At 64.1% G+C, this 54055-nt stretch carries 58 protein-coding genes (2 of these 58 only partly in view); 29 read left to right on the forward strand and 29 right to left on the reverse strand.

Going from position 1 to position 54055, the window contains the following annotated elements; all coding sequences use genetic code 11:
• Positions 1-398, reverse strand: the 5' end (the start) of a protein-coding gene (locus IVA81_RS12465) for a DUF2155 domain-containing protein (RefSeq protein ID WP_247316860.1). It extends 637 nt beyond the left edge of the window; only the first 398 of its 1035 coding nucleotides appear in the window; its start codon is at positions 396-398; the stop codon falls past the left edge of the window.
• Positions 399-607: 209 nt separating this feature from the next.
• On the opposite strand from IVA81_RS12465, the gene IVA81_RS12470 reads away from it, so the two are divergent.
• The 3 genes from IVA81_RS12470 (at position 608) to IVA81_RS12480 (ending at position 2974) form a co-directional block, all read left to right on the forward strand.
• Positions 608-1555 carry an alpha/beta hydrolase gene (locus IVA81_RS12470; protein WP_247316862.1) on the forward strand — a complete coding sequence of 316 codons (948 nt, stop codon included), beginning with the start codon at positions 608-610 and terminating at the stop codon, positions 1553-1555.
• A gap of 13 nt (positions 1556-1568) precedes the next feature.
• The gene (locus IVA81_RS12475) at positions 1569-2564 is read left to right on the forward strand and encodes a Na+-dependent transporter (protein ID WP_247316864.1); all 996 of its coding nucleotides are present in this window, start codon (positions 1569-1571) and stop codon (positions 2562-2564) included.
• Between the two features lie 230 nt (positions 2565-2794).
• A complete protein-coding gene (locus IVA81_RS12480; RefSeq protein ID WP_247317859.1) occupies positions 2795-2974 on the forward strand; it encodes a hypothetical protein in 180 nt (59 codons plus the stop codon).
• A 593-nt stretch (positions 2975-3567) separates the two neighbouring features.
• Here IVA81_RS12480 and IVA81_RS12485 read toward each other — a convergent pair.
• Positions 3568-4506 (reverse strand): GlxA family transcriptional regulator, encoded by a 939-nt coding sequence (locus tag IVA81_RS12485; RefSeq protein WP_247316866.1) that lies wholly within the window; start codon positions 4504-4506, stop codon positions 3568-3570.
• 95 nt (positions 4507-4601) lie between these two features.
• On the opposite strand from IVA81_RS12485, the gene IVA81_RS12490 reads away from it, so the two are divergent.
• On the forward strand, positions 4602-5288 hold the full coding sequence (locus IVA81_RS12490; RefSeq protein ID WP_247316868.1) for a DJ-1/PfpI family protein: 687 nt from the start codon (positions 4602-4604) through the stop codon (positions 5286-5288).
• A gap of 478 nt (positions 5289-5766) precedes the next feature.
• On the opposite strand, the gene IVA81_RS12495 is transcribed toward IVA81_RS12490, so the two are convergent.
• Positions 5767-6174: an NADH:ubiquinone oxidoreductase subunit NDUFA12 gene (locus tag IVA81_RS12495; protein WP_028144863.1), complete on the reverse strand. Its 408-nt coding sequence runs from the start codon at positions 6172-6174 to the stop codon at positions 5767-5769.
• A 244-nt stretch (positions 6175-6418) separates the two neighbouring features.
• Between IVA81_RS12495 and IVA81_RS12500 the strand changes: the two genes are divergently transcribed.
• Positions 6419-7099 carry a BA14K family protein gene (locus tag IVA81_RS12500; protein ID WP_256469332.1) on the forward strand — a complete coding sequence of 227 codons (681 nt, stop codon included), beginning with the start codon at positions 6419-6421 and terminating at the stop codon, positions 7097-7099.
• A gap of 287 nt (positions 7100-7386) precedes the next feature.
• Here the strand turns inward: IVA81_RS12500 and IVA81_RS12505 are convergent, their stop codons facing one another.
• Positions 7387-8529 (reverse strand): LuxR C-terminal-related transcriptional regulator, encoded by a 1143-nt coding sequence (locus IVA81_RS12505; protein WP_247316872.1) that lies wholly within the window; start codon positions 8527-8529, stop codon positions 7387-7389.
• Positions 8530-9020: 491 nt separating this feature from the next.
• Here IVA81_RS12505 and IVA81_RS12510 point away from each other — a divergent pair, with 491 nt between their 5' ends.
• From IVA81_RS12510 to IVA81_RS12530, 5 genes are all read left to right on the forward strand, one after another.
• Positions 9021-11864, forward strand: coding sequence for an autotransporter domain-containing protein (locus IVA81_RS12510; RefSeq protein ID WP_247316880.1), 2844 nt, complete (start codon positions 9021-9023; stop codon positions 11862-11864).
• Positions 11865-12113: 249 nt separating this feature from the next.
• On the forward strand, positions 12114-12530 hold the full coding sequence (locus IVA81_RS12515; protein ID WP_247316888.1) for a response regulator: 417 nt from the start codon (positions 12114-12116) through the stop codon (positions 12528-12530).
• Complete coding sequence (locus tag IVA81_RS12520) at positions 12527-14785, forward strand: CHASE3 domain-containing protein (RefSeq protein ID WP_247316897.1); 2259 nt, start codon at positions 12527-12529, stop codon at positions 14783-14785. Before IVA81_RS12515 ends, IVA81_RS12520 begins: the two co-directional genes overlap by 4 nt.
• A 367-nt stretch (positions 14786-15152) precedes the next feature.
• On the forward strand, positions 15153-16124 hold the full coding sequence (locus IVA81_RS12525) for an ABC transporter substrate-binding protein (protein ID WP_247316898.1): 972 nt from the start codon (positions 15153-15155) through the stop codon (positions 16122-16124).
• Between the two features lie 8 nt (positions 16125-16132).
• The gene (locus IVA81_RS12530) at positions 16133-17932 is read left to right on the forward strand and encodes an adenylate/guanylate cyclase domain-containing protein (RefSeq protein ID WP_247316900.1); all 1800 of its coding nucleotides are present in this window, start codon (positions 16133-16135) and stop codon (positions 17930-17932) included.
• 18 nt (positions 17933-17950) lie between these two features.
• Here IVA81_RS12530 and IVA81_RS12535 read toward each other — a convergent pair whose 3' ends face one another.
• Positions 17951-18847, reverse strand: coding sequence for a DMT family transporter (locus IVA81_RS12535; RefSeq protein WP_247316916.1), 897 nt, complete (start codon positions 18845-18847; stop codon positions 17951-17953).
• 762 nt (positions 18848-19609) lie between these two features.
• Here IVA81_RS12535 and IVA81_RS12540 point away from each other — a divergent pair.
• From IVA81_RS12540 to IVA81_RS12555, 4 genes are all read left to right on the forward strand, one after another.
• Positions 19610-23377, forward strand: coding sequence for a vitamin B12-dependent ribonucleotide reductase (locus IVA81_RS12540; protein ID WP_247316918.1), 3768 nt, complete (start codon positions 19610-19612; stop codon positions 23375-23377).
• Between the two features lie 179 nt (positions 23378-23556).
• Positions 23557-24558, forward strand: a complete 1002-nt coding sequence (locus IVA81_RS12545) for a TIR domain-containing protein (protein WP_247316921.1) — start codon at positions 23557-23559, stop codon at positions 24556-24558.
• A 396-nt stretch (positions 24559-24954) separates the two neighbouring features.
• A complete protein-coding gene (locus IVA81_RS12550; RefSeq protein WP_247316935.1) occupies positions 24955-25860 on the forward strand; it encodes a hypothetical protein in 906 nt (301 codons plus the stop codon).
• A 225-nt stretch (positions 25861-26085) separates the two neighbouring features.
• Positions 26086-26598 carry a ParB N-terminal domain-containing protein gene (locus IVA81_RS12555; protein WP_247316937.1) on the forward strand — a complete coding sequence of 171 codons (513 nt, stop codon included), beginning with the start codon at positions 26086-26088 and terminating at the stop codon, positions 26596-26598.
• Between the two features lie 296 nt (positions 26599-26894).
• On the opposite strand, the gene IVA81_RS12560 is transcribed toward IVA81_RS12555, so the two are convergent.
• Positions 26895-27161 carry a DUF2312 domain-containing protein gene (locus IVA81_RS12560; RefSeq protein ID WP_246927820.1) on the reverse strand — a complete coding sequence of 89 codons (267 nt, stop codon included), beginning with the start codon at positions 27159-27161 and terminating at the stop codon, positions 26895-26897.
• A gap of 109 nt (positions 27162-27270) precedes the next feature.
• Between IVA81_RS12560 and IVA81_RS12565 the strand changes: the two genes are divergently transcribed.
• Entirely contained in the window at positions 27271-28053 is a 783-nt protein-coding gene (locus IVA81_RS12565) for a class I SAM-dependent methyltransferase (RefSeq protein WP_247316949.1), read from the forward strand.
• A gap of 148 nt (positions 28054-28201) precedes the next feature.
• Here IVA81_RS12565 and IVA81_RS12570 read toward each other — a convergent pair whose 3' ends face one another.
• Positions 28202-28480 carry a hypothetical protein gene (locus IVA81_RS12570; RefSeq protein ID WP_247316951.1) on the reverse strand — a complete coding sequence of 93 codons (279 nt, stop codon included), beginning with the start codon at positions 28478-28480 and terminating at the stop codon, positions 28202-28204.
• A gap of 291 nt (positions 28481-28771) precedes the next feature.
• Between IVA81_RS12570 and IVA81_RS12575 the strand changes: the two genes are divergently transcribed.
• Positions 28772-29002 carry a hypothetical protein gene (locus tag IVA81_RS12575; protein ID WP_247316952.1) on the forward strand — a complete coding sequence of 77 codons (231 nt, stop codon included), beginning with the start codon at positions 28772-28774 and terminating at the stop codon, positions 29000-29002.
• A gap of 198 nt (positions 29003-29200) precedes the next feature.
• Entirely contained in the window at positions 29201-30214 is a 1014-nt protein-coding gene (locus IVA81_RS12580; protein WP_247317821.1) for a hypothetical protein, read from the forward strand.
• A gap of 201 nt (positions 30215-30415) precedes the next feature.
• On the opposite strand, the gene IVA81_RS12585 is transcribed toward IVA81_RS12580, so the two are convergent.
• The 4 genes from IVA81_RS12585 to IVA81_RS12600 all read right to left on the reverse strand — a co-directional run bounded on the left by IVA81_RS12585 (position 30416) and on the right by IVA81_RS12600 (position 32744).
• Complete coding sequence (locus IVA81_RS12585; protein WP_247316958.1) at positions 30416-30922, reverse strand: hypothetical protein; 507 nt, start codon at positions 30920-30922, stop codon at positions 30416-30418.
• Between the two features lie 185 nt (positions 30923-31107).
• On the reverse strand, positions 31108-31389 hold the full coding sequence (locus tag IVA81_RS12590) for a hypothetical protein (protein ID WP_247316967.1): 282 nt from the start codon (positions 31387-31389) through the stop codon (positions 31108-31110).
• A 195-nt stretch (positions 31390-31584) separates the two neighbouring features.
• Positions 31585-32121, reverse strand: a complete 537-nt coding sequence (locus tag IVA81_RS12595; protein WP_247316977.1) for a helix-turn-helix domain-containing protein — start codon at positions 32119-32121, stop codon at positions 31585-31587.
• 218 nt (positions 32122-32339) lie between these two features.
• Complete coding sequence (locus IVA81_RS12600; protein WP_247316979.1) at positions 32340-32744, reverse strand: VOC family protein; 405 nt, start codon at positions 32742-32744, stop codon at positions 32340-32342.
• A gap of 453 nt (positions 32745-33197) precedes the next feature.
• Between IVA81_RS12600 and IVA81_RS12605 the strand changes: the two genes are divergently transcribed.
• Positions 33198-33548 (forward strand): zinc ribbon domain-containing protein YjdM, encoded by a 351-nt coding sequence (locus IVA81_RS12605; RefSeq protein ID WP_247316980.1) that lies wholly within the window; start codon positions 33198-33200, stop codon positions 33546-33548.
• A 255-nt stretch (positions 33549-33803) separates the two neighbouring features.
• On the opposite strand, the gene IVA81_RS12610 is transcribed toward IVA81_RS12605, so the two are convergent.
• Positions 33804-34724, reverse strand: a complete 921-nt coding sequence (locus IVA81_RS12610) for a DMT family transporter (protein WP_247316981.1) — start codon at positions 34722-34724, stop codon at positions 33804-33806.
• Between the two features lie 165 nt (positions 34725-34889).
• A complete protein-coding gene (locus IVA81_RS12615; RefSeq protein WP_247316982.1) occupies positions 34890-35306 on the reverse strand; it encodes a nuclear transport factor 2 family protein in 417 nt (138 codons plus the stop codon).
• Between the two features lie 126 nt (positions 35307-35432).
• Here IVA81_RS12615 and IVA81_RS12620 point away from each other — a divergent pair, with 126 nt between their 5' ends.
• Positions 35433-36002 (forward strand): Ada metal-binding domain-containing protein, encoded by a 570-nt coding sequence (locus IVA81_RS12620; RefSeq protein WP_247316983.1) that lies wholly within the window; start codon positions 35433-35435, stop codon positions 36000-36002.
• Here the strand turns inward: IVA81_RS12620 and IVA81_RS12625 are convergent.
• From IVA81_RS12625 to IVA81_RS12635, 3 genes are all read right to left on the reverse strand, one after another.
• Positions 35999-36238 carry a hypothetical protein gene (locus IVA81_RS12625; RefSeq protein ID WP_247317861.1) on the reverse strand — a complete coding sequence of 80 codons (240 nt, stop codon included), beginning with the start codon at positions 36236-36238 and terminating at the stop codon, positions 35999-36001. The two genes, IVA81_RS12620 and IVA81_RS12625, sit on opposite strands and share 4 nt — an antisense overlap.
• 251 nt (positions 36239-36489) lie before the next feature.
• On the reverse strand, positions 36490-36744 hold the full coding sequence (locus IVA81_RS12630) for a hypothetical protein (RefSeq protein WP_247316984.1): 255 nt from the start codon (positions 36742-36744) through the stop codon (positions 36490-36492).
• A gap of 172 nt (positions 36745-36916) precedes the next feature.
• Positions 36917-37120, reverse strand: a complete 204-nt coding sequence (locus IVA81_RS12635) for a hypothetical protein (RefSeq protein WP_247316985.1) — start codon at positions 37118-37120, stop codon at positions 36917-36919.
• Positions 37121-37389: 269 nt separating this feature from the next.
• Between IVA81_RS12635 and IVA81_RS12640 the strand changes: the two genes are divergently transcribed.
• Entirely contained in the window at positions 37390-38694 is a 1305-nt protein-coding gene (locus IVA81_RS12640; protein ID WP_247316986.1) for a hypothetical protein, read from the forward strand.
• 5 nt (positions 38695-38699) lie between these two features.
• On the opposite strand, the gene pdxY is transcribed toward IVA81_RS12640, so the two are convergent.
• Positions 38700-39512, reverse strand: a complete 813-nt coding sequence (pdxY, locus tag IVA81_RS12645; RefSeq protein ID WP_247316987.1) for a pyridoxal kinase — start codon at positions 39510-39512, stop codon at positions 38700-38702.
• 156 nt (positions 39513-39668) lie between these two features.
• Positions 39669-40301: a TetR family transcriptional regulator gene (locus tag IVA81_RS12650; RefSeq protein ID WP_247316988.1), complete on the reverse strand. Its 633-nt coding sequence runs from the start codon at positions 40299-40301 to the stop codon at positions 39669-39671.
• A 96-nt stretch (positions 40302-40397) separates the two neighbouring features.
• On the opposite strand from IVA81_RS12650, the gene IVA81_RS12655 reads away from it, so the two are divergent.
• The 3 genes from IVA81_RS12655 (at position 40398) to IVA81_RS12665 (ending at position 42155) form a co-directional block, all read left to right on the forward strand.
• Positions 40398-41063, forward strand: a complete 666-nt coding sequence (locus IVA81_RS12655) for a class I SAM-dependent methyltransferase (RefSeq protein WP_247316990.1) — start codon at positions 40398-40400, stop codon at positions 41061-41063.
• Between the two features lie 178 nt (positions 41064-41241).
• Positions 41242-41586: a multidrug efflux SMR transporter gene (locus tag IVA81_RS12660; protein WP_200291004.1), complete on the forward strand. Its 345-nt coding sequence runs from the start codon at positions 41242-41244 to the stop codon at positions 41584-41586.
• The gene (locus tag IVA81_RS12665; protein WP_247316991.1) at positions 41586-42155 is read left to right on the forward strand and encodes a TetR family transcriptional regulator; all 570 of its coding nucleotides are present in this window, start codon (positions 41586-41588) and stop codon (positions 42153-42155) included. Before IVA81_RS12660 ends, IVA81_RS12665 begins: the two co-directional genes overlap by 1 nt.
• Positions 42156-42170: 15 nt before the next feature.
• On the opposite strand, the gene IVA81_RS12670 is transcribed toward IVA81_RS12665, so the two are convergent.
• From IVA81_RS12670 to IVA81_RS12690, 5 genes are all read right to left on the reverse strand, one after another.
• The gene (locus IVA81_RS12670) at positions 42171-42494 is read right to left on the reverse strand and encodes a hypothetical protein (RefSeq protein ID WP_247317823.1); all 324 of its coding nucleotides are present in this window, start codon (positions 42492-42494) and stop codon (positions 42171-42173) included.
• A 71-nt stretch (positions 42495-42565) separates the two neighbouring features.
• Complete coding sequence (locus tag IVA81_RS12675; protein WP_018322958.1) at positions 42566-42772, reverse strand: hypothetical protein; 207 nt, start codon at positions 42770-42772, stop codon at positions 42566-42568.
• Between the two features lie 238 nt (positions 42773-43010).
• The gene (locus IVA81_RS12680) at positions 43011-43289 is read right to left on the reverse strand and encodes a hypothetical protein (RefSeq protein WP_247316992.1); all 279 of its coding nucleotides are present in this window, start codon (positions 43287-43289) and stop codon (positions 43011-43013) included.
• 159 nt (positions 43290-43448) lie between these two features.
• Positions 43449-44420, reverse strand: coding sequence for an SH3 domain-containing protein (locus tag IVA81_RS12685; protein ID WP_247317001.1), 972 nt, complete (start codon positions 44418-44420; stop codon positions 43449-43451).
• 155 nt (positions 44421-44575) lie between these two features.
• Positions 44576-46498, reverse strand: a complete 1923-nt coding sequence (locus IVA81_RS12690) for an FAD-binding monooxygenase (protein ID WP_247317003.1) — start codon at positions 46496-46498, stop codon at positions 44576-44578.
• A gap of 103 nt (positions 46499-46601) precedes the next feature.
• On the opposite strand from IVA81_RS12690, the gene IVA81_RS12695 reads away from it, so the two are divergent.
• Together IVA81_RS12695 and IVA81_RS12700 are read left to right on the forward strand one after the other, a co-directional pair.
• Positions 46602-47066 (forward strand): MarR family winged helix-turn-helix transcriptional regulator, encoded by a 465-nt coding sequence (locus IVA81_RS12695; RefSeq protein WP_247317011.1) that lies wholly within the window; start codon positions 46602-46604, stop codon positions 47064-47066.
• 120 nt (positions 47067-47186) lie between these two features.
• A complete protein-coding gene (locus tag IVA81_RS12700; protein ID WP_247317013.1) occupies positions 47187-47621 on the forward strand; it encodes a hypothetical protein in 435 nt (144 codons plus the stop codon).
• A gap of 49 nt (positions 47622-47670) precedes the next feature.
• Here IVA81_RS12700 and IVA81_RS12705 read toward each other — a convergent pair whose 3' ends face one another.
• Positions 47671-48267: a L,D-transpeptidase gene (locus tag IVA81_RS12705; RefSeq protein WP_247317825.1), complete on the reverse strand. Its 597-nt coding sequence runs from the start codon at positions 48265-48267 to the stop codon at positions 47671-47673.
• A 367-nt stretch (positions 48268-48634) separates the two neighbouring features.
• Between IVA81_RS12705 and IVA81_RS12710 the strand changes: the two genes are divergently transcribed.
• Positions 48635-49696, forward strand: coding sequence for a hypothetical protein (locus tag IVA81_RS12710; protein ID WP_247317015.1), 1062 nt, complete (start codon positions 48635-48637; stop codon positions 49694-49696).
• 383 nt (positions 49697-50079) lie between these two features.
• Positions 50080-50310, forward strand: a complete 231-nt coding sequence (locus IVA81_RS12715; RefSeq protein ID WP_200454753.1) for a hypothetical protein — start codon at positions 50080-50082, stop codon at positions 50308-50310.
• Here IVA81_RS12715 and IVA81_RS12720 read toward each other — a convergent pair whose 3' ends face one another.
• Entirely contained in the window at positions 50311-51096 is a 786-nt protein-coding gene (locus IVA81_RS12720; protein ID WP_247317017.1) for an SDR family oxidoreductase, read from the reverse strand.
• Positions 51097-51226: 130 nt separating this feature from the next.
• Here IVA81_RS12720 and IVA81_RS12725 point away from each other — a divergent pair, with 130 nt between their 5' ends.
• Both IVA81_RS12725 and IVA81_RS12730 read left to right on the forward strand, forming a co-directional pair.
• Positions 51227-51616 carry a hypothetical protein gene (locus tag IVA81_RS12725; protein WP_247317019.1) on the forward strand — a complete coding sequence of 130 codons (390 nt, stop codon included), beginning with the start codon at positions 51227-51229 and terminating at the stop codon, positions 51614-51616.
• A 112-nt stretch (positions 51617-51728) separates the two neighbouring features.
• Positions 51729-51974, forward strand: coding sequence for a hypothetical protein (locus tag IVA81_RS12730; protein WP_247317020.1), 246 nt, complete (start codon positions 51729-51731; stop codon positions 51972-51974).
• A 20-nt stretch (positions 51975-51994) separates the two neighbouring features.
• On the opposite strand, the gene IVA81_RS12735 is transcribed toward IVA81_RS12730, so the two are convergent.
• From IVA81_RS12735 to minC, 4 genes are all read right to left on the reverse strand, one after another.
• The gene (locus IVA81_RS12735) at positions 51995-52180 is read right to left on the reverse strand and encodes a hypothetical protein (protein ID WP_247317022.1); all 186 of its coding nucleotides are present in this window, start codon (positions 52178-52180) and stop codon (positions 51995-51997) included.
• Positions 52181-52387: 207 nt separating this feature from the next.
• Positions 52388-52669: a cell division topological specificity factor MinE gene (minE, locus tag IVA81_RS12740; protein ID WP_247317024.1), complete on the reverse strand. Its 282-nt coding sequence runs from the start codon at positions 52667-52669 to the stop codon at positions 52388-52390.
• Positions 52666-53481 carry a septum site-determining protein MinD gene (gene minD / locus IVA81_RS12745; protein WP_246926260.1) on the reverse strand — a complete coding sequence of 272 codons (816 nt, stop codon included), beginning with the start codon at positions 53479-53481 and terminating at the stop codon, positions 52666-52668. Before minD ends, minE begins: the two co-directional genes overlap by 4 nt.
• A gap of 21 nt (positions 53482-53502) precedes the next feature.
• On the reverse strand, positions 53503-54055 hold the 3' portion of the coding sequence (gene minC, locus IVA81_RS12750) for a septum site-determining protein MinC (RefSeq protein WP_247317035.1). 146 nt of this gene lie beyond the right edge of the window; only the last 553 of its 699 coding nucleotides appear in the window; the start codon falls outside the window, past its right edge; its stop codon occupies positions 53503-53505.

The following is a 54055-nucleotide window of genomic DNA, read 5'->3' on the forward strand; positions in this document are numbered from 1 at the left end:
CCGGGCGGCGCAATCGCCGCGGAGGGCGGCTGGTTCGGCGGCGCGACGGTGGAGCCCGGCGGTGGCGCCAGCGGCTGGGTCTCGACCGGCCCGGGCATCACATTCCCCTGCCGCCCTGGCGGCGGAGGCATCGGGCGCGACGGCAGCACACGGCCTTGCGGCGGCAGCTCCGGCACCTCTTCGTCGTCGTCGGGAATCTGCTGCGGTTGCGGCTGGCCACGCGGAATGTTGCCGGGCGGCCGCAGCGGCGGCGGATCGGAAAAGATCGTGCCGATCTGCGCCTGCGCCGGTGTCGCAACCGTCAGTGCGGTGGCGGCCAAAAGCGCCGCAAGACCTGTCAGGGTAATGGTTCGAAACATCTCGCGCGGCTTCAACAGCGAATCGGGCTTGTTGGACATTCTACAGGGGTTACCGCCGCTCGCAGGCCCTCCGGTTAACACGGCGAATACGGCGGGGGAAGGGCGGCAACCCCGCCCTTCCCGGCCCCGTCTGGCCAGACCGGCGCCCGAATGGGATAGTCGATCGCCCCTCCCGGGGATGCGAGGCGGACAGCGCCTTCCGAAAACGACGTCCAACCCTGACCGGAAACCCCGAGAGACCGCCAGCCATGCCCGTTGTGCTCGATCCCGATGCCGCCGCCGTCTACAGGGCCTTCCAGGACGCCGGCCGCCCCGCCTACGAGACCCTGACCGCCCTGGAAGCGCGCGCCTATTATTCGCAGGCGCGCTTTGCCACCAACCCCGAGCCGCCGGAACTCGCCCGCGTCGCAGAGCTTGCGATCCCGGCGCCGCACGGCACGATTCCCGCACGCATCTACGTGCCCAGGGAACCGCGCCGACATGACGGCCTGTCGCCGGCGCTGGTGTTCTTCCATGGCGGCGGCTGGGTGATCGGCGATCTCGACTCTCACGACGTCGTCTGCCGTCAGCTTGCAATCGAAGGCGCGCTGATCGTGATCTCGGTCGACTATCGCCTCGCGCCCGAGCACAAATTTCCCGCCGCCATTGAGGACGCCATCGCCGCAACCACATGGGTTGCAGCCAACGCGCGCGAGCTCGGCATCGACGCCTCGCGCCTGTCGATCGGCGGCGACAGTGCCGGTGGCAATCTCGCCGCGGTCGTGGCGCTGGCCGCGCGCGACGGCGATGGCCCTGCGCTCGCGGGCCAGGTGCTGATCTATCCGGCGACCGATTTCGCCATGACCCACGGCTCCCACAGCGAGCCTGAGACCAGCGTGTTGCTGACGCATTCGGTGATCCGCTGGTTCCGCGACCACTACCTCAATGGCGCCGCCGACATCCATGATTGGCGCGCTTCGCCGGCGCGTGCGCAAAACCTTGCCGGCCTGCCGCCGGCCTATGTGCTGACAGCAGGCGCCGATCCCCTGCGCGACGAAGGCGGCGAATATGCCGGGCGGCTCAACCAAGCCGGCGTGCCCGTGACCACCAAGCACTATCCCGGCCAGTTCCACGGCTTCTTCACGATGGGCAAGCTGTTGCGAGAGGCCAACGTCGCCGTGCGCGAGATCGGCGCGTGGTTGAAGGGATTGGGCTGAAACGCCGTTCCGCATGGCTTCTCCGCTCCAATCCGTCGTCGCCCTCCCGCTGCGCGCGCTGATCTGGCTCGGCAGCCAAGGTACACGCGGCGTAGCCGCCGTCGTGTTCATCGCGGCCGCGGTGCCACCGCTCGGCGCATTGCTGCGTCCCTATCTCACCGAGGCAATCCTCTGCCTGCTCTGCATCTCTTTCATGCGGGTCGATCTGGCGGCCCTCTATAGCCATCTGCGCCGACCGGCGCTGGTTGCAACTGCCACGGCCTGGACCACGATCGGCGTGCCGCTGATCGTCGGACTGATCGCGCACGCAACCGGGCTCACGGCTCGCGCGCCCGGGCTTTCGCTCGCGCTGATGCTCCAGAGCATGGCCTCACCGATGATGGCCTCCCCGGCCCTCGCCGCGCTGATGGGTCTCGATGCCACGCTCGTGCTGATCACGCTGGTGACCTCGACCGCGCTGGTGCCCTTCACGGCATCGATGTTCGCGGGCATCTTCCTCGGCGACATGCTGAGCATCACACCGCTGACGCTGGGCCTGAAACTGCTCGGCATCCTCGCAGCATCGCTGCTGGCCGCCACAGTCATCCGATGGACCTTCGGCGCGGAGGCGATCCAGCGTCACAAGACGCCGATCGACGGTCTCAACATCATCATCCTCTTCATCTTCGCGGCCGCGATCATGGGCGACGTCGTGAGCGACCTCCTTGCACAGCCGATGTTCACGATCGGCCTCGCAGCTCTGTCCTTCGCGATCTACTTCACCCTGCTCGCGATCACCACGCTGCTGTTCCGCCGCATCGGCACCGAGCGCGCGCTGGCACTCGGGCTGATGGTGTCACAGCGCAATCTCGGCCTGATGCTGGCGGCAACGGCCGGCGCATTGCCGCCCACCACCTGGCTCTATTTCGCGATGACGCAGTTTCCGATTCACCTCGCGCCATACATGCTGATGCCGATCGCGCGGCACTTGACGCTACGCGGACGTGTCGAGCGGGGCGGCGGCAAATAGCGGCCACCTAAGCTTGTCCTCATTATCCGGAATGTCTGCTTTCGAAGGCAAATCGGACAGGCGGTCCCCTCGCAATGCCACCCCGTGACCGGAAATGCGAGAGATCGGACACTCACCCTCTAGCTCGTCTGATACGGATAACCGGATCTCGCGCTGGCCGCCAATTTCGTGTCTGCCCCGCCGAAAAAGGGTAGAGTGCCCGCAGGGGGTCACACCCGTGGAGCAACAACATGACCCTACTCCCCGAGCGGGTTCCCGCTAAGATCGACCGGCATATCTTCGCGATCATGACCAAGGCGATGCCGCCCCGAGATCCTGATGACGACGAAGAGGATGAGGAGGAGGAGCAAAACGATGAAGAGAACGAAACCGATCAACCGCCGGTCGTCCGCGAGCCGGACGAGGACTGAGCAGGACGCTTAGACGTCGCCTGGCTTTGCGACTGCGATCTCCAGGCTACGTGGCGGCGCGCTGGTGCGTCCGGCGGCCTTCAAGGGCGGTCTGAATCCGAGAGCAGCAGCAGACGCTGAATGGACCGCAGTTCTCGGCGGAGTAACCTATCGGCGTCCGCGGGTAGAGGAGGTGAGCATGACTCTCGTATGGCTTGGTGTGCTCCTTGTTTTCGGCGGCTTACTCCAAATGGCGTTCCAGCCCATCTGGCGAGGCCGATTCAGCGGTGGAAGGTGGCTTCGCTCCGGGCGTGACACGCTGGAGCCCGAAAGGCCAGGCAGCGGCTTCGGCATCAAATCGAACTGGCCTGGACTTGTAATGGTCGCGCTCGGGGGCGCTTTCTTGCTGGCCGGAGCTGCCATCTGAGTCGAAACGCAGGTCTCGGGCGTTGCCCGTTATCTACCGCGCCGATGTGCCAGATTCTGTTCATGGCCCGCGCGCAAAGTCTGGACAAACCGCCAATCCCTTCGCGGACATTCGCCTATGCAACGTCGATGTCCACTTTGTGGCAACGCCGACACGCTATCCCGCGCACTCCGGATTGACACACACCCTACCCCGTCCGCGCCGCGCGCCGCAGCGCTTGCGGCGGCTGGCCGAAGGCGCGGATGAAGGCGCGCCGCATCCGCTCGGGGTCGCCGAAACCGGTCGCCTCCGCGACCAGCTCGATCCCCTCGCGCGAGGACTGCACGCGCTCGCGTGCGACTTCGAGCCGGAGCCGCTCGATCGCCTTCGAGGGCGTCGTGCCGGTCTCGGCGGCGAAGGCGCGGGCAAAATGCCGCGCGCTCATGCCGGCGCGATCGGCGAGGTCCTCCACCGTCAGCGGCGCGTCGAGATTTTCGCGCGCCCAGGACAACAGCGCGCCGAAGCGGCCGTTCGGCGTCTTCAATTCCAGTAGCGAGGAAAACTGCGACTGGCCGCCGCTGCGGCGATGATACAGCACGAGGTGGCGTGCCGTCTGTTGCGCGATCTCCTCGCCCTGATCCTCGGTGACCATCGCGAGTGCCAGATCGATGCCCGCGGTGATGCCGGCCGACGTCCAGACATTGCCGTCGCGGGTGAAAATCTGGTCCGGCTCGAACTTCACCTTCGGATAGCGCGCGACAAAATCGCGCGTCCGGCCCCAATGCGTGGTGGCGCGGCGGCCGTCGAGCAGACCCGCCTCGGCGAGCACATAGGCGCCCGAGCAGACGCTCGCGACCCGCACGCCGCGCCGCGCCAGCCGCTGCACGAAGGCGCGTGTGACCTCGCAGCGCGCGGCATCCGCGACGCCCGCGCCGCCCGCGACCACCAACGTCGTGATCGCATTCGCCGACTTGAAATCACGCGCCATCATCTCGACGCCCGACGAGCTGCGCACCGGCCCGGCATTCAGCGCCAGCACGCGGAGCGCAAGCGGCTTGCCGGCGCAGCGTGCCGCGACCTCGAACACCGAGATCGGGCCGGCCGCGTCGAGCAGCTGGAAATCCGGGAAGATCAGGATGCCGATCATAGGCTATGTCCGAAATAGAGGGAATTACGCCATTTCAGACACAAAGGCACCATGCCAGTCTTCGCGCGTCAAGCACATCTTTGGAGGACCTGCCGATGTCGCTACCGCTCCAGATCGGAATCCTGGTGTTTCCGCGCGTCACCCAGCTCGACTTCACCGGTCCCTTGCAGGTATTTTCCATGGTGCCCGGCGCCCAGCTGCACCTGATCTGGAAGCGGATCGAGCCGGTGCCGAGCGATTCCGTGCTCATGCTGACGCCGACCACGACGTTCGCGGATTGCCCGCAGCTCGACGTGATCTGTGTGCCCGGCGGCGGCGGCACCAACGACCTGCTCAACGATGAGGAGGTGCTCGCCTTCCTGCGCAAGCAGGCCGAGGGCGCCAAATACGTCACCTCCGTCTGCACGGGATCGCTGGCGCTCGGCGCCGCCGGCCTGCTCAAGGGCTACCGCGCCGCGACCCATTGGAGCGCGATGGAGATGCTCGGCCAGTTCGGCGCCACGCCGACCAGGACGCGCGTCTGCGTCGACCGCAACCGCATCACTGGCGGCGGCGTCACCGCGGGAATCGATTTCGCGCTGACGCTGGTGTCCATCATGATCGATCGCACCACGGCGGAAGCAATCCAGCTCCAGATGGAATACAATCCGGCCCCGCCGTTCAATTCGGGCTCGCCCGACACCGCGCCGGCGGAAGTGCTGGCATTGCTGAAGGAGCGCGGCGCGCAAAACCAGGCGCGGCGGCTCGATGCGGTCAAGCGTGCGGCTGAGCGCGTGATGTAGCCCTCGTGTCCCGGACGCGGTGCGGCACGCAGTGACGCTCCGCAGAGCCGGGACCCACGCCACAGGATGCTCTCGGAAACATGGTCCCGGCTCAGCGGCGCAGCGTTACACGCTGCACCGCGTCCGGGACACGCCAGGACGATGGCAACAGAAAAAGGCCGCTCGGTTTCCCAAGCGGCCTTTCCTGCCTTACGGCGGCTGCACATTTCATCGGGCGATTTCGGAGCTTGCAGACCGGGGGCCTATCTCCCGATCGAGTCCTGGTCGGCGGCCGCTGCATTTCGGGACAGTCGCGAACTGTTGCCCGAACCGAACGCGATGGTCTCCCATCTCCGTAAGATGGGATCATTGAGCCGCATCGCCCGCGTTGGCGCAACGGCCGTGCAACCGCCATCCCCGCTGTTCCCGTTGTCCACAGCAAGGTGCGGCGGATGCGCATGCATCCAATTTGACGATGTAGATCGCGGAGGCCGAAAGACTAGCCAGGCGTCCAGGGCTGATAGTCGCCGGTGGCCTTCGGCCGCTTGCCGCTGGCAAGGGTCGAGCCCGAGGGACGATAGGCCTTTGCCGTGCCGGTGAGATTGGGCTGGTGCGGCTTTTCCCATTCGCGCGGCTGATAATTGGCCTCGGTCGGCGGCACATCGACGACATGATGGATCCAGCCATGCCAGGACGGCGGGATCCGGCTCGCTTCGGCATAGCCGTTATAGACCACCCAGCGCCGCTCGAAGCCGAGGGTCGGATCGACCGCCCCGCCGCGGGTGCGATAGTAGAGATTGCCCTGCTCGTCCTGGCCGACCAGCTCCCCGTACCGCTTGGTCCAGAGTTGGGTGCCAAAAGTCTGGCCATTCCACCAGGTGAAGAACTTGAGGAAGAATTGTTTCATGCGGCAAGGGCCCTGCTTCGTCGGGCCCTGATGCCATCCGGGCGGTGAAATGTCCAGTTCGGCGGAACGTTGGGGCCCTTCCGCAAATGCGCGGCCGCGACACAAAGGCTGCCGCAAATCGGACGCGATCCGTTCATGCCGGGTACAGGGGTCGCGAGCGAGGCTTCCGGTCGCACGCAAACCGGCGTGATCCCAGGAACCCCAGCCCTTTCATAGGGTTTGCTTCCGGGAAAGGAGTTTGACCATGAACAATCTGAAAGTTTTGAGTGCCGCCGCAGCGCTGGCGCTCGTTCTACCCATGACCTCACCGAGCTTCGCACAGGGGCCCGGCGGCGGTGGCCGTGGGGGCGGTGGTGGTGCCCACATCGGCGGCGGTGGTGGCGGCGCTCACATCGGCGGTGGGGGTGGCGGCGGCGGCGCTCACTTCGGTGGTGGCGGCGCGCGCATGAGCGGCGGCGGCTTCAGCGGCGGCGGAGCACGGATGGGCGGCGGCCCCGCGTTGCGCGGAGGCGGCGGCAACTTCGCGGCCGGCCCCGCGGCCGGCCCAGCGATACGTCCGAGCGGCGGCACGTCCTTCACCGGTGGCGTCAGCCGCAACTTTGCAGCCGCCAACGGCGGCACCTGGCAAGGCCGCAGCGGCAACTGGAACGGCGGGGGCTGGCGTCATCACCATCATCGTCGCGGCGGATTCTGGCCCGGCTTCGCGGCGGGGGCGGCGATCGGCGGCCTCGGCTCGTACGCCTATTACGGCGGCAGCTATTACGATGATCCCTACTACTATGGCAGCTACTATGATGAGCCGTCAGTGGCGGTGGTCCCCGATGGCGGCGGCGATGCAGCCTATTGCGCGCAGCGCTACAAATCCTATGACCCGGCTTCAGGGACCTATCTCGGTTACGACGGCCAGCGGCATCCCTGTCCGTAAGACGGCCTGAACGGTTGTTGCAGTATGACACGATACATGGGCGGCGCCGGTCCTTGCCGGCGCCGCCCATGCGTTTTGGCGAGCCGCCCGAATTCTCCAGCTTGCGATAGAGCTCCAGCCAGCGTCGCTCGCGCGCCATCAGCGGCTCGCCCTCGAACGACCACGCCGGACACCCCTCCTCGTCGAGAGGTGCGGTGGCCTCGAGCCTTTCAAACTCCGCAAGTTCGCCCGCCGTCGGCCGTAAGGCGGTGAACACGTTCGGGCACATCAAGCGGCCGGGTGACGCATCACTGTTCCCAATCGACATCCGCGACCCGTACGCTGCCGATCGATGCCATCAGGCTGGCGAGCTGGGCCTGACGCCGGGTCGCGGTCTTGGCGAAAACTCGGCGCAGATGCGTCTTGATGGTGTTTGGCGACAGCCCGAGCGCGCGTGCGGTCTCGATGGTTGTACTGCCGGACGACGACGCGAGCGCGACCCGCGCCTCGGCGTGAGTCAGGCCGTATGCGTCCATGATCCGTCCGAGCGGGATCGATCGTCGGTTGGCAGGATCGACGACGAACAGCAGCACCGCCGCATCCTTCACGCCCGCATCGGACAGTCGTCCGAGATCCTTGCTCCGGATCGAGGAGACCAGGATGGTCAGGAGCCGGCCGTCCTGGTTGCGTGGCAGGCTCATGGTGCCGCCGGCGGTCCCTTGCAGCGCCGCGCGGACCAATTCGTTAAGACGCTGCGAATGCACAGGCGAATGGGTCGCGATCGAGTGATGCAGCCGCAGCGCCCCTTCCTCCGACATCCGTCGCGCAGCGGCATTGGAGAACAGCACGCGCGCCTTGTGGTCCAGCACCACGACACCATCGGCAAGCCGGTCGAGGACATCGAATGCTGCATGCTGCACGGCCAGATAGCCGTCGATCCGAAATCCGAGCGTCACCGACCGGCGCAAATGCGGCGACAACCACTCCAGGAGCCGCTCCTCATCGGGATCGAGCGGCCCGCGCCGCTCGCTACGACACATGTTGAAGGCCGCACGAAAATCGTCACGTGCCGCCAGCGCAATCATTCCGTTGTGCCCGACCTCCTGGGGCCGCAGCACTTCGTCGTAGAATGCGGTCGCCTGAAGCTTCGAGAGCGGGATCGCTTGATCGGACTGCACCAGCCGCCCTACTGGCTGCGTCTCCATATATTGCGACCACGGATTATTCATGTGCCGCTCCTGATAGGCGCGATTGCACTCCTCATTCAGGCGGCCGTTGAAATCGAAATAAACGCGCTGCGCGGTGACGGATTGACCGAACAGGATGCCGCCCTCGCTATGCGTGAGATCGGCGATCGCCGTGAGCGCATGCGGCCACAGATCGTTCTCGGCCGCAGCGTCGTAGATCAGGTCGAGAAGCTTCTCGATCTTGTCGCTGGAGAAGTTCACCATTTTGCCGCCCGAGTTCATCGGCAACCAATGATTGCCCATACAACCTGAAGAGGTATGATGATGATACCGCATTTGGCGGCACAATGCCTCACCCGGTCGGGTGAGAGACACTGCCAATGTCGGTCACGACCCCGTCTTGTGGCGAGTTTGGTCATCGTGGAACTGCCACACAATCGGATGCGATCGCGCATCCTTCTGCGATCGAGATCTCCGGCAAACCTCCCACCGAAAATCAAGATGCCGGCAGTACGTCAAGCCGAGATCGCGCGTCATCATCCGGTCGGGTGAAACGCACAGTGAGGCGCGTGTCCATTCCCGCCGATCCTCACCGCCACTGTGTTCTGCGCGCCACGGTCACCGCTCATCTGGCGCCCCCTCACCCCGTTGGGCGACGCGACGACCCGTCACCGTTCGCTATCCACGTCACCGACGGTTGCGCTCGGGCGAGTCGGGACACCTGCACAGGTTTGGAAGAAGACTGGGAAATGGCAATGGCACAGGCACACCGCGAGATCTCCAAGGCCGCGATGGGCCGTTGCGCCAGGCGCCGCGAGCGTCTCCTCACTCGGTATTTCGCAGGTTCATTGATCCTTTCGGCAGCACTGCTGGCAGGCCAATCGGCTCAGGCGGATTGCACGCCGCAGGCGGCAGGCCAATCGAACCTCGTCGCAACCTGCACCGGAACGACCCTCAATCAGGGCGGAGGCGCGCCGGGAACGAGCGCTGGTGTCAACGGCTACGGCACCGGTGCAGAGAATGCGACCGTCACGGTCGCGAGCGGCGCCTTGGTCTCCGGAACGGCCGCCAACGCGCGGGGTATCTATCTCGGCCGGGGGACCGTCATCAACAGCGCCGGTGCGACCATCGCAGGCGATCAGTCCGGCATCGCCACGGCCGGCACCGATCCGCTTACCGTCACCAATTCGGGCACCATTCAGGCCTCTGGTTTTGGTATTGACGGACTGGGGCAGACCACCGTCACCAACAACGCTGGCGCGACGATCACCGGGACCGCGTACGGGGTTTCCGGCACGACGCTGAACCTCACGAACCACGGGACCATCGCGGGCACGAACGCGAGTGGTGCCTCCGCATTCGCCGGCGGCACGATCACGAACTCCGCGGGAGGTAGCATTACTGGAGGAGCCTATGGCGTACAGATCAACCAGGCCGGCCTTGTCACCAACTATGGCACGATCGCCGCCGTGGGATCCGCCGTGGCATCCCCCCAGGCCGGTATCGGCGCAGGCTCCAATTCGACCATCAACAATTTCGCCGGCGCCACCGTCACCAGCAGCGGCCAGGCAGCGGTCGCTGTCGGTTCGGGTAGCGTGATCTACAACACCGGAACGATCAGCGGCTTCGTCTACGGTGTCCAGGCCATCGGCGGAGGCGTCTCGATGTACAATGCTGGCAGCCTCAGCGCCGTCATATTCGATGGCACCACACAGGCCATCAACGCCATTCTCTTCGCTGGAACTGGCAATACCCTCACGCTGGGGCCCGGATCGAGCATCTCGGGCGCGGCAATCGGTACTGGCGCCGACACGTTTCAGCTCGGCGGCAGCGGCGCGGCGACCTTCGACGTCTCGCAAATCAATCCAACCGGGCAGTATCGCGGCTTCGGCACCTTCAACAAGGTCGGCGACTCCACCTGGAGCTTGACCGGCACCAGCAGCTTTGCCGGTCCGGTCAACGTGGACAGCGGCACATTGCTGGTCAACGGCAACATTTCGCCCGCGAGCGGCATCGCCGTGAATTCGGGCGGCACACTCGGCGGCACCGGCACCGTCGCCAGCGTCATCGTCAGCGGCGGTACGCTCGCGCCCGGTACTTCGATTGGAACGCTGACCGTTGCCGGCAGCCTTTCTCTCACCGCGGCATCGACTTATCTGATCGAAGTTTCCCCGTCCTCTTCCGACCGCACCAATGCCACAGGCGGCGCTACGCTCGGCGGGGCGGCAGTGCAGGCATCGTTCGCAGCAGGGAGCTACGTCTCGAAGCAATACACGATCCTCACCGCCGCAGGTGGCGTCAGCGGCACATTCGGCGCTCTCACCACCAACCTGTCGCCCAACTTCAGCACGAGCCTGAGCTACGATGCCAACGACGTCTATCTCAACCTGGTTCTAAACTTCGCCATTCCGGGCGGTCTCAATGCCAACCAGCAAAACGTCGGCAACGCGCTGACGAGCTTCTTCAATGCCAACGGCAGCATTCCCGCGGTCTACAGCATGCTGACTCCGGGCGGCCTGACCCAGGCTTCGGGCGAGGCCGCCACCGGCAGCCAGCAGGCGACGTTCAACGCCATGAACCAGTTCATGGGCATCCTCACCGATCCGTTCATCACCGGACGCGGCGAGACGGCGACGTCCTCGGCGACGTCGTCCTTCGCGGCCAGCGATGCACGCCGTGGGACATCCCGGCCCGAACGCGACGCCTATGCCGTGATGTTCGCGAAGGCGCCTGTCGCGCGGGTCCATGATCCCCGCTGGAGCGTATGGGCGGCCGGCTTCGGCGGCGCGCAGACGACCGACGGACATACGGCGCTCGGCAGCAACACTTCGACCAGCCGCCTTGCGGGCGTCGCCGTCGGCGCCGACTATCGCTTTTCTCCGGATACGGTCGCCGGCTTCGCGCTCGCAGGCGGTGGCACGAGCTTCTCCGTCGAGAACAGCGGCTACGGTCGATCCGATCTGTTTCAGGCCGGCGCGTTCGTGCGCCACAGATCCGGTCCAGCCTATGTCTCGGCGGCGCTTGCCTACGGCTATCAGGACATCACCACGGACCGCCTCGTGACGATCGCGGGCGTCGATCGGCTGCGCGCCGAGTTCAATGCGAATGCCTATTCGGGCCGTGTCGAGGGCGGCTATCGCTTTGCGACGCCCTGGCTGGGCGGCCTCGGCCTGGCGCCCTACGCTGCGGGTCAGTTCACCACGTTCGATCTGCCTGCCTACGTAGAGTCGGCGCTGGCGGGCACCCCGGCGTTTGCGCTCGCCTATGGTTCGAAGAGCATTGCCGACAGTCGCAGCGAGCTCGGGTTTCGCAGCGACAAGTCCTATGCCCTGGCCGGTGCGATGCTGACGCTGCGCGGCCGGCTAGCCTGGGCGCATGATTTCAACGCCGACCGCGCGGCCACTGCGACGTTCCAGGCATTGCCGGGCGCAAGCTTCGTCGTCAACGGCGCGGCCCAGCCGCGGGATTTCGCACTGACGAGCGCATCGGCCGAGGTGCGGTGGATGAACGGCTGGTCCGCCGCCGCAACGTTCGAAGGCGAATTCGCGGATGCAATGCGCAGCTATGCTGGCAAGGGCGTTGTCCGCTACTCCTGGTAGGTCGCCTGCGCGACATCGGCCGCTTCTCGCCGGCCATTGCGGCTCCGACATCTGGACGTCATGGAACGAAACATCCGCGTAGCCTCGCGGCGAGACCGCGGCGCCGCTTCGCGGTTTTCGCCGGGCGGAACTCGGACCTCTATGCACCGCACCGTGCATATCTACCCTGATCCAATCCAAAATTGACCCGACACACGATTCGCGGATATCACCAATCAGAGTGGGGACTTCGATCTACTGGGAAGTGTCATGCCGCGCGTTCTCGTGGTTGATGACGATCCGATGGTCGGCGCGACCATCGAGGTCCTCCTCCAACGTCAGGGCTTCGACGTCACGCTGGCCGACGGTGGCGAAACAGGACTGGCTGCGCTGGAAGCGCAGGCCTTTGAGGTGATGCTGGTTGACATCTTCATGCCGCATATGCGCGGCTTCGAGTCCATCCGCATCTTCCATGAGCGCGCGCCGGCTACTCCGCTGATCGCGATGTCCGGCTACGCCTTCGCCTCATCCGCCTCGCCCTCTCCCGATTTCCTCCGCATGGCGCTGGAGCTCGGCGCAACACGCTGCCTGCGCAAGCCGTTCACGCCCGAAGCGTTGCTGACCACGATCCGGGAATGCCTCGCCGGCGAGAGCGCGCAGCCGAAGGACAAGAAAGAATCCCCTTGATTCCAACGCAGCGCGTCATTCTCGGTGCTGGACTTGCCATCCTCCTGATCATCACGGCAGCCTCGATCGCCCTCGACGTCAAGTCGCGGTCCGATGCGGCGTGGATCAATCATGCCGTCCAGGTGCAGAAGAAGATCTCCGATCTGCGCGTGCTGCTGCGCCGCTCCGAGAGTGCCGCGCGCGGCTTTGAACTTTACCGCAGCTCGGCCTTCAGCGCCGAATTCCAGGCGGTCCACGCCGAGATCGCACCGGCCCTCGCCGAGCTCAAGCGCGGCGTGCGCGACAATCCGGATCAGGTCACGCTGCTGGAGGGCACCGAATTGCTGGCGCTGCGCCGGGTCGAGATCGCGGCCGAAGCGATGCGCCTGCGCGCGGCGAACGACGAGGCCGGCATTACCGCGCTCAACCGCAAGGCCGAAGGCCGCGGCCTCATGGACACGGTGATGGGCAATCTCGACCATCTGAGCGTGGAGGAAGAACGCCTGCTCACCGCGCGCTCCCAGGATTCGCGCCGCACCGGCGTCGTGCTGCTCGGCATCGACGTCGCCGGCGCCATGCTGATCCTGCTGCTGGTCGGGCTGGTGATGCGCGAGAGCCAGCGCGCGACGGTGCAGCTCCAGAGCACGCTGACCGAGACCACGGCCGCCAAGGAGGCACTCGCCGCAGCGGTGGCCGAACGCACGGAGCACCTGGTCACCGCGCATGACGAGCTGCGCCTGTCGGTCAACGTGCTGCAAAGCACGTTTCACAGCATGGCGGAGGCGGTGCTGGTCATCGACGTCGAGGGCAATGTCCTGCTGTCCAATCCGGCCGCGGAGCGCATGCTGTTGCATCGCGCCGGCATGAACTTGCGCAATCTGCGCGCGCTGTCCGACGTATTTCGCGGCGACGGCGTCACGCCGCTCAAGGCGGACGAGCTGCCCTCGGTGCGCGTGCTGCGCGGCGAGAAGTTCGAGGAAATGGAGATGATCGTCCGCCCGCACAGCGGCAATCCTCCCCGCCATCTCATGATCAGCGGCCGGCCGATGCTGGACGGGCAAGGCGAGATCTCCGGCGCGGTGCTGGTCTATCACGACGCGACCATGTCGCGCGAGACCGAGCGGCAGCTGTACCAGTCGCAGAAGCTGGATGCGATCGGCAAGCTGACCGGCGGCGTCGCGCACGACTTCAACAACATGCTGACCGTGATCTCCGGCAACACGGAGACGCTGGTGGCGAGCCTGAAACAGCAGCCGGAGCTTCAGCGCGCGGCACGGCTGATCGACGATGCCGCCGAGCGTTGCGCCGAGCTGATCCAGCATCTGCTCGCCTTTGCGCGCCGGCAGCCGCTGCAGCCGCGCAACATCGAGATCAACGCCGCGATCGCGGACATCGCAAAACTCCTGCGCCCCACCCTCGGCGAGCAGATCCAGATCGAGACCGTGCTGGAACCGGGGCCGATGACCGCCCACATCGATCCGTCCCGGCTCACCAATGCCGTGCTCAACATGGCGATCAACGCCCGCGACGCCATGCCGAACGGCGGCAAGCTGCTGCTGGAGACCCATCGCGTCGTTCTGGACGAGGCCTATGCGCAGGCCCATGCCGACGTGGTGGCCGGCCCCTACGTCATGCTCGCCGTCAGCGACACCGGCACCGGCATGTCCGTGGAGACTCAGCAGAAGGCCTTCGAGCCGTTCTTCACCACCAAGGAGGTCGGCAAGGGCAGCGGCCTCGGCCTCTCCATGGTCTACGGTTTCGTCAAGCAGTCCGGCGGTCACATCAAGATCTACAGCGAGGAAGGCCACGGCACCACGATCAAGCTCTATCTGCCGCCGGGCGAAGGCACGACGGACGTGGCAGCGGCCGTCGCGCCGCAGGCCGAAGGCGGCGCCGAGACCATTTTCGTCGTCGAGGACGACAATCTCGTGCGCAACTTCGTCACCGCGCAGCTCCAGAGCCTTGGCTACAAGACGGTGGCCGCGTCCGACGGCCCGTCGGCACTGGAATTGATCGACGCCGGCGAGCCGTTCGATCTGCTCTTCACCGACGTCGTCATTCCCGGCGGCATGAGCGGGCGCGAGCTCGCCGAGAAGGTCGCCGAGCTGCGTCCCGGACTGAAGGTGCTCTACACCTCCGGCTACACCGACAACGCCATCGTCCACCACGGCAAGCTCGACGACGGCGTGATGCTGCTGACAAAGCCCTACCGCCGCAACCAGCTCGCCGAGATGATCAGGAAGGCGCTGAATGGCGGGGGGATGGCGGCGGGCTAGCGCGTGAACTGCCGAAGGCGCGCTGCAGTTACACCACATATGAGGTGGCTCCGGACGTGAGTTCCGGTTGTCCTCTTTAGGCGCCTAGCTCGCCCGGATCCCGCGTCGGAGGTGTTGCGACACCGCGCTATGCAACGAGGAAGGCCCTTTTGATCTCGATCGGGCCGGTCTCAAGCAAAAATCAAGCGCATCTCAAGGACAAATCGTCTCACCAGCCCAACTCTGAGCATGCTCTCGGCGACAAATGTTGGAGCCGGTGTCGCGACAGTCCGCTTGCGGAGCGCGATACCGAGCGCAGTCACCAGATGCAAAGCTAGGATCTTGGTCTGCGGCCGGAATTGACGGCGCAGCTTCGGCAGGTGCTCGCATGAAAAGACGAGAGTTCATCTTGTTGATTGGTGGAGGACTGGCCTGGCCTGCGATCGCACGGGCGCAGGGCGGAGCCAAGCTGCATCGCATCTTCTGGGTCTCAACTCAGTCCGAACCGGATCCCTTCCTGGACGGCTTTCGCGAGGGAATGCGCGCGCTGGGATACGTCGAGGGCAAGACCGTAACCTTCGAGACGCATTATGCCCCTGGAAATCCGCAGGCACTGCGCAAGATCGTCTCCGAGTTGCAGCGAGGGGATATGGACCTTGTAGTCTCGAGCGGTCCGGCGACACGCGTCATGACTGCGGTCACCGACATCCCCGTGCTGTTTGCATTGAGCGGTGACCCCGTCGCTTTGGGTGTGGTGAAGAGCCTTGCTCACCCCGGCACCAATTTCACCGGCAGCACGTTCCTGTCGCTCGAGCTGGCAGGAAAGCGCGTTGAGCTGCTCAAGGACATTTATCCAAAGCTGCGAAAACTGGCGGTCTTCTCGAACACGGATCATCCGGGAGAGCCACTGGAATGGCGTGCGACTTTGGAGTCGTGCCGGAATCTCGGCATTGAGGCAGCCTACGTTCCGTTCTGTGGCGCTCGCGAAATCGAGAGTGGGTTGATGGCTGCCGGCAAGATGGACGCGGATGCTCTCCTCGTGTTTCCCGATGTTGTGACGCTGGTACAGCGTGAGAAGATTGCGGAGTTTGCAATCGCACACCGGCTGCCTTCGATGTTTGGCTGGTCTGAATATTGTGACGCTGGAGGTCTCTTGAGTTACGGCGCAAACCAGCGCACGACCTATTTTCGGCTTGCCACTTATGCCGATCGCATCCTGCGCGGTGAAAATCCGTCAGATCTTCCGGTGATGCGCCCCGAGAAGTTTGAACTGGCAGTCAATCTGAAGACAGCCAGGCTTCTGGGTATCGACCTGGATGTGTCGTCGATCCTGTTTCGCGCCAGCAAGGTGATCTCCTGAGAGTAGTTATGATGGACGGTCCTGCACAGTCCTCTTCGTGTGCGATGCCCCCGCGTCGTTCGCTGTTCTGCAAGTACTTCGCGACGTTGTTTGTCGCTGCGGTTGTGCCTCTGATACTCGGCGCGGCCGTCGAGGCTTCTTTCGGTTACCGAGACCAGCGTCGCCAGATCAGCGCGGTGCTGCAGGCCGATGCTCGCGCGGCGTCCGACAGGATCGAGGCGTTCACCGATGGCATCCGAGATCAGCTGGGTTGGATGGTGCAGCTTCCCTGGTCTGCGGGAGACGATGCACAACATAAGATCGATGCCTTGCGCCTCCTCCAGCAGGTGCCTGCAATCGTTTCGGTTTCGCTTCTGGATGAGACCGGCACCGAACGGGTCTTCGTTTCCAGGCTGCTTCTGAACAGGATTGGGCGCGGCATCGATATGTCTGCGGATGCCGCTGTTCTCGGCGCACGCGCCAACAAGGTTTGGTACGGACCGGTTCAGTACCAGCGAGATTCGGAGCCTTACATGAGAATCGCGGTTGCCGGGAGCCTACCGGCCGCGGGGGTTGCGATCGCCGAGGTCAATCTGAAGCTGATCTGGGATGTCATCGCAGCCATTAGAATTGGCGAGACCGGCTACGCCATTGTCGTCGATGACTCGGGTCATCTGATCGCACATCCCGATATCAGTCTGGTTCTGCGTGGCCGCGCCAGCTCGGGCAGTTTCGGCCGGATCAAGCATCTCGTTGGCGCGGTGAGCGGAGCGGCGGTGATAACCGGGGACCAAGGCAACCCGGTGGTGGCGCTATCCGTTCAGACCGCCGATGTGGGATGGACTGTGGTCGCGATGCAGCCGGCTTCGGAAGCCTTTGCTTCAATTCGCGCGGCGTTGTGGCGCTCGTCAATTCTCATTGCCCTTGGTGTTCTTATCGCGCTGGCGCTCGCCTATTGGCGCGCGCACAGGATGTCCGGCCCGATCAAGCAACTAGAAGAGGGCGTGGACCGGATCAGAACCGGACAATTCGAGCATCGCATCAAAATTTTCAGCGGCGACGAGTTGCAGCATCTGGCGTTGCGCTTCAATGAAATGGCTTCTGAACTGGCGATCTCGCAGCAGAAATCTGCGCGGATCGAACGGCTGAAGCAGTTCCTGCCATCACAGGTCGCCGAATTGGTCGAGCATTCTCATGAACTGCTCGAAGGGCAGCGACGTGAAGTGGCGGTCATTTTTGGCGACTTACGCGGCTTCACGGCGTTCTCCACGCGCAATGAACCCGATGTCATCATGGCCGTCATGCGAGAGTACTACGAGGCCGTCGGCGCCGTGACGACTCGTCACGAGGCTACGCTCATCGGCTTTGACGGCGACGGTGTCATGCTCCTGGTCAATGCCCCGGTCGCATGCGAACAGCCGGCAACTCAAGCGGTCCTACTCGCGATCGACCTGCAAATGACGGTGCAGTCACTCGCCGGCAAATGGTGCGACGCAGGCCACGCGATCGGCTTTGGTGTGGGCGTTGCCATGGGACCGGCAACGGTAGGAACGGTTGGCTATAACGGTCGGCTGGACTACACGGCGATGGGAGCCGTGGTGAATTTGGCGTCGCGGCTCTGCAATCTCGCGAACGACGCGCAGATCCTGGCTGATCCTACTATCGCTGGAAGGGTAAGGGATAGCGTTCCGCTGGCATCGCTCGGACAGCGGACCATCAAAGGCTACGACCAGGCCCTCGAAGTCTTTGCTGTCGCACCTGCTGACCCAACGTTGAAACCGCAGGGCTCGGGACAACGCCGACGGGAGAAAGAGCCTCAGGACCACTGATACCAGGCGTCCGGATGGCTAGCGCGTCGCCAGCACCACCGCCGCCAGCGTGAAGACCAGCGCCGCGATCTGTCCCGGCCCCAGCGGCTCGTGCAGCGCGATCGCTGACGCCACCACGCCGATCACCGGCACCGCCATCGTCCCGATCGCGGCCACGGATGCCGGCAGGCGGGCGAGCGCTGCGAACCAGCTGACATAGGCGATGCAGAACTGCACCACGGTCGAATAAACCAGCAGCCACCAGCCGAGCGGCGTCACGTTCGACAGATGCGTGGTCTCGATCCATAGGCCAATGATCGAGATCGGCAGGCAGCCGATCCCGATCTGCCAGGCCGCGGCCGTGATCGGCGGCAGATGGATCGGGTACTTCTTCGAGAACACCGTGCCGATGGCAAAGCCCAGCGCGCCGCACAGCGCCATGACAATGCCCGGCAGCTTCTCGACGCTGGCGGCAATGCCGTTGCCGCCCATGATCGAGGCGAGCCCGACAAAGGCCATCACCAGCCCCAGCGTGCGGAGCAGCGTCGGCCGCTCGCCCAGCACCGGCCAGGCGATGATCGAGGCCCAGACCGGCATGGTGTAGGCGATCAGCGCCGCTTCGCTCGCCGGCAGCCAGAGCAGCGCCAGCCCCATCAGCACCATCCAGCCGGTGACATTGAGGACGGCGGCGGTGATGAGGCGCGGCCAGATCCCCGGCTCCACGCGCAGGCTCTGCCGGCGGATGACCGCCAGCGCCGCAAGTAGGAGCGCGCCCAGCACCCCGGTCACGCCACGGAGCGTCAGCGGCGGCAGCTCGGAGAGCAGGAATTTGGTCACCGGCCAGTTGAAGCCCCAGCCGATCGAGGTGATGGCGAGGAACATCAGGCCGGCCGGGGCGATGCGCGGTCGCGCATCCCGGCGAGTCGAATCAAGCATGAGGGCAGTCCGGCAAAATCGAGGGTCAGCTTGGCGCGGATTCGCTGCCCAAACCACCACCCCGGCGGGCATGCCTGCCCTCACCTTCCGTAAGGCTACGTGAGTCCTGCTGGCGCAACCCCATTGCCCAAAAATATACCTGCCCTGTGAACAGCGGGATGAAGCTCCCGCATCACCACGGGATGCAAATTTTTTCAGTTGGGAATCCCTGAGGACTCACTGATACTTGGCTCCACAACAGGCGCGGGCTTGCCCCCTGTTATCCCCCGCAATCCACCATATTTAGTATTTGATTCAGGAACTCGCACTAGTTCTTGACGGGCGCAACGGAGAGTCCTAGCTTTCGGTCCGTTCGGCGCGAGTGAGTTTGCGTCCCGCCGGCACTCCCCCAAAGGGTCTCGCAAATCGTCACTCCGCCCGCCAGCCAAAGGCAGCGGATGAGGGCTTGTCTGCCCGCGAAATGCGGACTCTTCGGGCGCCAAAACGGGCCGGCAACAGGCTCGCATGGCAATTGTTGAAGTGACTGTGGGGCGTTGAACGCATGTCGGGCCCATCCCCTTGGGGGCGGATGGTGCAAGGCATGCCGGCGGATGATCGATGCACGCATCGAGGAATCGCGTCGGGAGAACAAGGGCCGGGTCCACCGGCTGAACTGCGATGCCCGAGGCCGAACGGCCAGAAGGACTCGCGAAACGAAATGTCGACCCGGCACGCCTTCAACGAGGGGCGAGACAGGTCAAAGATAAAGGACGGGGCAAGACCATGCGGATTGAGCGGCGCCACACCACGGTAGGACAGTCACCTTACGCGGGAATCGATTTCCGCCTGACCACGTCGGAGATTCGCAATCCCGACGGCTCGGTCGTGTTCAAAATGGACGGCGTCGAGGTCCCGACCGAGTGGTCGCAGGTCGCCTCCGACGTGCTCGCCCAGAAGTATTTCCGCAAGGCCGGCGTTGCCGCGCGCCTGAAGAAGGTCGAGGAGGAATCCGTTCCCTCCTTCCTGTGGCGCTCCGTGCCCGACACCGACGCGCTCGCCGCGCTGCCCGAGAAAGAGCGCTATGTCAGCGAGCTCAGCGCCAAGCAGGTGTTCGACCGCCTCGCCGGTTGCTGGACCTATTGGGGCTGGAAGGGCAAGTATTTCTCGACCGACGAGGACGCGCAGGCGTTCTACGACGAGCTCCGCTACATGCTCGCCATGCAGATGGTCGCGCCGAACTCGCCGCAATGGTTCAACACCGGACTTCATTGGGCCTATGGCATCGACGGCCCCGGCCAGGGCCATTATTACGTCGACCCCTTCACCGGCAAGCTGACCAAGTCCAAGTCGGCCTATGAGCATCCGCAGCCGCACGCCTGCTTCATCCAGGGCGTCGGTGACGACCTCGTCAACGAGGGCGGCATCATGGACCTCTGGGTCCGCGAGGCCCGCCTGTTCAAATACGGCTCCGGCACCGGCTCCAACTTCTCGCGCCTGCGCGGTGAAGGCGAAAAGCTCTCCGGCGGCGGCCGCTCGTCCGGCCTGATGAGCTTCCTCAAGATCGGCGACCGCGCCGCCGGCGCGATCAAGAGCGGCGGCACTACGCGCCGCGCCGCCAAGATGGTCGTCGTCGACGCCGATCACCCCGACATCGAGACCTATATCGACTGGAAGGTGAAGGAGGAGCAGAAGGTCGCCGCCCTCGTCACGGGATCCAAGATCAACCAGAAGCACCTCAAGCTGGTGCTGAAGGCCTGCGTCAACTGCGAAGGCTCGGGCGACGATTGCTTCGACCCCGAGAAGAACCCTGCCCTCCGCCGCGAGATCAAGCTGGCGCGCCGCAGCCTCGTGCCCGACAATTACATCCAGCGCGTCATCCAGTTCGCCAAGCAGGGCTACAAGGACATCCAGTTCGACACCTACGACACCGACTGGGACAGCGAAGCCTATCTCACCGTCTCAGGCCAGAACTCCAACAACTCGGTCTCGCTGAAGGACGACTTCCTCCGCGCTGTGGAAACGGACGGCGACTGGAATCTCGTCGGACGCACGACGAAGAAGATCACCAAGACCCTGAAGGCGCGCGATCTCTGGGAAAAAATCGGTTACGCCGCCTGGGCCTCGGCCGACCCGGGCCTGCACTTCAACACCACCATGAACGACTGGCACACTTGCAAGGCGTCCGGCGACATCCGCGCCTCCAATCCGTGCTCGGAATACATGTTCCTGGACGACACCGCCTGCAACCTGGCCTCAGCCAACCTGCTGACGTTCTACAACACCGAGACCAAGCGCTTCGACGTCGAAGGCTACGAGCACCTCTGCCAGCTCTGGACCATCGTGCTCGAAATCTCCGTGATGATGGCGCAGTTCCCGTCGAAGGCGATCGCCGAGCTCTCGTACGAGTTCCGCACCCTCGGCCTCGGCTACGCCAATATCGGCGGCCTCCTGATGACCATGGGCCTGCCCTATGACAGCAAGGAAGGCCGTGCGCTCTGCGGCGCGCTGACCGCTGTCATGACCGGCATCACCTACAAGACCTCGGCGGAGATCGCCGCCGAGCTCGGCACCTTCCCCGGCTACAAGAAGAACGCCGCGCACATGCTGCGCGTGATCCGCAACCACCGCCGCGCCGCCCATGGCCAGTCCAACGGCTATGAGGCGCTCAGCGTCAACCCGGTGCCGATGGACCTCGTCTCCTGCCCGCAAGCCGACCTCGTCAGCCACGCGCAGGCGGCCTGGGATGCGGCGCTCGAGCTCGGCGAGAAGCATGGCTATCGCAACGCCCAGACCACGGTGATCGCGCCGACCGGCACGATCGGCCTCGTCATGGATTGCGACACTACCGGCATCGAGCCCGACTTCGCGCTGGTGAAGTTCAAGAAGCTCGCCGGCGGCGGCTACTTCAAGATCATCAACCGCGCGGTCCCCGCAGCGCTGCGCGCGCTCGGCTATCGCGAGAGCGAGATCGCGGAGATCGAAGCCTACGCCGTCGGCCACGGCTCGCTCTCCAACGCCCCCGGCATCAACGCCTCGACCCTCAGGGCCAAGGGCTTCACCGATGAAGCCATCGCCAAGGTCGAGAAGGCGCTGCCGACCGCCTTCGACATCAAGTTCGCCTTCAACAAGTGGACCTTCGGCGAAGATTTCATCCGCGACCAGCTCGGCATCGGTGCCGAGGCGATCGCCGCTCCGGGCTTCGACCTGCTCCAGGCCGTCGGCTTCACCAAGCGCGAGATCGAGGCGGCCAACGTCCACATCTGCGGCGCGATGACGGTGGAAGGTGCTCCGCACCTCAAGGCCGAGCACTATCCGGTGTTCGACTGCGCCAATCCCTGCGGCAAGATCGGCAAGCGCTATCTGTCTGTCGAGAGCCACATCCGCATGATGGCGGCGGCGCAGCCCTTCATCTCGGGCGCGATCTCCAAGACCATCAACATGCCGAACGACGCGACTGTAGAGGACTGCAAGTCCGCCTACATGCTGTCGTGGAAGCTCGCCCTGAAGGCCAACGCGCTCTATCGCGACGGCTCCAAGCTCTCTCAGCCGCTCAACTCGCAGCTCATCAGCGACGACGAGGACGAGGACGACGCGGTCGAGAGCCTCTACGAGAAGCCGATGGCGGCGCGTGCCGCCCAGGTCTCGGAGAAGATCGTCGAGAAGCTGGTCGAGCGCATCATCGTGATGCGCGAGCGCGAGAAGATGCCGGACCGCCGCAAGGGCTACACCCAGAAGGCGGTCGTCGGCGGCCACAAGGTGTACCTGCGCACCGGCGAGTATGACGACGGCCGTCTCGGCGAGATCTTCATCGACATGCACAAGGAAGGCGCGGCGCTCCGCTCCTTCATCAACAACTTCGCCATCGCAGTGTCGCTGGGCCTGCAATACGGCGTGCCGCTGGACGAATATGTCGACGCCTTCACCTTCACCCGCTTCGAGCCGGCGGGCCCCGTGCAGGGCAACGACAGCATCAAGTACGCGACCTCGATCCTCGACTATGTCTTCCGCGAACTGGCGGTGAGCTACATGTCGCGCTTCGATCTCGCCCATGTCGATCCGACCGAGTCGAACTTCGACGCGCTCGGCAAGGGCGTCGAGGAAGGCAAGGAGCCGGACGGCGACGCGGGCCACCACGCCTCCAAGCTGGTGTCGCGCGGCCTCACCCGCTCCCGCACTGACAACCTCGTCGTGATGCGCGGCGGCAGCGCCGCGGTCACCCAGGGCAATGACAGCGCGCCCTCGGGCGGCAGCAAGGTCACGGCCCTGGCGCACGGTGCGTCATCCCGCGCCGGCGACGCCATCGAAGGCGCTATCGCGTTGAAGCAGGAAGTCCAGCACGACCTCTCGCCGACGGAGAAGCTGGAAGCCCTACAATGGAGCAAGGCCGGCAGCGCCGCCACCGCCGTCCCCAGCAAGGCCGAGCGCCGCGCTGAGGCCAAGGCCAAGGGCTACGAAGGCGAGATGTGCAGCGAGTGTGGCAACTTCACGCTGGTGCGGAATGGGACCTGCATGAAGTGCGATACGTGTGGGTCCACGACGGGGTGTTCGTGAGGGGATAAAACGCAACAGCTATCCTCATGCCCGGCCTGACCCGGGCATCTAAAAGGGCGGCCGGAGGGCCGCCCTTTTTCATTAATGGCTTTTCCAAAGTCAGGCGTTATGACAACCTTGGAGGGTATCACTTAGACCCGAGCCCGATTGCCAATTTCATACCGATTAGGAGTTGGAGCGTGACCAACCAACCCGACGCCTTCCTAAGTTACACTCGGCTTGATGATGAGTTCTTTGGTGGCGCAATTACTTCGCTAAGGAAACTCATCGAACTCGGCGTGCAGGTGATCGCCGGGCAGAAGAATTTCAAAATCTATCAAGATGTCGACGGCCTCGAGTTCGGCGAGCAATGGCAGAAGGGCCTCGATGAAGCGGTTGCAAGCGCAAGATTTCTTGTTCCAGTAGTCACTCCACTTTTCTTTCAGAGCGACGCCTGCCGCGATGAATTGAAGAAGTTCATTACTCACGAGAGCGACCAAGGACGCGACGACTTGATACTGCCGATCTATTTCGTAACGGTACCGGCTCTTGAGAAGCAGGAATTGCTCCACGAGGATCCACTTGCAGGAGTTATTGCGTCGCGCCAACGATATGATTGGCGCTCTAAAGCTGATTTGCCAATCAACGATCCCCAGGTGAAGGCCGCGGTCAGACAGCTATCCGAGAAGATCGGCGTCGCTCTTGCTCGCGTTCAAGGAGGGGCAGGAGCCAAGGCTCGCCAGGGCGTGCCCCAAGCAACGATTATCGAAAGGCGTCAGACGGCGGCATTTTCTCAAGCATCCAACGTCATTCGCAACGAGGAACCACAGAAAAAGTCAACGAAACCCAAAAGGATCCTCTGGGTCGACGATAGACCAGACAACAATGTCTACGAGCGTCGCGCAATGGAGGCCTACAACGTCAAGTTCGAGTTGGCAGAGTCGACCGGTGAAGCTCTGACTAAGTTGAGGAAAATGCAATTCGACGCCATCATAAGTGATATGGGTAGACCGCCGGACGCTCAAGCCGGCTACACACTTCTTAATTCCCTGCGAAGCGGCGGCAATCTTACGCCGTTCTTTATCTACGCTGGCTCAGACAGTCCCGAGCATCGGCGTCTTGCCTTGAGCAAAGGAGCACAAGGTTCCACAAATAGAGCCAACATATTGATCAACGACGTTCTGAACTCGCTGAACGGGTAGTAGGATGGCTGAAGCAACTGCGAAACCTATCATTGAATACCAGCTTAGATGGGCTCCGTTTCTGTCTCCATCTTACGCAGCGAATCCACCTCTCAAGCACTGAAGCACCGAATGAAATTCGCCGTCAATGTTCTTACCGCAGCCTTTGCAATTTCGGCAGCTGTGTTTTGGATCATTTCAGCGCGCGTTGAGGTGTGGGCTGATGAGTTACGGTGACAGTGCACTAAATTCGTTCGCTATCGCCGGACCGGCTACTTCGGCTAACTTTCGCATGCGTCCCTAGCCCACTCCGTAATCCCGAATATTGATTGCCTCGATCCCTTCGCGCGACAGCCGTGGAACGAACCGAACGCTAGCGTTGGATGCATCGGCGATGAGACGTGGGGACGTACTGACATGACATCAATGTTCGACATCTACCACCCTTATGCGGCATTGTTGAACGATGGCAAGCAAGCGGAGGCCATTGATGGTACAATTCTGCTTCTCCAAATAATCCGAGGCGCCAATCGAACGTTGTACGATTCGAGCGCCAAAGGGACTCCTTTTTACGTGTTGGGGGCTGCAGCTGCAGCCTGTCACGACTATCAATCCGCTGCATTCTACTTTGACGCCGCCGTCTCTGAGGATTTGACGCATCATCCCACGAGGAATGATACACCCGCACTACTATTTATGCGCCTCGTTCACACGAATCCCAATCAGCGCGCGCACGCTCTTGTTAATGCAGCCGTCAACAAGCTCCAAACGGCGATCGACAGCTACAATGCTCGCGATAACCATCGGCCCCTCACATTGGATGAACTACGCGCAAGGTTCCTCGACAAGACAATTAGGGATTCTAATTCTCATCGACGCACAATGGTAACCGCACTTATTTCTTTCATTCTCGAATGGGATTACAGGGCTCAACTAATCGAACTTGCTACCATTGCCTCGCACGAGATATTCTTTATGCACTTGTTCAAGGGATGCCTGCTATTTGAGAGCCTACTGAAGGAGAGCTCAGCTTCAAAGGCACGAGGAGGATCACTCGAAGCAGCCCTAACGAGTCTCAAGGTTGAACTGGGACTTTCAAAGGAGAACCTGCGCCTCGGAAATACCACCTTAGAGGCACTGGCTAGTTCGCTCGTCCCCAATCAAAGCATTCGCGATGTTGTGGTGACGACGGGACAGGTGCGAAATATGCTTGGGCACAATCTAGTCTGGCCCGCCGCATCGTTGGACTTGAAGTCATATAACTTGATCGCCGACTCCATTGCCTCAGCGTGCATCCACGCCATCTCCACATTGTACATTTGATACTGCGAGTTCGTGGAACTCGGATTGCAGTGACAGTGCTGGACTGCACCCCTTAAGTGAGACGCGGCAATTCAGGGAAGGAGATTCAATTCGTGACGACATGCGACCCTGATTGAATGGACAGCGTAATCCTTCGAATTGCCTTTGCGGTCGCCCCCTTCCCTCCTAAACTCCCACCCTCACCGGCATGGGTTCCGACGGGCCCGGTAGAAGCGGAGTCAACTTATGCCCAAACCGGAGAGCTTCCCGATCGAGAAGATCTTCGTCCCCACGAAGCAGAAGAAAGCCATCAAACCCGAGATCGTCGGGGAGATCGCGGAAAGTATTCTGGACATCGGGCAACAGGCCCCGATTTCCGTTCGGCTCGACGGAGACCGCCTCGTGCTGGTCGAGGGACTGCATCGGCTCGAAGCCTGCAAGGCGCTCGGCGAGACGACCATTCTCGGCGTCCTGGTCCCGGCCGAGCTTGCTCAACACAAGCCGCAGCTCGCCGAGCGACCCGAAGTCGAGGCGGAGCGCATCAAGATGGCGCGATTGAAACAGTTGCGCCTTGAAAAGGAAGCCGCAGAGGCCTCGACGGCTGCCTTGAGAGGCAACGCAACGCAAGCGCCGCGCGCAGGTTCGACGAAAGGCCTGCGCGACAATCCGAAGGCATCACCCGTCCGGATGTTGAAAGCGAAACCGAAATCATTGTCGGACTGGATCACGCAGCAGAAGGGCAGCGGCAGCCGCTATTGATGGTCGGGCGATAGGCGTAGCGACATCCGGGACATCAGGCGGCAAGGCCCCGGATGTCGCTGCGCTCATCCGGGCTACGAAACTGCCGTTCCGGCGAAGACACCCTCCGCGCCGTCATTCCGGGGCGCGCGAAGCGCGAGCCCGGAATCCATTGCGCCTCGCGTCGTGCCATCAGATGGATTCCGGGCTCGCGCCCAATCGGGCGCGCCCCGGAATGACAGTGTGGTTGCCACCGCATGATGGCCGCAATCCCAGCGATCGCGGCCATCTCTCCCTCACCGATCAACCTGGCCCTTTTACGCCGCCTTCGCCTGCTCCGGCGATGCCGTCTCCATCGCGCGCATGTAGAGGTCGAGCAGGCTTTCGCGCTCGTCGCGCTCGTTCTTGTCTTCCTTGCGCAGCTTGATGATCTCCTTGAGGATTTTCACGTCGAAGCCGTCGCCCTTGGCTTCCGCGAAGACTTCCTTCTTCTGTTCGCTCAACTCCTGCATTTCGCTGTCGAGGTTCTCGATCCGCTCGACGAAGGAACGGATCTTGCCGCCGGGAATGGTGATGTCGGACATGGTGCCTCCTCGCTGACTGAGGTCGCGAAAATGACCGCAAAGAAATGACCAATGTGTTAACCTCGCCGCTCGCGCATTGCCTTGTGGAAAACACTGAGGGAGCCGTTGCATGGCCGAGCTGCGCTTCGATGACGGTGCCGCCTATGAGCAGATGATGGGCGTCTGGAGCCATTCGGTCGGCGAGGTTTTTCTCGACTGGCTGAAGCCGGCGCAGGGGCTGCGGTGGATCGATGTCGGCTGCGGCAGCGGCGCCTTTACCGAGCTCATCGTCGCGCGCTGCGCCCCTAGCGACGTGCAGGGCATCGATCCCTCGGAGGGACAGCTTGCCTTTGCCCGCACGCGCCCAGGTGCGCGCGGCGCCGTGTTTCAAACTGGCGATGCCATGGCACTGCCCTTTCCAGCGGCAAGTTTCGATGTCGCGGTGATGGCACTGGTTCTCGTGTTCGTGCCGAATGCAGCGAAAAGTGTCGCGGAATTGACGCGGGTCGTTCGGCCCGGCGGCCTCGTTGCGACCTACATGTGGGACATGCTGGGCGGCGGATTTCCGCTCGATCCGATCCTCAACGAGATGCGCGCGATGGGGCTGTCGCCGACGCGTCCGCCGCATATGGAAGTGTCCACCCTTGCGGCTCTCGAGGATTTCTGGAGCGCGGCCGGCTTGCTAGAGATCGAGACCCGCGAGATCACGGTGCAGCGGACGTTTGCCGATTTCGACGAGTTCTGGAACGTGGAGACCAAGGCCCCCTCCACCGCGCCTGTCGTCGCGGCGATGCCGGCGGCCGATGTCGGCAAGCTCATGCAGCGCGTGAGGGCGCGCCTCCCCGCGGACACGGACGGCCGCATCACCTACAGCGCCCGCGCGCATGCGATCAGCGGACGCAAGCCGGGGTGAGAATGACGTGACGCAGCTCGTAGGATGGGTAGAGCCCTTGCGAAACCCATCATTCCGCGATGACTATTGATGGGTTTCGCTTCGCTCTACCCATCCTACGACTGTCACCGTAACTCTACGCGCTGTTGTATCCGTCAGCACCCGAACCTCAGTACCCTGACTTGCTCGAGCCGGTGGTTGACTTCGTGCTCGCGCCGGTGGTTTGGCCTGGAGCGTAATTCGACGCGCCGGGGCCGGCCTTCTTCGAGGCCTTCGCGTGGTGCATCTTATGTCCAGGAGCGTAGCTGGAAGCGCCCGGCTTGCCTTTCTTGGAACCTGTTTGCTGCATCTCCTGACCTGGCGCCTTGCTCGATACGCCCTGAGCAAACACGGCCGGTGCTGTCGCCACGACAACAGCAGCAGAGAGCGCGATGATCGTTGTTTTCATGATGTCCTCCTCCCAAAAGCCTCCGCACTTGCAACGAATGGACCCAACGCCCGTTCCTCTGAATGCAAGGGTGAGCCAACGGTCGGCCCGGAGGATGAGGCTAGAGCGGCACCGTTGCTCGGCGAGCGAAGGCGAAAGCGATACCCATCGATTGCTGCGGCGAAAGTGAAGGGTTTCGCAAAGGCCCAACCCATCCTGCGTCGCTTGATGGTGCGGAACTTACTCGACCTCCATGGCTTTGAAATGCACTGCCTCCGTTACGGGTTGGCAGTGACAAGTTGAGAGGCGAAAATGTTCCTGACGGGACTTGGCGCGCTGCTCATCTTCGGCGGACTCCTGTACATGCTGCGCGCCACGATTTGGCGGGGCCCCCTTAGCGGTCGGGATTCATCTCGACAGGTTCGCGGCACGCTGGAACCGCCTCGCCGGGGCCTGGGATTCCTTGGGATCGCATCGAACTGGCCGGGAATCGTTCTGATGGCCGCCGGTGTCGTGCTGATGGCGTCGGGCGCGAGCTTTTAAGCCCTGAATTACGCCAGTGCTGTCACCGCAAAAAGCTGCGCTGGTCCCGGATTGCACTTCGCTCCATCCGGGCTACAGGCCGCGCCCTCCGCCCTGCTCCCGAGCCCGCCATAATTTTTCCTTTGCACACGCGTTGTGTCTGATAGCGGCGAGACCTATCCTTCCTGATCGGACTGCCTCCCATTGACGCCCGACCGGATGGAGAGCGCATCGGTGCCTGACACGAACGACCCCAAACCTGATACCAGCAAGCCCGATGCCCCCAAGCCGGAGGAGACGCGCGCCGAGGGCGGGCTGGCGCGGGCCTACGACCGGATCAAGAGCGCGGAGCAAGACCTGGCGCGGTTGGACCGACTGGTTTCCGGAATGGAACGCGATAGCGAGGGACAGCGGGCCTCACGCGCAAGCGCCATACCGACGGCAGCCGCCACTCCGGGAGACGGGCTGCCGAAGCCCGATGCCAAGGTTCCGAGCCCCAACGTTCCCAATACCGGGGTTCGCGATCCAGGCTTGAGGAAAGATCCGGCCATGATGCGCGCCTTGGTCATTCTCGTGCTGGCGATCGGCCTGCTCGGTGCCGCCGTCGCTTCGCAATATCGCGATGAGGCCCAATCGATCGGCCAGTCGATCATGGCGCGATGGGCTCCGCCGGCAGCGAGCACGGCCCCGCAGGCATCCGCGGTGGAAAACCAAGTGCAGCCGCCGGTCGTGCTGCTGGCTGCGGCGGATGAGCCGAGCCCGTTGCCCGCGCCGCCAGCGCCTAAGGAAGCGGACAGCGCCCCAAAGTCCGGCGCCACGGCGCCTGAGTCGTCGTCATCCGAGCTGGCGCAATCGCTTAAGGCCATCACCAGCGAGCTTGCGAACATCAACGACAAGCTCGAGCAACTGAAGAGCCGCAACGAGCAGACCCTGCGCGAGCAGGCCGACACCATTCGACAGCTCAAGGCGGCGCAGGAGAAGGATGCGGCGGACAATGCGCGCCTTGCCGCCCAGGTCCAGGCGCTGCAAACGCAACCGAGCGCGTCATCGGCGTCATCCGCCTCTGCAGCCGCCAAGCCCGTCGTGCGCAGCGTGGTGAACCACGATGCGGCTGCGCGTGCCCGGGCGCACGTACCAGACGCCGCGCCACGGCGGCCCAGGCCGCCCCCGCGAGGCCCGTGGATGCCGCCGCCCTATATGGCCGACCCTTATTACGGCGATCCGGATTGGTGAGTCCGCAAGGCGCGGACTTGTTTCTCGCACGCGCGAGCGGATGACGGCGTTAGCAAACGAGCGTAGCCGGACGAGCGACTTGTCCGCCGTAGCTCAAAGAGCGAAGGCGGAAGCGACATCCGGGGGAATGCTTCGGCAGCAAAGCCCCGCCCATATCGCTCCGCTCATCCGGGCTATCAACCAGCTACGCTCTACGCTCGCTCACCGTATCTCGCTCATCGTCACCTCCGCCGCGATCCCCGTCAGCTCGGGCTCTTGCGGCGCAAGCTCCTCATAGGAAGATGGGCCAACCGAGACTTCAGTCATTCTGCGTTTGACCTGTTCGCAGGTCTTGCGCACGTCTTCGGTGAACAGCGCGCATTCTTCGATGCGCTTGAATATCTTCCGTCCCTCTTCACGATACCCCGCCGCCGTTTCTCGCATGAAGGCGATCGCATCATGAACCTGGGCCGTCAGCGCCTCGCATTTTTGCGCCGCGTCGATCAACTCGGTGCCCATGGCCTCGATCTCTTTTGCAGCGGACTCATAGTCGCGAACGACCGCTTCTGCGCTGAGCGCACCGACGCGCGACACGCCCGCGGTGTGCTCGACATAATCAGGCAGATTAATTGAAGTAATGGAGCTCCCCGACCGGATCGACGTGATGTCCGCTTCGAGTTGGACCAAATTCACTCCGTCCCGTCTGTGCAATTGTTCGACACTTGCCATGACTGATCCTCCCGATACGCGCCCAGAACCCCAAACAGCATTGGGTTTATTACGGGGATAAGTGTCGTTCTACCTCAATGTATCCTTGACAGTCTCCGCTTTGCCATTTTTTCCCATCGTCAACTCCGCACGCAGGGATAACGAGCCATCAAACTTCAACTTGTCCGCGTACCGGATGGAGGACCTCACCACCAATACGGCCAGCGCCATCCTTCATAGCGCACATATGACGGCACCAGCGGCGGGCCGTAGGGATCGACCCGGTCATCCTCCGGGCGATAACGATAGCGTGGAACGACATTGTAATCCCACGGCGTCGGTCTCAGCACGGGTGCAGTGACGATGAGCCGCTCTTGCGGTGCGCGAACGACGACGGCTTTGCGCGTGCGGGCTTCGGCGCCTGATGTTGCAAGGCTGCACAGCACCAGGGCGGTTCCGAGTGCACAGGCGACGGTCATTTTTGTCATGCGGCGGTCTCCTTCCCGCCAAGAGTGCAAAAGGACGCGAGGCAAGGCAAGCGAATTTCGCGCGAGATTCTTCCGCGGCCATCCTTCGAGACGCCCGCTTCAGCGGGCGCAGCCCGGATGAGCGAAGCGACATCCGGGGATATGGTGTGGCAACAAAGTCCCGGATATCGCTTCGCTCATCCGGGCTACGAGAACTCACGCCGCGTCGACGTCCTCAGGCACGGGCCCCGCAACGAGCCCGTCGAGACCGACCATCAGCAAATCGGCGATGTGCATCAGCTGGTACAGCGGAATGTCCGCCTCGCCGTTCTCGGCCAGTGCTACGAAGGCCGGCGTGACACTGAGACGCTCGGCGAGCTGGCCTTGCGTGTAGCCGCGGGTCTCGCGCGCGGCCTTGACGCGCGCGCCGATCCCGAGCCGGTGCCGGGCCTGCTCGTCCGCGGTCATCATGGCCGCCTGCTCGTCCACGCTCGCATAGCCCTCCACGAACGCGCTGCCGATCAGCCTCTCCTTGCGCCAGGCGACGCGGCAGGCCTTGCGCAGGCCGCTCGAGAAGATCAGCGAAAACTCCTCCGCGACCCATGCCGAGCTGTTGAGAGCCAGACGCGCGCCGGTGCCGGAGACATCGCGGATCGTGCAGGGCACGCTGACGATGCTGCCGGTGCCGTTGTCGAATTCGACCATGCCGGTCCGCAACGTGTGATGCCTGACGGCGGCGCGATGATCGCTCATGACAGCTCCCGAAAGCTTGCAGCGGCGTCGAATGCAGGTCGACGCCGCCGTGATCGGAGCACGCTAGTGCAGAATTTTTCCGCGATCCCTAAACTTGCCGTGGCTCGGCCGGGACACGCTTCTATGGTAAAGGATGCGTCACCTGCTTCTTCAATGCGCCCACGGCGCCGCCGAAGTAATTCCGCTTCGCTCATCCGGGCTACTAAATTGGCCCCGAACTACGAACTTTCAAGCAGCGCGTCATACCCCTGCTCGCTGAACGCCAGCAGACAGAACCCGTGCCCGAACGGATCGGCCAGCATCGCGATCCGGCCATAGGGCGCATCGCACGCCGCCACCTCCAGGATCGCGCCGGCGCCCAGCGCGCGTTCGAGGGCAGCATCGACATCATCGACGACGACGTCGATATGCACGGGCGTCCAGTGCCGCTCGTAGCGGCGGCGGTCGCTGCCGGCGCCCAGCGTTCCGGCCTTCTTGGTCAAGAGATAGACCGGCGCGGGCCAGCCGAGCAGCTCGATGAAATCGGTGCCGAAGCGGCGGCCGACCCTGAGGCCGAAGGCTTCGGTGTAGAAGCTGGTGGCTTGCGCGACGTCGGGGACGTCGATGTTGAGAAGGAAGGTCATGTCGAACTCGCTGTCCGGTTGCGCGGCGAAAATAGCCCGGATGGAGCGCAAGCGTAATCCGGGATGATGCCGCACGCTCAGTCGGCGGGTTCCGCTGACGCTCCACCTGCGCTACGTAGGACTCTCCTCGTCACCGGACGAGCGCCAGCATGACATCATGCCACTGTTTTGCCCGACGGGTCAAATGATATTCGGTATTACCGAAATACAGCAGCCTTATCAAGGCCGTGTCTACTGTGCATGGGGTTGTTTTCGAGATTTGATATAGGGCGCCCTCACGTGCCTCTCAGGCTGCTCAGCGTGATCCTCGTTGCGCTGTTTCGGTGATATCGCACCGGCAGGCGATGGCGGCGCGAGTTGTCGGCAGCTTTCCCTTGCTTTCCTGTTCCCCGCCCCTACGGTCGCGCCGCGAACCAAGCGTTGAGACGAGAAAAGGGTTAGACGAGACTTGCCATGACCGACACGATGAAATGCCCCGCCTGCAACTCCGAGCACGCCTATCAGGACCGCGGTCTCTGGGTCTGCCCGGAATGCGGCCATGAATGGAGCGGTACGGCGGAGACGGCCGCGGATGCGTCGCAGGACGCCGGCGTGCGCGATGCCAACGGCAATGTGCTCGCTGACGGCGACAGCGTCATCGTGATCAAGGATCTCAAGATCAAGGGCTCCTCCTCGGTCGTGAAAGGCGGCACCAAGGTGCGCAACGTCCGTCTCCAGGACGCCAGCGACGGACACAACATCGCCTGCAAGATCGACGGCATCGGCGCGATGAATCTGAAGTCGGAGTTCGTGAGGAAGGCGTAGCCGCGAGGCAGCCTGCGCGTCGCGGCCCTCGGCGCTCGCGGGTTGCTGCGCCGGAACACACGATGTTCTTATCCCTGTCGCAAATCTGTGTAAGCCTGGCAGGCGCCGGGCAGGCGTTTGTAGCGCGTATCTATTTTTTTCAACCCGGGGCTGGCTTGCAGGGTTACCTGTTCGATTGCATCACAGGCTTTTCAGACTTCAGCGGCCGCCCTCTGGGCGGCCTTCCTGTTTTACGCGCGTCAATTACACGGCGATCTACCGCTGCCGCTGCGCCAGGTAAAACCCGCACAGCACCGTCACGAGGCCCGCGGCCTGCAAGAGCGTCGGCGGCTCGCCAAGCAGCAGCCAGCCGGTGAGCAGCGTCAGCGCCGGCACGCAGGCCGGAAACACCGCGGCGCGCGCGACGCCGAGGCGCTGGACCGAGACGGCGAACAGATAGAGCGCGGCGGGGCCGGCGAGCACGCCCTGCGCCAGCGCCTGGATGGCGTTCTCGGTGATGCCGATCGCCGCAACATGGGCGAGGCCGACGGTTGCGATGTAGACCGGCAGCAGCAGCAGCGACAGCACGTTGATGACCAGCGCGGCCGAGACGGCGGAGACGCGCCAGTGCCGCAGAGCTGCGCCGAAGCCGGCGAACATCAATCCCGTCAGCACGAAGATCAGATCGCCCAGCACGCCGTCGGCACCGATATGGCCGATCGATTCCGCGCCGATAACGCCGAGGCCGCCGACGATGACGATCGCGCCGGCAAGGCGCGAGGCGGAGATATGCTCCTTCAGCACCACCGCCGCGAGCAGCAGACCGCCGAGCGTGGCGCAAGAGGGCTGGATCACGCTGCCATGGCCGAGCGGCACGAACAGAAAGCCGGTGTAGGAGATCAGCGACATCACGGGGCCGCCGAGCACCATCAGCACAAGGCCCCTGCTCCAGCCGATGCCGCAGAGATCGCCGATGCCGGCGCGCAGCACCAGCGGCAGGAACGCGATCCCCGACCAGACATAGCGATGCACCAGCAGATCGACCGGCGTGAAGCCGACCTTGAGCCCATGCCGCGTGCCGGCAAAGCCGAGCGCCCAGAACAGCGCCGCGGCAAGGCCGCAGACCACGCCGAGCAGTGCCGGCGCTGCATCGTTGTTCTGAGAAAGAGCGTCAGCGCCGCTCGTCCGCTGATCCATGGGATCAAGCCTTATGTCAGCGCGCCGATCGGCTCAACCCACGCGGCTGCAGGGCTGGCACGCGAGGGAATACAAGGACTCCGGTGCCCGCATGAGCGCAGCGACATGCGGGACTCACCTCGCCACCTTCCCGGATATCGCTGCGCTCATCCGGGCTACTGAGCATCACCCTTCCTCGCCAAACACCATCCGCCATCCCTTGCGCGTATCCATGTATTCCCGCACCTGCTTGATCCGGTCGCCCGCCACCGTAAACACGAAGCAATAGTCGTTCTCGTACGGCTTGCCGCCGGGCAGCGTCGCGCGCATCCGCTCCTCCACGATCACGACATCGCCGTCGGCATACACGCCGCGGAACGCGATATCGATGTTGGAGAACATCTTGTGCATCTCCTGCGCGATGAAGCGCGCGATCTCGTGCGGTCCCGTCATGTGGTCGGTGTGATCGAGCGCGACGGCGGTGGCATTGCCCTTCGGCGCGATCCATTCGGCGTCGTCGGTGAACAGTGCGGCGATGCGCATCGCATCGCGCGACGAAAAGGTCTTCCACGCATTCAGGACAATATCTTTCGGACTGGACACGATGCGCTCCCCGGTTTGCATTGAGGGCCGCCTTCTAGGCCGCGAGGCGCCTTGCGGGCTCGCCACAATCGGACTCGGTCATCCCGCAGGCCTTCCGGCCCCGCCGTCATGCGCTATGATCCGGCCATGCTGAGCTTCGATGTCTGCAACGCCGCGCGCCTGCGCCGGGATCCCTGCTATGACGGCCGCTTCTTCACGGCCGTGAAGACCACCGGCATCTATTGCCGTCCGGTCTGTCCGGCCAAGCAGCCGCTGACGCGCAACGTCGCCTATTATCCGACGGCGGCGGCGGCCGAGGCCGACGGCTTCCGGCCATGCCTGCGCTGCCGTCCCGAAACTGCGCCGTTCTGCCCGGCCTGGAACGGCACGCGCTCCACGGTGGCGCGGGCCATGAAGCTGATCGATGACGGCGCGCTCGACCAAGGCTCGGTGGTCGACCTCGCGATGCGGCTCGGCATCTCCTCGCGCCATCTGGCACGCCTGTTCGAGCGCCACGTCGGCGCCACGCCTCAGCAGCTCGCCAGGACGCTGCGCGTCCAGCGCGCCAAGCGTCTGATCGATGCCGGCGACGACAGCATGACCGACATCGCATTTCAGGCCGGCTTCGGCAGCCTGCGCAGGTTCAACGCCGCCTTCGCCGAACTCTACGGCCGCTCGCCGTCAAGCCTGCGCGCGGTGCGCACGCGGAGGACTTAGAAAAATCCCGGGCTGAGATCGAGGCCGTATGTCAGGCTGAGCACGAACACGAACAGCGCGGCGGCGGCGAACAGAGCGGTGTGCTTGAGAATGAACGCCCGCGGCGAAGCGGTGGCAACAACGGCTTTCTGCGCAACGGGCATGACGGCCTCCATTATGATTTCAAAAATTGGCCACAACGATGCGGCCGCCGCATCAAGCAATGCGTTCTGCAAAACAACTGTTAAAAGGATCACGCCCGTTATGAACGGGCATACATAACCGGCAATTCACGCGAACTTGTTTCGCGGCCGGACTCTCAATCAGCGCATCGGTGTCAATTCATCGTGCCGAGACATTGCACGATGCGCGCCGGCGCGAGATGCGCGAGGCAGTTTCAACGATCCCTGCACGCGCAATCCGCAAGCGGCGTCGATTTCGAGATTGTCAGTTGAGGCAGTGGATCCCGCCTCTCCGCGGAACCCATCTGCCGTCACGCGATGTCAGATCAGCGGGCAGCGCCCGTGGTGACGTCGGCGGTCTTCACCTTGCGCGGGCTGAGCACCTTCGCCTGGTGGACCGAGGCGACCTTGGTCGGCGCGGCAGCCTGCTGCTCGACATGCGAGGCACCGAGCACGCGAACCTGCAGGGGCGAGACCGGAAATCCGTTGGTCTCGTAAGTCGGCAGCTCGGCGGCGAAAGCCGCGGTGCTGCCCGCGATCGTCAGGATGGCGGCGGCGATCGACAGAGTCTTCTTGTTCATTGGTAGTGCTCCTGAGTGGAAGAGTCGGAGCATATTTAGGCGCGCTTTGCTGCATTGCGACATGTTTTGTTGCATTGCAACAGCGCGCGCAGTGCATGGCGATATGTTTAATACGTACAAGGCGTTGGCCGAATCACGGTCGGCCGCGACATGACGGTTTTATAGATAGAGCTCAGCCACCGAGCACGTTGCCCCAGCCATCGAACAGATAGGCCTTCCAGGCCACGGATCCGTCGTCGCCTGTGCGGCTGGCCCGCCGGTAATCATCGGCCTGATCAGCAGTCCAGGTGATGATCGTGTCCGTGAGGCGATCGTGCAGGATGGCGGGCTCGGTGGGATCGAAGGCGTCCATGGGGCGAAGTGAGGAATGCGTCATGGGCGACCAAACGCGCCAGCCGCAACAAAGTTGCGCCACGCGTGGGGCAAGTTTCGCCCTCGGAACCACAATGGAACCTGCGTTGCAGCTCAGCAACACCTCCCCGAAAAGCCCGTTTTCGCCGATTTGTGCCATTGCGCCGCCACACCGTCACCCGAACAATCGAGGTGCTGCGTGCCTTTCCGTGCAAGACTGTTTTCGTCAGACTGTTTGCATCATCGCTGTCCGGGCAAGACGGGTTCGGGCAGAACCGTTTGGAGGCAGGGATCATGAACGATCGGCGGTCTCTTTTGGTGGCGGTCATGTGCCCTTCGGCCGTGCTCGCCGGCTGGCTGGCGCTTTCCCTCTCCGCCTATGCCCCTGCCCTCATCGAAAACAGCAGCGCCAATGCGGCCGCCGTCTCGCGCGCAAAGGATCTCGGCCGGCTCGACCTTGCCGACGTGCCGCGCGCCGCGACGATCGAGGACGGCATCACCTTGACCGCCGACATCGCCGCTACGGTCGCCGCGGCACCCGCCCAGACGATCACTGAAGCGCTGCCCGAGACGCCCGCCTCCGCCGTCAAGCTCGCCGCGGCCGATCCGGCGCTGATACTGCCGACGGAGGCACCAGCCGCGCCGCAGATATCGCCTGAACCAGAGCCCGTGGTCAGCGAGGCAACGCCGGCCACGGCGCCGGAGCCCGTCAAACTGGCGTCCGCCGATCCCACCGAGATCGTGACGACGGATGCTCTGTCCCCCGCGGCGATCGCCAGCGGCCCCGTCACGCCTGCGAGCAAGGCATCACCTCCGGCCGACACCGTCGCCGTGCTCGACGAGTGCTTCGTCATGGATGCCTGCATCGATCGCTATCTCTGGACGCTCTATCAGCGCACCGCAAAGGAGGACTCGATCAAGGTCCAGGAGCGCCGCGCCGTCACCGTCAAGCGCAAGGGCAAGACAGTCACGGTAATGCGCAGCTTCACGAAGCTGGTCGATCAGGATTTCGGCTGGAAGGATCCGAAGGCGGCCGAGCACGCCGGCATGCCAATGATGGATTATGTCATCGGCGGCATGGACAAGAGCTTCAAGCGAAAGCTGTTTCGCACGCTGCTCGCCGCGGAAGCCGCCGGCCTCTCGCCCGGAATCACCAGCGCGTTCCGCGACGACTATCGCCAGTCGATCGCGAGCGGCCTGAAGGCCGCCTCCGACCGTTCTTATCATGGCGGCAGCACGCGCGGCGGCTACGGCCACGGCATGGCGGCCGATATCGTCAGCACCCAGGGGAATAACCGCGCGCAGCGCTGGGTCTCGACCGAAATCCTGTGGAAGTGGGTCGACGCCAACGGCAAGGCGTACGGCATCGGCCGGCCCTATCTCGGCCGTGATCCGCCGCATGTCGGCCCCGTCGACGGCCAGGAGTACATCTCGCGCCGTGGCACGGGCGACGGAAAGCAAGTCGCCAGCGTGAAGTCCAAGAAGGTGGTGCGCGCCGCGGCCCATGCAAAACCACCAAAGTCCCAGGCCGCACGCGAGCAGCGGGGTCCCGCGAAGCCGCAGAAATCGGCGCAATCGACCGGCAAGCGCGCGACCTGAGACCGTTACGTCGCGCGGCCCGGCAACGGTACCAGCCGCATCTCGGCCGTGCCGGCATCCTGCGTGCGCACCAGCACCGCAAAAATCGTCTCGACCGCAAGCCGCACCGCGGCCTCGATCGCTTGGCCCTTGGCCAGATGGGCCGCGATCAGACCAGTGAGGAGATCACCGGTGCCGTAGGGGCGGATTGGCAGGCGCGGCGTCGCGAAGCGCGACAACTGGCCGTCGGCGCACAGGATCGTCTCCACCTGCCCGGCCGCCGTGTCGGTGAGTGTACAGCCGGTGGCGACGACGTCGACGCGGCCGGTTGCCCCCAGCGCCGCACACGCGACGCGCAAGCCCTGCGCATCCGCGATTGTGAGGCCTGAGAGCAGCTCTAGCTCGAACTGGTTCGGCGTCGTCAGGTTTGCTGCCGGCAGCAGCCGGTGCCGGACCACGTCCAAAATGCCGTCGGCGACATAGACGCGGCCGTCATCGCCGATCACGGGATCACAGAGATAGACGAGCTTCGTATTCCGCGTAAGCGCCCGCTCGACGAAATCGGCGATCACGGCGGCATTGCCCGGCGAGCCGAGATAGCCGGTCACCAGCACGGCCGCCTCGTCGACGAGCCCGCGCTCTTCCACACCCTTCAGGAGATCGGCGACGAGCTCGGTCTCCAGCACCCGACCGCGCAGGCTCGGGTAGCGCGGATGGTTGGACAGCAGCGTCGTCGGCACCGCCGCAACGTTCACGCCCTCCGCCTGCATCGCATAGGCGGCCGCGCTGTTGCCGACATGGCCGTGAACCACCTGGCTTTGAATGGAGATGACGAGCATGAAAGAGGTCCGTAGGGTCAATTGTCGAGCGACGCAAGCAGAGCAATCGTAGCCCGGATGGAGCGCAGCGTAATCCGGGAATCGTGCCGCACGCTCAAGTCCCGGATTTTAAGTCTGAAAAATCATCGGCCCGCAAAGGTTGACGTCGGCAATGCCTCAGCGCCTTGCCAGCCTCGCAAGATAGGCGCAGAACATGTCGGCCATGGCATCGGCATAGGCCGCCATCTCGGCCTCGCTCCGCGTCTCTTCCGAAAAATTCTTGCCGACTTCGCTCAACGTCACCTTGATCAGCTCGCCCGCAAGCGCGCGTGTCGCATCCGAGGCCTTGGGCAGCGCTTCCCGCATGAACGTCGCGACAATCCCCTCACCGGCCGCCCGCGCGTCGTGCGCCTCGGGCGCGTCGCGATAGAGCGGTGCGGCATCGCTAAGCGCGACGCGGATTGCAGCCTCCTCGCACTCGGAGCGGATGAAGGCATGGACCAGCGCGCGTAGTCGCGTCGGCGGCGGCTTCGCCCGGTCGGCAAGGATGCCGCGCAGCAGCTCGCTGGTGCGCCGCCACTCGTCGCTCTGCAGACGGAACAGGATCGCGGCCTTGTTCGGAAAATATTGATAGAGCGACCCGACGCTCACTCCGGCCCGCTCCGCCACCCGCGCCGTGGTGAAACGCTGCGCGCCCTCCCTCGCCAGGACCTGAACAGCGGCATCGAGAATGGCCGTTACCAGGCCGGTGGAGCGGGCCTGTTGCGGCTGTTTTCGTGAGGAAACTGAATGGCTTCGACGGTTGGCCATGGCCCACTCTGGCAATGCGAATAGGAAACGCGACGATTTAGTCGTATTTCACTCGGCACGCAAGCATGCGTTCTTCGCCAACTCTGGAGACCTCGAATGACCGTCCCAACCATCACGTCGCTTGCGCCGCTATTGGATCGCCTGTTCGACGAAGCCGAGGCTGCAACCGGCGCAACGCGAGCCGCCGTCGCCGATTTGTCCGACGCAGACCGGGCGCGGCTGATGCGGAGCAAGACCGATTACCGGGAGCTCTACGGACGCCTGAAGGATGCTCCGCTCGCAGTCTCGCGCGAGACGGGGACGCTGCTCTACATGCTGGCACGCAGCTCTGGCGCCCGGACGATCGTCGAGTTCGGCACCTCGTTCGGCATCTCGACGCTGCACCTTGCCGCAGGCTTGCGTGACAATGGCGGCGGCCGCCTCATCACCAGCGAGTTCGAGCCCTCCAAGGCGGCGCGGGCGCGGCAGAACCTCATCGCCGGCGGCTTGATCGACCTCGTCGAAATCCGCGAAGGCGATGCGCTGAAGACGCTTCAAGCCGATCTGCCTGATACGATCGATCTCGTGCTGCTCGACGGCGCCAAAGCGCTCTACCCGGAGATCCTCGATCTGCTCAAGAGCCATCTCGGGCCGGGCGCGATCATCGTCGCCGACAATGCCGACGACAGCCCGGACTATCTGGCGCGCGTTCGCAGGCCTGGAAGCAGCTACATGTCGACGCCCTTCGCCGAAGACGTCGAACTTTCCGTGCGGATCGACTGACGCCGGTCGAACCACGACATCCTAAGAGCCGCTGCGCGATTCATCACGCGGCGGCTTCATGCCCTGTTCCGCCAACGTCGCAGGCCCGTCACTCACATGTGATACCTGCTGCCGGCCAAAGCCAAGTGCCACATGCTAAACATACCGCACGGTATCTTTCTTTCGCCCTAGGCTGACCATGACCTCCGCCTTCAATGCCTACGCAGCGCTTGCCCTCGCCATCGTTTTCGAGGTCACGGCATCGGCCTTCCTGCAGCAATCCGCGCAGTTCACCCGCCCGTGGCCGACGCTGGCCATGGTGCTGTTCTATGTCGCCTCGTTCTACGCGCTGTCGGTCGCGATCCGCGTCATTCCCTTGAGCATCGCTTATGCGATCTGGGGCGGGGTCGGCATCATCCTGACCGCCACCGTCTCCTTCGTGCTGTTCCGCCAGATGCTGGACGCCGCGGCGTTCGTCGGCATCGCGCTGATCGTATCAGGGGTCGTGGTCATCAACCTGTTCTCGCAGACCACGGCGCATTGATGCCGGAAAACCGCTACACCCGCGCCAAGCAGCCCGAGCAGGTCCGGCGCGCCCTGCTCGACCAGGCCGCGGCAATCGCCATGGACCATGGCGTCGCCGGTGTCACGGTGCAGGCGGTCGCGGCGGCGGCCGGTGTCACCAAGGGCGGGCTGTTTCACCATTTCGGCAGCAAGCAGGCACTGATCGAGGGACTGTTTGCCGACCTCCTCGCCCGCGTCGATGCCGAGATTGACGCCGCAGTTGAAGCCGATCCGAAGCAACGCGGCAGCTTCACGCGGGCGTATGTGAATGCGGTGTTCACCGGCAAGGCGTTTGGCTTTGCGACCCCATGGGCGGCATTGAGCATGGTCGTCGTCACCGATCCGCCGCTGCGCCGGCTCTGGAACGACTGGATCAAGGCGCGCCTGAAGCGTCATCGCACGACCGACGGCGCGCCCGATCTGCAAATGGTGCGCCTGGCCGCCGACGGCGCCTGGCTCTCCTATGTCACGACGGGACAGACGCGCATGAGCGCCGAGCTACGCACCGTGCACGCACGGCTTCTCGCGCAGACCTATCGACGCGGATAGCAGGAACCGGGCAGCCTACTGGCTCTGCACCGGCTTGGACGGACGCGGCGCGGATCGCGCGGGCTTCTTGGCGGACTTGGCCGCGGCGCGCGGCGGCGGCTCGTCAACCGATTCCAGATAGGCGGCAAGCATTTTGGCCGAGTCCGAGCTGGTCGCGTAATGGTCCTTCAGAAACCAGGACAACGTCAGGCTGAAGCGACCCTTGGCAAGGCCGCGCGGACTGCGATGGCAGGTCGCACAGCCGTCAGCGAAGAGCTTGGCGGGCGACTTGCCGGCGTCGAGATTTTGCGCGGCTGCAACCGTCGCCGTCAGAACCATGGCGGCGGCTGCAAAAGTCATCACGGGCACGATCCGGCCGCACCCCGGTCGAAACAGCGATCTCAAATGTCGTCCCCTCGCCCCGTCCGCGGTCACGCCGCCGACAGCTGATCGAATTCGGGCGGTGCGTAGGCCTTGCCGTCCTGATCGGTGATGACAACCCGCCACCCCTCGCTCGCCCACACCTTCGCCTTCGCCACGATGAGCAGCCGGCTCTCGCGAGCGAAACTGTACTTCTCGTTGTCGCGTTCTGCGACCATTTTGTAGGCCAATTCGCATCCCCTTGCGTCGCCCTGCACCCGGCCTCCTCGTGGCAGCGGGCTTTGGCGGCAATTCGCCGGGAGCGTGGCAATTTGATGCCATCCGCAAAGCATAGCGCTGGCGGCCAGCAACGGCGTGCCCACGGGAATGCACTTCCATCCGTCGCAGGCTTGCCCCGCCTGCGACGGCACGGGCCGTCTTGATGTCGTGCTGGATCGTCGCCCGGGGCGGCCAGTCACTCGGCAACGGAACCGATCGTCCCTGCCCGGAGCTCCGCTAGTGCACGCGGATGATGTGGGGGCGACCGAGATCAATCAGCCCCTGCACCGCCGAGAGGCGATCGTCGAGGGCTGCGATGGTGAGCAGCAGGTTGTTGCGGCGCTCGTCGAGCATACCCATCTCGGCGCCGGTGAGCTTTATGCTCGTCCGTTCCTTTTGAATCCCTTTGAGGGATTCGCGTAATCCGGCAATCAGGCCGGTCAGCTGTTTGGCCTCTTTCGTCATCGAACGCTTCGCGACATTTTGGCGGCGCGACTCCGCCTGGCTCTGTCTCATGTCATCCTCCCGTGCCCCGCTGCCCCGAGTGGATACTTACAGCTTTGGGTAGACATGTTACGATCGATAAAATCTGCCCGCGAAAAACCGAATTAAATTGTCGCGACCTCGAGAAGGCAAAGAAAAGCCCGGCACGAGGGCCGGGCTTTCCGGGCTACGCTAGTGCTTCTGATGGCCGCCGCCGGGGCCGCCGGCCGGTGCACCGCCGCCACGGGGCGCGGCGTTGATGTGGGGAGCGCCGCCGCCGGGGTGCGGCATTGCAGGTGCCGCCGCGCGCGGCGCCGGCATCTGGGCCCGGGCATTCATCGGCGAACCGTGGCTGACATTCGGCTGAGCGACGTGGGGCATCGCAGGTCGAGCCGCAGGCGCGGCCGACACGCGAGGCGCTTCATGTGCACGCGTCATCGGCTGCGCGCGCACGGCGGCGCGGCTCGCAGCATGGTCGTGCATCATGCGCCCTTGCGCCTCGCGCGGGCTACGGGTCTGCACGGCAGTGCGCTCATTCGCGATGCGCTCGCTGCGTCCGGCGCGAGTCCGGTCGGCCGTAATCGCAGCATCGCGCTTGGTGATAGCAGCGTCCGGCCGCGCCGTCGTGGCATCACGTCCGGAGATCGCCGCCCCACCCTTGCCGCGCACGCCGCTGCGTTCGAGTGCTATCGCCGCGTCGCGCGTTGCCGCGCGACCGATCCGGGCCGCGCGCGGATCAATCGTCATCCGCGTCGCGACGCTCTGATGCGAGCTCCAGTAATTATTCCAATAGGCGTGGCGGCGATACCAGGAACGTCCGCCATAGTGGCTCGACCAGTAAGACGTCAGCACGAAGGGGACGACAGGAACGTCAATCACATCGACATAGTCGGGGAGATAGACGTAGTGGTTGCGATAGAGATATTGGAGATATTGCGACGATACCCAGCCGCGATCGTCTGAGAAGCTGACGTCGCACCAGGCATTGCCGCGCAGGCAGCCATGGATGTTGACGCGGGCGCCCTCGGGGATGCGATCGACCAGCGGAAAACCCGTACCCGGCCCGGCGCGCAAGCCGGTCGAGACGGTGACGATGCCCGGCGCGGCCAATGCGGCTGTTGGCGCGAGCAGCAATGCGGCAAGTAAAACGCTCTTCAATTTCATGGCGTGCTCCTCCTCTTTCGAGTCGGAACGCGCAAGCAGAACGGGCGTTCCGAGCGCGAAGGTCTCATCGGTCGAAAGAATGAAACGCACGCTGCGCCCGGTTCAATATTCATTCGCCGTTCATCGGCACAGCACGCAAAGGCGCCGCCGGATCGTCAGTTGAGCCGCAACATGAACCCGTCGAAGTACGACGCAAGCGCAGCAAAATCATCGAGCGGCAGCAAGTTCGCGACATACTGGTCGGGCCGCACCACGACCATGCAGCCGGTTGTCCGATCGATACCGCGCATCGCGAAAACGTCGTGGCCGCTCTTGAGGTCCGGACAGAACATCTTTTCGTAGTCGCGCAAACCATAGCGCCCCTTGCGCGGGAGCAGCAGCGGCGGCATCGCCTCGATGGCGAGATCGCGATGGCCCTGTTGAAACACCGCGCGCAGATCGATCACGCTGTCGATATCGGCGCCGTCAGGCGTATACTGCCGGACCGGCGACTCCCTGGACTCCGCGAGGAAATTGCAGAGCGCGCGAATGGCCGAGCCTGCGGCGGCAGGATCTTCGGCGGGCGAAAACGCATAGATGCGGAAACGGCCGTCGGCCTGCGCGGCGTGACCGAGATGGACCGGCTTTGCATCGGCAAGCCGGATCACCGGGGCGGAATGGAAGCGCTTGCCGATGACGAGGCCTTGCGCGAGTTGCTGATGCGACGCCGCGCCGGTGAGAAGCGACGGGCTGTAATGCGTGGCCGTGCCGGCGGTGTAGCGGCCGTGCCTGACGAAATAGTCCTGCGTCTTGGCGGCATCGGCGCCGCCGGCTTTGGCCGCGGAGGCAAGAATTCCCGCCCACTCGCGGTCGAAGTCGATCAGCTCCTTGGCCACCGCCTGACGCTCCGCCGAATAGGAGTGCAACAGGTGCGGGGCGCACTGCTTCCGCATGACGGCAGCGAGCTTCCAGCCGAGATTGAAGGCGTCCTGCATCGAGACGTTCATGCCCTGCCCCGCCTTCGGGCTGTGGGTATGGCAGGCATCGCCGGCGATGAACATGCGCGGCAGGCGGCTGGCGACCTCGCCCTCCGGCACGTCGTCGAACTTGTCGGTCAGGCGCTGGCCGATCTCGTAGACCGACCACCAGGCGATCTCTTTCACCTCGAGCGTATGCGGCTTCAGGATCCGTTGCGCTTTCGCGATCACGTCGTCGGCGGTGATGTTGCGGTTCGCGACGCGTTCGCCGGCCTCGAGCTTGGCGAGCTCGACATAGATGCGGACCATGTAGCCGCCTTCCCGCGGAATGATCAGCAGGCTGCCGTCCTTCGCCGACTGAATCAACGCCTTGAAGCGAATGTCCGGAAAATCGGTCACGGCCAGCACGTCCATCACGCCCCAGGCGTGGTTGGCGGAATCGCCGTGCAGCTCGCGGCCGATCGACTTGCGCACCGTGCTGCGGGCGCCATCGCAGCCGACGACATAGCGCGCCCTGATCGTCTCGAACTTTCCTTCATTCGCGGCATCGACGCGTTCGAGCCGCACCGTCACGGCATGATTGTCGGCACCCGCGGATTGATCGACCTCAAGGTCGATCAGGCGGCGGCTATAATAGGGCTCCAGCCTGGCCGGCGCTTTACGCATGACGTCGAGAAAGCCGTCATGGATGCGCGCCTGGTTGAGGATGACGTGCGGGAATTCAGACAGCCCGTCCTCGACGTCCTGCACACGTCCGCTGCGGATGATGGTCTCGGGCGAGCGTTCGTCCGGCTTCCAGAACGTCGTCTCGTTGACCCAATAGGCCTCCTTCAGCACGCGCTCGCTGAAGCCATAGGCGTGAAACATTTCCATGGTGCGGCAGGCGATGCCGTCGGCCTGCCCGACCAGCAGCCGGTCCGGCTTCTGCTCGACGATGCAGGTCTTGACGTCAGGGAATTGCGCAAGCTGGGCGGCGAGCGTGAGGCCCGCAGGGCCACAGCCGACGATGAGGACATCGACCTCGTCGGGCACGGCGCCTGCTGCGCCCGAGACCTGAGCGCGCTCGGCAGGATCGGCAATCTCGGGATCGCCCGGCTGAAATCCATTCAGATGGAATTGCATGAGCCTCTCCCCGTCGAATTTCTGTTTTGATATTGCTCAGTATGCTGACTATCAGTATACTTGTCAACGATCGTACACCGTCCCGCCCGCCGAGGAGAATTCGGTGAAAGACAACAACGACATGCCCGGGCATCTGGCGCGCCGGTTCCAGCAGATCGCGGTCGCCGTGTTTCTGGCCGAGGTCGAAGATGCCGGCTTCGACCTGACGCCGGTGCAATACGCCGCACTCGCAACCATCAAGGCCAATCCGGGGCTCGACCAGGTGACGCTGGCAGGATTGATCGCCTATGACCGCACCACCATCACCGGCGTGATCGACCGTCTGGTGCAGAAGGGGCTGGCCGAACGCCGCGCCTCCAGCCGCGACCGCCGCGCCCGCGAGCTCGAGATCACCGACGAGGGCCGGCGCACGCTGCGCAAGATCACGCCGGCCGTGGAATCGGCCCAGCGCATCATGCTGCGTGGCCTCAGCGCGAAGGAGAGCGAGGAATTGATGCGGCTGCTGCGCAAGGCGATTGCCGCCGGCAACGATCTGAGCCGGGCACCGCTTCGCGACATGCAGGCATGATCCGGTATTTTTGTACGTAATTGTCGCATCGCCCCGAAACCAGGAACTAACCTTCGGCTGTTAGGGTCGGCAACATTCTGCGCTTAACGTGCGATTAACTTTGTGGTTCGGGGGTTTCGGATGTTCAAGTTCCTCATTGCGGCCGCGGCCATCGCGCTCTCGACCGGCCATGCGCTGGCAAACGGCCATGGCGGCGGCGACCCCCCTCCACCGCCCAAGCCCGAGGCAACGACCGCACCGGCGAAGGTCGTCATTACCAAGCAGGGTCCCAAGCTTGTCGATCTCAAGGGCATGACGCTCTATTATTACGAGCGCGATACCACCGGCAAAACGTCGAACTGCAACGGCAAGTGCACCGAGAGCTGGGTGCCGTTGCCCGCAACGACCGACGCCAGGGCCATCGGCGACTTCACCGTGATCAGCCGCAACGACGGCAGCAGGATGTGGGCGTACCGCTACCGCCCGCTCTACACCTCGGCCGCCGACAAGACGCCGGGCGATGCCAACGGCAACGCGACGACGCTGCAATGGCGCGTTGCTCGGCCCGAGAATTAGGGCGAGAGCGGCCCGCGCGCGAGGACTGGAGCGCTGGCGTAAGCTTGACTCACCCGCGCCAGCTTCCGCCCGCCTCGGCCTGCGCGCTCTGTCCGGGCGGCAGCACCACCACTATCGAATTGAGCTTCACCCGGTCGTACAGATCGATCACGTCCTCGTTGCGCATCCGGATGCAGCCTGACGAGATCGCCTGCCCGATATATTCCGGCTGATTGGTGCCGTGGATGCGGTAGAGCGTGTCCTTGTTGCCGGCATAGAGATAGATGCCGCGCGCGCCCAGCGGATTGGCCGGACCGCCGGGAACGCGCGCCGGATAAGGTCCAAGCCGCGCCTGGATATCCGCCGTCGGAACCCAGTCCGGCCATTCCGCCAAGCGGCCGACCCGCGCAACGCCGGAGAACGCCATGGCTTCCTCGCCGACCGCAACGCCGTAGCGGATCGCCTTGCCTTCCGGCAGCACGTAATAGAGGTAGCGCGCGTCGGTATCGACGAGGATGGTACCCGGTTGCTCCTTGCGCTGGTAATCGACGACGTGACGGAGATATTGCTCGGGCACGCTCGCCTTCGCGTAAGGCGTATGCGCGAGCAACTGCCGATCGCGCGGCGTCATGCTCGCGTCGGTGGACGGCGAAAGCGTCGCCTGCATGCAGCCGCCCAGCGGCAGCAGGGCAACAACGAACAAAGCGATTATGGATCTTGGCACCGCCGGCCCCCGATAGCGGATAGCAGCACCCCCAGCCTCCCCAGATGCTGCCCAAATCGTGCTGAAAACAAGGCAGCGCGGAACACGTGCGCGTGTTTGACGAAGTGGGGTTCCATCACCACAAACGGCGGAAGAGCGTCGCATCATCTCCATCCCCTCGCCTTGCTTTGGTCAAACCCGGCTGGACTCGTGCGTCATCGGCCGGGCTCATCAGTTTGGGGGGCTCGCCTCAACAGATCGGCTCGCGCCAATGCGGACGACCAGGACTTAACACCCGGGTTTCAAACATCCGGGCTTCAAAGGAGCTGCGATGCTCGCGACGCTGAACCCTAAGCAAATCGTCGATGAGATCGTGAAGGACACGGTCAAGGACAACGACCCGCACGACGCGATTCAGATTTCGCCCGACATCGTGCTGGCCTCGCGCCCCATCAGCGTCGCGCCCGCGCTGGCGCCTGAGGTCACAACGCGTCCGGAGCCGAAATTCGCGCCGGAGCCCAAATTCTCGCTGGAGCGCAAAATCTCTCTGGAGCCCCGGTTCAGTCCTGTCTCGGAGCCGCCGGCGGCGCCCCCACCCTCTGTCGATACGGCCATACGTGTCGCAGCGAGCGATGGCAATGGCCCGCGGAAGCGATCTGCCGTGGGCAGGTGGCTGCGCGGTGCATTCGTCACGTTCCTGTTTGCGGGAGGAAGCGCAGCCGCCGCCGTCGCCTGGGAGAAGCACGGCGATACCGCCAAACAGATGCTCGCCGAATGGACCCCGGTCGTGGCGTCGCTGCTGCCTTCCACATCCTTGACCGCCACATCGCAGACCGTGCCGGTCGCCGCCGCGCAGGCCGCGCCGACCCCGGAGCAAGCTGCCCCGCCCGCGGTACAAGCGGCGGTCGATCAAACGGCCGATCAACCTGTAGCGCCGCCTCCGATACAGGTTGCAGCCGCCGCGCCTGCGGCAACACCGTCCGATGCCGCGCAGTCGGTGCAATCGATGACGCGCGACCTCGCCGCGATGGCTCAGCAGATCGAGCAGCTCAAGGCCAACATCGCCGAGTTGAAGGCCGGACAGGAACAGATGGCGCGCGAGATGGCGAAGCCGCCCGCGCCGAAACCGACAGCTGAGGTCAAGCCTGTCGATCCGCGCGCACGCGCTGCTGCGCTGCCGCCACGCGCTCCGTCACCGCCGCCGGTTCGCAAACCGAAACCGGTCGTGTCGCACACTTACATGCCGGCTTATTCGCCTGCGCCGCTCGCACCTCCGCCGCCGCCGTCGCAGGCTACCGCGATGCCGCCGCCACAGGCCGCACCTGTCACCACGACTCAAGCCGTTGCCGATGACGACGGACCGATCGTGCGTCCGCCGATGCCGTTGCGCTAGCACCGGACCTCGCAACAACGCGGTGCGCTGCTACGACGTCGCGTAGGCTGTCCGAGTCGATGTCATGCGTTGAGTCCGGGTAATTACGGAAAGCGAGGCGCAGGTCATCTTCCGTTCAAGAGAAAAGGCCGTCGGGATCTATGCCGGCGGCCTTCTCTTGCAGCTGCCGGTTCCCGGGGCCCGGTTCTGCTGCAATTCCATGCCTCATGATCATGCCGACATATTTAATTAAATGTTAATGCCCTCATATGCTGCACATCATTTCTGCGCCATAAGCACAGAGATTGCGCGGCCGTTCATGCGCTAAGTATCGACTCAGTGGTACCATCCGACATGCGCTGAGACTTCCACCGAAGCCCAGCTCCTCACATCGGGGAATTCGGATGCCGTACTACTCTTTCGATCTTGTGGTTGGTGAAGAGTTCAGGAATCAGGGCGGAATCATCCTCGAAGACATCGAGGTTGCCTCCGACCGCGCCGATCAACTGGCCACCGAGCTGTCGCAGGTCAAGCCGGAGCTGCAACAGAAGGGCTGCGCGGTGCGCGTCACGGATCGCGATCACAACGAGCTCTATCGGACACCGCTCGATCCGGTGCCGGCCTGGCGACGCTGACTATTCGTCAAAGGACGGCGGCTCGAACCAGTTCGTCAGCGACAATCCGCCGTCGACGACGAGGGCCGCGCCGGTGACGTAACCGGACAGCTTGTTCGACAGCACCGTGAGTGCCATCGGGGCGAGGTCGTTGGCCTCGCCGAGACGCCCGAGCGGAATGTGTCGCGTCAGCGCGGGATCTGCAACGAACCCGCCGGCCGCGATCGCGCCGGGCACCAGCGCGTTGACGCGGATGCCATAGCGGCCAAACGTTTTGGCCAGCTCCTTCACCAGCATCGCCATCCCCGCCTTCGCCGTCGAATAGTGCGGCAGGTTGCGCGGCGTGCCCGCATGCAGCGAGGTGAGAAACAGGAACGAGCCCGGGCGCTTCGCCGCGATCAGCCGCTTTGCGAGTTCGCGCGCCAGGTGAAAGCCGGCATCGAGATTGACGGCATGCATCTGCTGCCAGATCCTGCGATCGACCGCGAGCGCATGATCGGCCTCCCGCCGCGGCGGCGATGCACTGTGGACCAAATGCGTGATCTCGCCCAACGCTGCGTCCGCGGCGGCAAGCAGTGCGTCGCACGCATCCAACTCGGCGAGGTCGCCGACCCAGGGCACCGCCAGTTCAGGCTTCTCGCTGGCGCTGATCGCGGCGGTCACCCGCTCGGCGTTCACATCGGCGAACACGGTCCGGACGCCCTCGCCGACCAGGGCCTGCGCGATCGCGCGGCCGATGCCGTTGCCCGAGCCGGTGACGAGTGCTGTGTCACGGGCAGGATCGAACGGCGTGCTGAACAGGCTCATGTCGCTCTCCGAGGCCGGATTTGGGACGACGATAGCGCACCGCAGTGGGAAGCGACAAATTCGCCCCGGCACCATTGCGGAGCCGCCCGCCGGACGCTAGCCTCCAAAAAAACGGAGGAGATACCTAAGGATGCGCTACGGTTTCCTGATCGCTGGCCTGTTGCTGATCGCCGCTCCGGCCCAAGCCGAGGACCACCCACGCTCGACCTACGTCACGCTGGTCTTGCAGGCCTTCGCCGCCAAGGTCGAATGCCCAGGCACGGACGTCGCCTACCAGGACCTGGTCCAGAAGGCGGAGCAGATGCACCTGCCCCAAGGCACCACCGAGAAGGTGCGCAAGGCGATTGCCTGGATGCACACTGGCGGCAAGATGGGCGAGAAGCAGGACGACGATTTGATGGCCGAGGTCGCGGTGGCGACCCAGGCGACCGATCTCAACCAGCGTCGCCTCGGCATGCCCAATTGGTGCGAAGCCCAGAAAACCAATCTTGCCGGCCTGATCCGCGCCAAGGGTGGCTAGCAGGCAGCTTTCGCGGCGTTAAGCACGCCGCAGGGAGAGTCTACCCCGGCCAAAAATTGTCACAATTCTGGAAAGCATGCGAGGCCTCTTCGAATTCGAACAGGAACCTCTCATGCGGATGATCCATTTCGTTTTCGCCGGCACGCTCGCGGCCGCCACGGTGCTGACCGGCCCTGTGCTGGCGAAGAATTCAGACAGCCAAAAAGCCGAGGGCAATTCGCCCTCCTCGACCTGCAGCGCGTATCAGCAGGCGCCTGACGGGACTTGGGAGCAGCTTCCCTGCAAGGAGGCAGGGGACCGCAGCCAGCCGCAAACCCGGAGATCCCCATCGCAGGGACCCGAGCGCGACGGCCGTTGAGGCAGCTCCGTCGAGGTGGTTCAGCTCTGGTGAGGCCCACGTATGATCTTCATGGCGTCGGCGATGTGACGCCACTCCCTGGCCTCATCGCCCTCGCCGCGGCCCTCGCAGGCCTGGGCCTGCTCGGCGGCCTTCGCGATCGCAGCAAAACCATGCCGTTCGAGCATCTGCCGCGCAACGGTATGAACCTGGACCTCGGACATCATGGGCGCTCTCCGTCTGACGAAACCGCGGGGCCTGGCTCGGCTCTCCGCGGTCTTCAATAACGATTTCGCCGCAGGTCCCGTTCCGCCCGCCGTCGATCACATCGGCAGGCCCGGGAACGTGCATGACGCGAACGACAAAGGCGGCCCGCTATGCCCAGCGGACCGCCTTCTCACCCACCCCAAATGGGTCGTCGTCAGTCGCGTCCCCTACGCGACCGCCGCTTTCTTGCGCTCGATATCGTTGGGCACCTCGATATCGACCTCCAGGGTCGACACCTCGTCGCCGCGCTCGAGCCGCACGATCACCTTGGTCGGATCCAGCGTCACATGCTTGGAGACGACAGCGAGAATTTCCTCACGCAGCACACCGAGCAGATCGGGCTGGCCGCGCATGCCGCGTTCGTGGGCAAGCAGGATCTGCAACCGTTCGCGTGCGACCGGTGCAGAGGCCTTTTTGCCGCGGAGAAGCCGAAGCAGACCCATGCTCATGCAGCCCTCCGTCGCAGCAGACGATCCATGAAGCGCTTGCGCTCGGCCGGCACCTGCATCGGCACGGTGTCGCCGCACAGTCGCCGCGCCGCGTCCATATAGGCCCGTGCGGGTGCGCCATCCGCATTCGACAGCGTCACCGGCGTGCCGACATTGGAGGCCTTCAACACGTCCTGGCTCTCGGGGATGATGCCGAGCAGGGGCGTGGCAAGGATCTCGAGGATATCGTCGATGGTCAGCATCTCGCCGCGCGCGGCGCGCGAGGCATCGTAGCGGGTGATGAGAATGTGCTTCTCGACGCGCTCGCCCTTCTCGGCCCGCACTGTCTTGGAATCGAGCATGCCGATGATGCGGTCGGAATCGCGCACCGAGGAGACTTCCGGATTGGTGACGATCACGGCCTCGTCGGCAAAGCGCATCGCCATGGAGGCGCCGCGCTCGATGCCGGCCGGGCTGTCGCAGATCACCCAGTCGAAACGGCCGCGCAGATCGTCGATGACCTTGCCGACGCCCTCTTCCGTCAACGCGTCCTTGTCGCGGGTTTGCGAGGCCGGCAGCAGCCAGAGATTCTCCAGCCGCTTGTCGCGGATCAGCGCCTGCGGCAGCTTTGCGACGCCCTGCACCACGTTGATGAGGTCGAACACGACGCGGCGTTCGGCGCCCATGACGAGGTCGAGGTTGCGCAGGCCGACGTCGAAATCGACGACGACGACCTTGTCGCCGCGCTGCGCCAGCGCAGCCCCCAGCGCGGCGGTCGTCGTGGTCTTGCCGACTCCGCCCTTTCCTGATGTCACGACCAGTACCTTACTCATCTGAAATGTCTCCTTTGCTGGTCAGTTCAGTGCTGTAATTCGCATGGTATTCCCCTGCAGCCAGGCCTGCGCCGGCTTGCCGCGCAAGGCGGCGTCGATGTCGTCCGCAGTCTGGTAAAAGCCATCGATCGCAAGCAGTTCGGCCTCGATCTTCTGGCAATAGATGCGTGCGCTGGTGTGACCGTTCACGCCCGCCATGGCGCGGCCGCGCAGCGCGCCGTAGATGTGGATGGAGCCGCCGGCAACGACCTCCGCACCGGAGCCGACCGAGCCCAAAATGGTGACGTCGCCTTCCGGGAAGATCACGGTCTGGCCCGAGCGCACGGGGCTATCGAGCAGCAGTGAGGTCGGCTTTGCCTCGGTCTTCGCCTCGGCCTTCTTGGGCGCGCTCGGCTCGACCACGCAGCTCCGCCCGCCCGAGAGCAGCGGCGGCATGGACGGCGTCAGCCGGCCCTCCTCCACGCCTTCGATCCCGAGCACGCGAATGTTTCGGTCCTGAAGGCTGGTGAGCAGATGGCCGATGCCGGACTGGCTGAGATCGACCGAAGACAGGTCGATCACCACGGGCCGGCCG

Source organism: Bradyrhizobium sp. 141 (genome assembly GCF_023074055.1).
GTDB lineage: Bacteria > Pseudomonadota > Alphaproteobacteria > Rhizobiales > Xanthobacteraceae > Bradyrhizobium.

What these genes read in the sequence shown, in the direction of transcription:
- IVA81_RS12470 (WP_247316862.1), top strand. Translation starts at nt 608, where the DNA reads ATGCCCGTTGTGCTCGATCCCGATGCCGCCGCCGTCTACAGGGCCTTC.
- IVA81_RS12475 (WP_247316864.1), top strand. Translation starts at nt 1,569, where the DNA reads ATGGCTTCTCCGCTCCAATCCGTCGTCGCCCTCCCGCTGCGCGCGCTG.
- IVA81_RS12480 (WP_247317859.1), top strand. Translation starts at nt 2,795, where the DNA reads ATGACCCTACTCCCCGAGCGGGTTCCCGCTAAGATCGACCGGCATATC.
- IVA81_RS12485 (WP_247316866.1), bottom strand. Translation starts at nt 4,506, where the DNA reads ATGATCGGCATCCTGATCTTCCCGGATTTCCAGCTGCTCGACGCGGCC.
- IVA81_RS12490 (WP_247316868.1), top strand. Translation starts at nt 4,602, where the DNA reads ATGTCGCTACCGCTCCAGATCGGAATCCTGGTGTTTCCGCGCGTCACC.
- IVA81_RS12495 (WP_028144863.1), bottom strand. Translation starts at nt 6,174, where the DNA reads ATGAAACAATTCTTCCTCAAGTTCTTCACCTGGTGGAATGGCCAGACT.
- IVA81_RS12500 (WP_256469332.1), top strand. Translation starts at nt 6,419, where the DNA reads ATGAACAATCTGAAAGTTTTGAGTGCCGCCGCAGCGCTGGCGCTCGTT.
- IVA81_RS12505 (WP_247316872.1), bottom strand. Translation starts at nt 8,529, where the DNA reads ATGGTGAACTTCTCCAGCGACAAGATCGAGAAGCTTCTCGACCTGATC.
- IVA81_RS12510 (WP_247316880.1), top strand. Translation starts at nt 9,021, where the DNA reads ATGGCACAGGCACACCGCGAGATCTCCAAGGCCGCGATGGGCCGTTGC.
- IVA81_RS12515 (WP_247316888.1), top strand. Translation starts at nt 12,114, where the DNA reads ATGCCGCGCGTTCTCGTGGTTGATGACGATCCGATGGTCGGCGCGACC.
- IVA81_RS12525 (WP_247316898.1), top strand. Translation starts at nt 15,153, where the DNA reads ATGAAAAGACGAGAGTTCATCTTGTTGATTGGTGGAGGACTGGCCTGG.
- IVA81_RS12530 (WP_247316900.1), top strand. Translation starts at nt 16,133, where the DNA reads ATGATGGACGGTCCTGCACAGTCCTCTTCGTGTGCGATGCCCCCGCGT.
- IVA81_RS12535 (WP_247316916.1), bottom strand. Translation starts at nt 18,847, where the DNA reads ATGCTTGATTCGACTCGCCGGGATGCGCGACCGCGCATCGCCCCGGCC.
- IVA81_RS12540 (WP_247316918.1), top strand. Translation starts at nt 19,610, where the DNA reads ATGCGGATTGAGCGGCGCCACACCACGGTAGGACAGTCACCTTACGCG.
- IVA81_RS12550 (WP_247316935.1), top strand. Translation starts at nt 24,955, where the DNA reads ATGACATCAATGTTCGACATCTACCACCCTTATGCGGCATTGTTGAAC.
- IVA81_RS12555 (WP_247316937.1), top strand. Translation starts at nt 26,086, where the DNA reads ATGCCCAAACCGGAGAGCTTCCCGATCGAGAAGATCTTCGTCCCCACG.
- IVA81_RS12560 (WP_246927820.1), bottom strand. Translation starts at nt 27,161, where the DNA reads ATGTCCGACATCACCATTCCCGGCGGCAAGATCCGTTCCTTCGTCGAG.
- IVA81_RS12565 (WP_247316949.1), top strand. Translation starts at nt 27,271, where the DNA reads ATGGCCGAGCTGCGCTTCGATGACGGTGCCGCCTATGAGCAGATGATG.
- IVA81_RS12570 (WP_247316951.1), bottom strand. Translation starts at nt 28,480, where the DNA reads ATGAAAACAACGATCATCGCGCTCTCTGCTGCTGTTGTCGTGGCGACA.
- IVA81_RS12575 (WP_247316952.1), top strand. Translation starts at nt 28,772, where the DNA reads ATGTTCCTGACGGGACTTGGCGCGCTGCTCATCTTCGGCGGACTCCTG.
- IVA81_RS12580 (WP_247317821.1), top strand. Translation starts at nt 29,201, where the DNA reads ATGGAGAGCGCATCGGTGCCTGACACGAACGACCCCAAACCTGATACC.
- IVA81_RS12585 (WP_247316958.1), bottom strand. Translation starts at nt 30,922, where the DNA reads ATGGCAAGTGTCGAACAATTGCACAGACGGGACGGAGTGAATTTGGTC.
- IVA81_RS12590 (WP_247316967.1), bottom strand. Translation starts at nt 31,389, where the DNA reads ATGACAAAAATGACCGTCGCCTGTGCACTCGGAACCGCCCTGGTGCTG.
- IVA81_RS12595 (WP_247316977.1), bottom strand. Translation starts at nt 32,121, where the DNA reads ATGAGCGATCATCGCGCCGCCGTCAGGCATCACACGTTGCGGACCGGC.
- IVA81_RS12600 (WP_247316979.1), bottom strand. Translation starts at nt 32,744, where the DNA reads ATGACCTTCCTTCTCAACATCGACGTCCCCGACGTCGCGCAAGCCACC.
- IVA81_RS12605 (WP_247316980.1), top strand. Translation starts at nt 33,198, where the DNA reads ATGACCGACACGATGAAATGCCCCGCCTGCAACTCCGAGCACGCCTAT.
- IVA81_RS12610 (WP_247316981.1), bottom strand. Translation starts at nt 34,724, where the DNA reads ATGGATCAGCGGACGAGCGGCGCTGACGCTCTTTCTCAGAACAACGAT.
- IVA81_RS12620 (WP_247316983.1), top strand. Translation starts at nt 35,433, where the DNA reads ATGCTGAGCTTCGATGTCTGCAACGCCGCGCGCCTGCGCCGGGATCCC.
- IVA81_RS12630 (WP_247316984.1), bottom strand. Translation starts at nt 36,744, where the DNA reads ATGAACAAGAAGACTCTGTCGATCGCCGCCGCCATCCTGACGATCGCG.
- IVA81_RS12635 (WP_247316985.1), bottom strand. Translation starts at nt 37,120, where the DNA reads ATGACGCATTCCTCACTTCGCCCCATGGACGCCTTCGATCCCACCGAG.
- IVA81_RS12640 (WP_247316986.1), top strand. Translation starts at nt 37,390, where the DNA reads ATGAACGATCGGCGGTCTCTTTTGGTGGCGGTCATGTGCCCTTCGGCC.
- pdxY (WP_247316987.1), bottom strand. Translation starts at nt 39,512, where the DNA reads ATGCTCGTCATCTCCATTCAAAGCCAGGTGGTTCACGGCCATGTCGGC.
- IVA81_RS12650 (WP_247316988.1), bottom strand. Translation starts at nt 40,301, where the DNA reads ATGGCCAACCGTCGAAGCCATTCAGTTTCCTCACGAAAACAGCCGCAA.
- IVA81_RS12655 (WP_247316990.1), top strand. Translation starts at nt 40,398, where the DNA reads ATGACCGTCCCAACCATCACGTCGCTTGCGCCGCTATTGGATCGCCTG.
- IVA81_RS12660 (WP_200291004.1), top strand. Translation starts at nt 41,242, where the DNA reads ATGACCTCCGCCTTCAATGCCTACGCAGCGCTTGCCCTCGCCATCGTT.
- IVA81_RS12665 (WP_247316991.1), top strand. Translation starts at nt 41,586, where the DNA reads ATGCCGGAAAACCGCTACACCCGCGCCAAGCAGCCCGAGCAGGTCCGG.
- IVA81_RS12670 (WP_247317823.1), bottom strand. Translation starts at nt 42,494, where the DNA reads ATGACTTTTGCAGCCGCCGCCATGGTTCTGACGGCGACGGTTGCAGCC.
- IVA81_RS12680 (WP_247316992.1), bottom strand. Translation starts at nt 43,289, where the DNA reads ATGAGACAGAGCCAGGCGGAGTCGCGCCGCCAAAATGTCGCGAAGCGT.
- IVA81_RS12685 (WP_247317001.1), bottom strand. Translation starts at nt 44,420, where the DNA reads ATGAAATTGAAGAGCGTTTTACTTGCCGCATTGCTGCTCGCGCCAACA.
- IVA81_RS12690 (WP_247317003.1), bottom strand. Translation starts at nt 46,498, where the DNA reads ATGCAATTCCATCTGAATGGATTTCAGCCGGGCGATCCCGAGATTGCC.
- IVA81_RS12700 (WP_247317013.1), top strand. Translation starts at nt 47,187, where the DNA reads ATGTTCAAGTTCCTCATTGCGGCCGCGGCCATCGCGCTCTCGACCGGC.
- IVA81_RS12705 (WP_247317825.1), bottom strand. Translation starts at nt 48,267, where the DNA reads ATGCAGGCGACGCTTTCGCCGTCCACCGACGCGAGCATGACGCCGCGC.
- IVA81_RS12710 (WP_247317015.1), top strand. Translation starts at nt 48,635, where the DNA reads ATGCTCGCGACGCTGAACCCTAAGCAAATCGTCGATGAGATCGTGAAG.
- IVA81_RS12715 (WP_200454753.1), top strand. Translation starts at nt 50,080, where the DNA reads ATGCCGTACTACTCTTTCGATCTTGTGGTTGGTGAAGAGTTCAGGAAT.
- IVA81_RS12720 (WP_247317017.1), bottom strand. Translation starts at nt 51,096, where the DNA reads ATGAGCCTGTTCAGCACGCCGTTCGATCCTGCCCGTGACACAGCACTC.
- IVA81_RS12725 (WP_247317019.1), top strand. Translation starts at nt 51,227, where the DNA reads ATGCGCTACGGTTTCCTGATCGCTGGCCTGTTGCTGATCGCCGCTCCG.
- IVA81_RS12730 (WP_247317020.1), top strand. Translation starts at nt 51,729, where the DNA reads ATGCGGATGATCCATTTCGTTTTCGCCGGCACGCTCGCGGCCGCCACG.
- IVA81_RS12735 (WP_247317022.1), bottom strand. Translation starts at nt 52,180, where the DNA reads ATGATGTCCGAGGTCCAGGTTCATACCGTTGCGCGGCAGATGCTCGAA.
- minE (WP_247317024.1), bottom strand. Translation starts at nt 52,669, where the DNA reads ATGAGCATGGGTCTGCTTCGGCTTCTCCGCGGCAAAAAGGCCTCTGCA.
- minD (WP_246926260.1), bottom strand. Translation starts at nt 53,481, where the DNA reads ATGAGTAAGGTACTGGTCGTGACATCAGGAAAGGGCGGAGTCGGCAAG.